The following is a 56,050-nucleotide window of genomic DNA, read 5'->3' as shown; positions in this document are numbered from 1 at the left end:
CAGTATCCAGGCCATTATTCGCCTTCGACGCTGCGCGCACCCTGATCGGAGCGCAGGTAGTTAAAGAACTCGCTGTCCGGTGACATCACCATAGTCGAGTTGCTGCCCTGTAGCGCGCGTTCATAGGCCGTCAGCGAGCGGTAGAATTCAAAGAATTCTGGGTCCGCACCAAAGGCATCGGCAAAGATCGCGTTTCGGCGGGCGTCAGCCTCACCACGGATGATCTCTGCCTGACGCTCGGCATCCGACACAAGTTCAACCACGGTCCGGTCGGCTTGGGCACGCACCCGCTGGGCCGCCTCGTTACCACGAGCCCGTTCATCTGTCGCTTCCCGCTCACGCTCGGCGCGCATCCGTTGGAATGTCGCGTCAAGGTTTTCAGTCGGCAGGTCCGTCCGCTTCAGACGTACGTCGATGACCTCGATGCCCAGCGCAAGCGCCTCGGCAATCGCGGCGTTGCGGATGCGCAGCATCAGGGCCGCACGATCCGAGCTGAGGATGTCATTTGACGACACCGAACCCAGCACTTCGCGTGTCTCAGCCCGCAGGATGGAATCCAGCCGGTTTTCAGCAGTGGCAATGCCACCTGTACCAACCGCTTGGCGGAACCGTTCCACGTCCGAGATGCGGTAGCGCGCAAAAGCATCCACAACCAGACGCCGGTCATCCAGCGGCGTGATCTCAAGCGGATCGATATCGCGGCTCAGGATACGGTCGTCATAGCGCACGACCTCCTGGATCAGCGGCACCTTGAAAGCCAGGCCCGGCTCTTCCTTGACGTTCACGATCTGACCAAATTGCAGAACCAGAGCCTTTTCACGTTCGTCGACGATAAAGACGGACGACAGCGCCACGGCGATCGCCACAACGACGATGGGCAGCAAATATGTTGTGCGTTTCATCAGTTCGACCCTCCACGGCGCAGCTCATTCAGAGGCAGATACGGGACAACGCCCTGTCCTCCGGCACCGCCTGCGGTTTCATCCAGAATGATCTTGTCGATCCGGCCCAACACATTCTCCATCGTTTCAAGGTACAGACGTTTGCGTGTCACCTCCGGCGCTTTGGCATATTCCTCCAGAACGGCAGAGAAGCGCGATGCCTCACCTTCGGCCTGGTTGACCTGCTGGGCGCGGTAACCTTCGGCCTCTTCAAGCAACTGCGCCGCCTGACCACGGGCCTCGGCGAGGACCTGGTTGGCATAGGCATCAGCCACGTTTTGCAGACGGTCACGCTCTTGCTCGGCGGCTTGCACGTCGCGGAAGGCGTCGATCACCGATTGCGGCGGGTCGGCCTTGTCAAAGTTCACGCGGATGATGTTCACGCCTGAATCATAGCTGTCGAGCGTCGATTGGATCAGGTCCTGCAAACGGCCTGCGATGGCACCACGATCCCGGTTGAGGATGGGGGCAAGATCGGACTGCGCGATAATTTCGCGCATGGCCGATTCCGACACGGCCCGGATCGTCGGGCGCGGGTCGCGCAGGTTGAACAGGAATTGTTCGGGGTTGTTGATGTTCCAGACCACCTGGAAATCGATGTCGACGATGTTCTCGTCGCCGGTCAACATCAGGCCCGCATCACTGCCCGCACGACCCACACCAATATCTTCGGTCCGTTCGCTGGTCACCGCGATCACTTCGGCGGTGACAACGGGCCATGGAGCAAAGTTCAGGCCGGGATTTCCGACAGATGAAAATTCGCCCAGGAAGAGTTCGACAGACTGTTCTTCAGGTTTGACAGTGTAGAACGACGAAAACGCCCAGAGGCCCGCAGCCAGCAAAAGGCCAATGCCCACGGTGCCGCGTGTCAGGAACGGACCACCACCGCCGCCTGCGCCGCGCCCACCACCGGTGCCGCCGCCACCGCGACCGCCCATCAGGACGCGCAGCTGTTCCTGGCCCTTTTTGACCAGCTCGTCGATTTCGGGGATCTGTGGGCCGTCATCGCCGGGCCCACGCCCGCCACCGCCGCCATTGCCGCGCCCGCCAGAGCCGTTCCGGCGTCCGTCATCGCCACCGCCCGAATTTCCGCCGCCCCCCCAGGGGCCGCCTGTATTACCAGCCATATGGTGTAACTCTCCTCTTGCCACGCAGGATACCTGCGCCTTGGCGTTATAACTGTGGTTTTTTATCGGACTTTCAAGCGGTCCGCATCGGTGTCTTCATGGTCACGATCTCTTCGGACATGGTCGGGTGAACCGCCACGGTCCGGTCAAAATCTTCCTTTGTGGCACCCATTTTGATGGCTATGCCCGCCAGTTGGATCATCTCGCCCGCATTCGGTGCGACGATGTGACAGCCCAGCACTTTGCGGGTCGCGACGCTGACCACCAGCTTCATCAGAACCCGGTCGGGTTTTCCCGCAAAGGCAGTGCGCATGGGCCGGAACGAGGTGCAATAGACCTCAATCTCTTCCTGGTCGCGGGCCGCTTCCTCGCTCATGCCCACTGTACCCATTTCCGGTTGGGTAAAGATGGCCGACGGGATCAGGTCGTGATCCACCGCCGTCGGGTTGTCCTTGAACACCGTCTCGACAAAGGCCATGCCCTCGCGGATCGCCACAGGCGTCAGGTTCACCCGGTTGGTCACGTCACCGATGGCATAGACGCTATCGACGGCGGTTTTGGAAAACGCGTCCACGACAACTTCGCCCCGGCGGCCCACTTCTATCCCAACCTCTTCAAAGCCCATGTCGTCGGTGTTTGGATTGCGCCCCGTGGCAAACAGCACCATGTCAAACACACGCTCGCGGCCATTGGTGGCCTTGACCCAAATCGGGCCGCCACGGCCGGGGCTGGCTTCGGGTGCGGTGTCATCGTTGGACATAAGGTCTTGCTGCTGTGCGCTTGCGCCCATGGCAGCATCCGAGGCCGTCGGGCCAGAGGATGTGTCGACCTGCCCGTCCAAAGCCATCTGGACGATATTCGTGCCGGTGTGCAATTCGATGCCCCGGTCACGCATCGCCTCGGCAATCAGCCCGCGGGCCTCGTCATCAAAGCCACGCAAAATCTGAGCACCACGATAATATTGCGTCACCTCAACACCCAGCCCGTGCAGGATACAGGCAAATTCACAGGCGATATAGCCACCGCCGATGATCAGGATCGACTTGGGCAAAGTTTCGAGGTGAAAGATGTCGTCGCTGACAATGCCCAGTTCGGCATTGGGCAGATCGGGGCGCACCGGGCGGCCACCAGTGGCCACCAGAATGGTCTTGGCGGTCTTGGTCTCGCCGTTGGACAATTCGACCGTATGCGCATCCTTGAGCTTGGCGCGCGCGTCAAAGGTGTCTACGCCCGAATTCTTCAACAAACTGCGATAGACCCCTTCGAGGCGGTCCAATTCGGTGTTCAAGTGGTCGCGAAAGCTGTGCCAGTCAAAGGTGCCGGAGGTCATGTTCCAACCGTATGCCTTGCCCACTTCGGCAGCGTCGGTGAATTCGCTGGCAAAAACCATGAGCTTTTTGGGCACGCAGCCCCGGATCACGCAGGTGCCGCCATAGCGGTCCTCTTCGGCCAAAGCCACGCGGGCGCCAGCGTCGCCAGCGGCCACGCGCGCCGCCCGCACGCCGCCCGATCCTCCGCCAATAACGAACAGATCATAGTCGTAGGTACTCATTCCGGGGGCCCTCCGTTGTCTCCAAGGTCATATTTCATAAGGGCGTCGGTAAAACCAGACCCCGTCGCGCAGGTGTGAGGAGGGAACGCGGACTTAGTCGGCCAGGTCAGAAAACAGGTTGTCCGTTTCAACAAAATCCAGACGATCCTGCACCACGGTGCCTTCATTGATGTCGCGGACCTCGACCCGACCATCGCCATAGCCGATCACCACAGCGTCACAAATGTCGATGAAAAGGCCATTTTCCACGACCCCGGGCATCTGGTTCAGGACCAGCGCCAATTGACGCGGATTGCCGATCCGCTGCACATGCAGGTCCAGAATGTGATTGCCCTCGTCCGTGACAAATGGACGATCGCCATTCATGCGCAGCGACGATTGGCGGCCCAGCACATCCATGGATATCAGGGTTTCTTCGACCAGCGCCTGCGTTGTCTGCCAGCCAAAGGGGATCACCTCGATGGGAAGGGGAAAAGCGCCAAGATGCTCGACCTCCTTGCCGATATCGGCAATGACGATCATCTGATCACTGGCGGTCGCCACGATCTTTTCCTGCAACAAGGCCCCGCCCCCGCCTTTAATAAGGTTCAAGTCGCCGTCAAATTCGTCGGCCCCGTCAATGGTCAGGTCCAGCCACTTGGCTTCATCCAGGGAAATCACGTCGATGCCAACCTCGCGGGCCAGATCGGCCGTCCGGGTTGACGTGGGCACGCCTTTGATGCGCAAACCGTCGTCGCGCACCTGCTCGCCCAGACAGCGGACCAGCCACGCGGCGGTCGATCCGGTGCCCAACCCGACGCGCATGCCGTCCTCGACATAGTCAGCCGCGCGCTTGGCGGCGACAAATTTGGCCTTGTCGATGGGCGACAATTCTCCGGTCATGGCAGCGACTCCCCAGTTGCGCCGCCCTTATATGTGCCATCGCACCCTGGCGCGACCTTTTTCACGGGCCAGCATTGCGCAAAAACGGGTAACAGTGCAGCGCGCTTAGGAAACACTCCATCCCATTGACATGGGAGTACGATGGCCTTGTCCGATCTCTTCGACACAACAAACGACTTGCTGCTGGATCAGGCGCTCAGCGACGATGACTTTGGCGTCACGCTCAAGGCACTGGGCACCCGGCTGCTGGACGGTGGCGTGCCCGTGGCGCGGATCAGTATCGGCCGATCGGTGCCGCACCCGGTGATCGGCCTGCTGGATATGCAATGGGAGCGTGAAACAGGCCAGGTCAACAAGCAAACCCTGACGGGCGCCCAAGTGCTGTCTGAACTGCACCTCGACGATCCGTTTGCGGATCTCTCGCGCGACGAGTTCTCGAGCATCACTGCCGATCTCCGCGACCCCAAAGAAATCGCCCGCTATCAAATATTCAATCAACTCGCCGCCTCGGGCATGACAAGCTACGCCGCTTTCGCGCGCAAGTTTGGCACAAGGCAAAAGCTGTGTTCGCGCGTGTCCGAGCATTTTCGCGGCGCGTCCCTGTCCTTTGCCACCAAGCGGTTCAGCGGGTTTTTCGCCTCTGATCTGGCAGGGTTGGAGCGTCTGGTGCCTGCCATCTGCGTTTGCGCACGGGTGGACACGGACATGTTCATGACACACGAAGTTCTGGAAACTTATCTGGGCCGCATTTCAGGCAAGCGGGTCTTGACCGGCCAAATAGACCGCCGAGACGCGCAGACCATCGAATGCGCGCTGTTTTATGCCGACATGCGCGGGTCACTGGTGTTGTCGCAATCGCTCGACACGCCTGCCTATCTGGACACCGTCAACGCCTTTTTCGACGGCACCGCCAATGCAGTAGCCGATCATGGCGGCGAGGTCTTGAAGTTCATTGGTGACGGCATCCTTGCGATTTTTCCTATCGAGGAGGGCACGCGGCCCCGCGAAAACATGTGTCAGGCCGCGCTCGCCGCTGCACGCGAGGCGGTGGTACGGGCCACACATTCCAACAAGGTGCGAGGCGCGGACAACTTGCCACCTGTCGAATTCGGGATCGCCCTGCATGTGGGCGAGGTGATATATGGCAACGTAGGGGTCGAGCGGCGGCTGGACTTCACCGCCACCGGTCCCGAAGTGGGCCTGGCCGCGCGCATCGAAGCGCTCACGCGCAGCCTTGACGCCGCCATCCTGGCCAGTGCGGCCTTTGCCGCCCAGATTTCCGAGGCCGGAAACACCCACCCACCACAACACGTACGGAGCTTTGATCAGCCCATCACAGTTGTCAGCTATCCAACCACTGATCCGTAATTGAGCGCAGCAGGTCGTTTTTGACCTCCACCCGGTGGTCAAAGCACGCTAGGCCACGGGGCATGACTTATGTGCTTCATTACGCCCCTGACAACGCGTCGTTGATCGTTCGGCTGGCGCTGGACCTGGTGGAGCAGCCGTTTGACACCCGGCTTGTGGACCGCAGCCAACAAGGCCAGCACGCGCCCGCCTATCTGGCGCTCAATCCCAACGGGTTGATCCCGACGCTGGAAACCCCTGACGGGGTCATGTTCGAAACCACCGCCATACTTTTGTACCTGTCCGAACGACACCCCGGCCTGATGCCCGCTGACGGGCGGGCGCGAGCGGCGGCTCTCAAATGGCTGGTGTGGCTGGGCAACAGCTTGCACCCCTCGCAACGGATGCTGTTTTACCCACACCTGTATACCGACGGCGACCCTGAGATGCTGCGCGCCCCGACCCGCGACCGGGTGACCCGTCTGCTCTCCCTGCTCGGCGCGGCCAAGGATGCCAACTGGCTCGAAGAGCGCCCCAGTGCGATGTCATGCTATCTTGGCCCGCTTTTGCGCTGGTGCGCGATCTATGGCGGTCCACGCTGGTTCGATCTGGCCGATCATCCGCGCCTGATGGATTTTGCCGCCGCTCTGCAGGATACAGAGTTTGTGGAACGCGCAATTCTCGCCGAGGGTCTGGGCGCACAACCTTTCACCAACCCCCAGCGTCCCACGCCGCCAGAAGGATCAGCCGTCTAAATGTTTCTCTCCGTCTTTGAAATGTTCAAAGTGGGCATCGGCCCCTCCTCTTCGCACACGATGGGGCCAATGGTGGCCGCCGCACGTTTTCTCGACATGATGCGCGCCTCGCCCTTTCATTTTGCAGGCGTGCGCGCCTCGCTGCATGGCTCGCTCGCCTTTACCGGTGTCGGGCACGCCACCGACCGGGCCACAATCCTCGGGCTGGCTGGGTTCGTTCCCGAAACCTACGATCAGGACAAGGCCGAGGCGGCGCTGGCCACAGCCCGCGACGACAACCTCTTGCACCCCGACGGCCTGCCCCCCCTGCGCTTTGATCCCAAGGCCGACCTTATCTTTGATTACGACACCCCGCTGACGGGTCATGCCAATGGCATGGTTCTGATGGCCACCGACGCGCAAGGCGATGTGACCCTGCGCCAGGTGTTCTATTCCATCGGCGGCGGTTTTGTGATGACCGAGGAAGAGTTGGCCGCTGGCAAAGCCACCGATGAAGGGCCGCCTATCCCCTACCCGTTCAAATCCGCCGCCGAGATGCTTGAGATGGCCCGCACTTCCGGCAAATCCATCGCGGACATGAAACGCGCCAACGAGGTCGCGCGGGGTGGGCATGACACTCTCAAGACCGGCACCCAACGGCTCTGGCAGGTTATGCGTGATTGTATTGACCGGGGGCTGACCACCGACGGCATCCTGCCCGGTGGTCTGAACGTGAAGCGCCGCGCCAAGGCAATCCATGACAAGCTGCTGGAAGAGCGGGGCATGAACCTGACGGCCCCCCACACGATCAACGACTGGATGAGCGTCTATGCCATGGCCGTGAACGAGGAAAACGCCGCAGGCGGTCAGGTGGTCACGGCACCGACAAATGGGGCGGCGGGCGTGCTGCCCGCGACACTGCGCTACTACCTCGACCACGTGCCCGGCGCATCCGAGGCCCATATCGAGGATTTCCTGCTGACGGCAGCAGCCATCGGCGGTCTGGTGAAATACAACGCCTCGATCTCGGGGGCTGAGGCAGGCTGCCAGGCCGAAGTGGGCAGTGCCGCCGCGATGGCCGCGGCCGGGCTCTGTGCCGTGATGGGCGGCACGCCCGAGCATATCGAAAACGCCGCCGAGATTGCGCTGGAACACCACCTGGGCATGACATGTGATCCGGTGCGCGGGCTGGTCCAGGTGCCTTGCATCGAACGCAACGGCCTGGGCGCGATCAAGGCAGTCTCTGCCGCAAGCCTGGCCCTGCGTGGCGATGGCACACATTTCGTTCCGCTGGACGCCTGCATCGAAACCATGCGCCAAACCGGTGAAGACATGAGCGAAAAGTACAAGGAAACGGCATTGGGCGGCTTGGCCGTGAATGTACCGAATTGTTAAGCTTGCGTTCCCGAGGGTGACGCAAGCAGTGGCAAAGACAGCTTTTCAAAGAAAAGCTGTCAGCCACACATCTGATAATGGGGCGCAAAAGGGTCGGTGGGCGGGCGCCTTTCGCGCACAGCGCGGAACAGACCAGCCAACCGACGCTCACCTGACGCGCATTGGCGTCGCGCACGCTCCATTTCAGCAATTGTATTCCAACGCGCCGCTGCTAGCGTGCGCGCCATGGCTCAGGACAAGCCCCTCCTCGGCATCCTTTTGATGCTGGGCTTTTGCGTTGTCGCACCGATGGGGGATGCGGTGGCCAAGCTTTTGGGTCAATCCGTGCCTTTGGGCCAGTTGCTCTTTGTCCGCTTTGCGGTGCAGGCGATTATCCTGATCCCGCTGGTCTGGGCTACGCGCCGGGCTTGGCGCATGCAAGGCAGGGTCTTGCGGCTGACCATAGTGCGCACCATCCTCCACATCTTCGGTATCGGGGCCATGTTTACCGCCCTGCAATACCTGCCGCTGGCCGACGCAGTGGCAATTGCGTTTGTCATGCCCTTCATCATGCTGCTTTTGGGTAAATATGTTCTGGGCGAAGAGGTCGGCGCACGTCGCCTCATTGCTTGCGCGGTCGGGTTCATCGGCACGCTTATGGTGGTTCAACCCAGCTTTGCCGAAGTGGGCTGGCCCGCTTTGCTTCCCGTGATGGTCGCCGTCAACTTCGCCTTTTTCATGCTGGTCACGCGCCAGATCGCCAAGGAAACCGATCCCGTGGGCCTGCAAGCGGTCAGCGGCGTCATGGCGGTCTGTATCATGGGACCAATCCTGCTGGTCACCCAATCCAGCGGGATTGCCCCATTAACCTTAATTGCACCGAGCGGTAACGCGTGGGCGCTGCTGATCACGATCGGAGTTCTTGGCTCGCTTGCGCATCTCTTGATGACCTGGTCGCTGCGCTATGCGCCCTCGGCGACACTGGCACCGATGCAATATCTGGAAATCCCTGTGGCGACGATCATCGGTTTTCTGGTCTTTGCCGACCTGCCCAACGGCCTGGCCGCCTTGGGGATCTGCATCACGATCGCGGCGGGTCTTTATATTGTGTTGCGCGAGCGGGCCATCGCGCGGCTGGCGGCGCGGACGCCAGCACCCGCATAACAGCCCGCAACCGCGCACGTGGCAAAACCACCAGCATCGCAGGCGCATCCATCGTTAACGCGACCGGTCCCAAGGCGATGTTCGACGTACCAATCTTAACCATCGGATCGAAATGCAGGCCCTCGATGTCCCAGCGCAGGCCTTGGGACGTGCCCGCAACCGACCCCATCGGAAACAACGACACCACGTCGCCTTCTGCCAACGGCAAGGCCACGCGGGGTGGGCACAAAAAGGTGATCTCGTGCGCGCCCAACAGGACACATGGCCGATCAGGATAGGCCAGCAGCACATGCAAAGCCGCCAAATGGTGGTCAATCCGCCCCCCGGTAAAGCCCACGGCCAAAACAACAGGGGCGCAAATATGGCGCAGGGCCTTGTCAAAATCTGTGCTGTCTTGTTCGGCGATCAGGTGGCGCCTTTTCGTGGGGATTTGATCCAGCGCATCACCGATGGAATCCAAATCCCCGATCACCGCCGTCACCTCGACGCCTGCGGCCAGCGCCAAATGCGCGCCGCCATCCGCCGCCACGCAAAGCGGGGCCAGCGCCATCGCCTCTGCCAGATCACCGGAACTGGCCTCCCCACCACCCACAAGGGTTACAGGCGCTAAACTGTCAACAATTGGCTTATTCATTCGGGTTTAATGCAATTTTCGGAAACAGATCACAATGTCGCCACGAAATGATACGCTCCGGGGCACAGATTCGGGCCGCTTTGGTCCGGCATTGCCCCCTATAGAAACCTCCGCAGACGCAGAGGACGAGCATCCGATGATGAGTAACAATAAAATTTTAACAGTCTCCTACGGCACGTTTTCATGCACGTTGGAAGGATTTGATGACAGCTTTGGCACGATGAAGGCCATTGCGGAATATTTCCGTGATCTGGCCGCTGATGACCGCTATTTCGGGGCCGAACCGCCCGTGCCGGACGCCGACATGCTGGCGCGCATTGCCGAGCGCGAGATTTCGCGCCGGGTCGAGGCGCGCGAACATGAAGGCCGCATTGTGCTGAGCGCCGAACAAGAGGCCGCCGCCCCGGGCGCGGCCTCCTCCCTCGCCATGGGTGCCGTCGCCGCCGCTGCGGTTGCCGCCCCTGCAACCGCCGAAACCGCCGCACACATCGAAGATGCGCCAGAGCATAAGCCTGCCGAGCCCGTGGAAATCAGCGTCGCCGCCATGGATGACCTGAGCGCCCTGGACGCGGCGCCCGAGGTTTCCCCACAAGACCTCGCCGATCTGGCGGCTCTGGATGCTGAAGTCGAAAGCCCCGAAGCCGAGGCCGAAGCCGAAGCCGAAGCCGAAGCCGAAGCCGAAGCCGAAGCCGAAGCCGAAGCCGAAGCCGAAGAGTTTTTTGCGCAGCCAGAGCCTGAGGCAAGCCCCGCGGACACCGTTGAAACAACAGACGTCGATCCTGTGGCGGCCTCCACAGCGCCGGACAGCATCGCCGCCAAGCTACAGCGCATCCGCGAGGTCGTATCCAAAAGTCAGGATGAGGACGAAGAGGACGACATGTTCGAAGACGAGCATGCCGAAGACTTCGCCCCACAGGCAGATCATGATGCTTTGGCAGAAGCCGGCGATGCCGGGGCTATCTCTGTACCCTCGCCTCAGGATATCGCGGCCGACGCCGTGCGCGATATTGAAGCGGGCCAGGCGCTTGACGACACCCCAACTGCGGCAATCGATGACGACGAGGATGACGACGATATCGCTGCAATCCTCGCGCGCTTTGACACACCATCCGAAGACGACCCCGCCGCAGCAGATGCAGAGGCAGTTGCGCCCGCGCAAGCCCCGGCACAAACCGCCGAGGATCTGGGCCTTGATACGCTGGCCGCTCTCATGGCCAGCGACACCGAAGCTGACAACGCGACCGGCGAAAACCTCTTTGACGACAGCGTTGCGGCCGAAACAGAGGCCGAACCAGAGCAAGCGCCAAAGGCCCCTGCCCCCCGCGCCCGCATCCTCAAGGTCAAACGCGCCGATATCGACGCGGCCCTGGCCAGCGGCGAGTTGGAAGAAGTCGAAGACGACGCCGACGAAAGCACCCTGTCAGCCGAGGAAGAGGCCGAATTGCTGGCGGAACTGTCGCAAGTCGAGGCAGAGATCGCGGGCAACACCGATGACACAACCGACTTTGTGGCCGACGACGCCGCTGCCGCAGTCGGCATCGAAGATGACGATGTGTCTCGCCTGATGGCCGAAGCGGACAATCAGATGGACGAGCCCGAAGGCTCCGACCGCCGCCGCGCCTTTGCCCATCTGAAGGCCGCCGTTCTGGCCAAGAAGGCAGACACCGGCATCGGCGAATATGACGGGACAGGCGATGACGCCTACCGTTCTGACCTGGCCTCAGTTGTGAAACCGCGCCGTCCTGCGGTGCGTGGTGGTGGCAATGTACGGCCCGATGGATCCCGCCCTGCGCCCCTTAAATTGGTGGCAGAACAACGGGTTGACGTCGACACGGCACCCAAAGGCCCCGTGCGTCCCCGCCGCGTTGCCACCCGCGAAGAAGGCCCCGCAGTCGATACCGGCACCAGCTTTGAGGACTACGCCTCTGAAATGGGCGCACATGACCTGCCTGCCCTGCTTGAAGCAGCGGCCAGCTACCTCAGCTTTGTCGAGGGTCGCGAACAGTTCTCGCGCCCACAGTTGATGACCAAGGTTCGCCAGGTCGAAAAAGAGGAGTTCAGTCGCGAGGATGGTCTGCGCTCTTTTGGTCAGCTGTTGCGGACCGGCAAGATCGAAAAGATCAAAGGGGGCCGCTTTGCTGTCACCGGCGACATCGGCTACCGCCCGGATCAAAAAGCGGCAAGCTGAGTCTGAAATATAAACCTGAAACACAGGGCGGCTCTACCCGGGCCGCCCTTTTGCTATTGGGGTGTAGGATTCGGTCGGTCGGTGCAAAAGATCAGCCTGTTCCCAAACGGATCAGAGATCGTCATGTCGTCCATCCCCCAAGGCTGGTGTTGCACTCCGGGGCGGGCATGGCGGTAGGATTTCGCGTTGAGCGCTTTGCAATACCTGTGCACGTCATCCACCTCGATCCGAAGACTGGCACCCGGGCTCGCATCGCCAAAATGCTCGGACAGATGGATTTCGCAGCGATCCAGGATAAGGCCCGTGTAAAGCGGAGTGTCCGGCTCAAAGCGAAATTCGAAGGTTGGGGTAAAGCCCAGAAAATCAATATAAAACTCGCGTGCCTTGACCTCATCAAAACTGCGCAGAATTGGAATGGGCGGTGCAAAGCGGGCCATGGCATACTCCGGTCGGGTCAACGGCGCCAAAATGCGTTACTGGCCGGGACCGGTCCAGCCCTTTGCCTGCCGAAAACCGGAAGTATCTCGATAGGGCGCGTCACTGATCCGACGGTTTTGCATCCGGGTCTGGCTGACCGATCCCCTTGAACACCGCCTTAAGCGGAAAGGCCCAGATCACCCCAAGCCCCACATAGATCAGCAACTCCACCAGCAACGAGGGCCGTTCGAACAAAGCCACCAGGTTAACAGCCGCGATGATATAGAGCGGCAGGCCGACAAACAGGATCAGCACGGACAGTCGTTTGCGGGTCTTGTAGCTGAGCGCCATGGGGCCTCCTCAATCGGCGAATGGATCGCGGACCAGGATGGTGTCCTCCCGCTCCGGTGAGGTGGAAAGTAGGGCCACTGGGCAATCAATCAACTCCTCCACGCGGCGCACGTATTTGATGGCGTTGGCGGGCAACTCGGCCCAGCTGCGCGCGCCTTCGGTCGATTCGGACCAACCGGGCATTTCCTCGTAAACGGGGGTGCAGCGGGCCTGCTGATCGGCGGCGGTGGGCAAGTAGTCCATGCGCACCCCGTCCAGCTCGTATCCCACGCAGATTTTCAGGATCTCAAACCCGTCAAGCACGTCAAGTTTGGTCAGGGAAATCCCGTTTACGCCGCTGGTGGCACAAGTCTGGCGGACCAGACAGGCATCGAACCAACCACAGCGGCGCTTGCGCCCCGTCGTGGTGCCAAACTCGTGGCCCCGTTCTCCCAAACGCTGGCCGTCATCGTCAAGCAGTTCAGTCGGAAACGGCCCCTCGCCCACACGGGTGGTATAGGCTTTGACGATGCCCAGCACGAAATCAATGGCACCCGGGCCCAGGCCCACGCCCGTGGCGGCCTGACCTGCGATCACGTTGGACGAGGTGACAAACGGATAGGTGCCGAAATCGATGTCCAGCAAAGCGCCTTGTGCACCCTCGAACAGGATGCGTTTGCCGGCCTTGCGGGCCTCTGTCATGACTTTCCAGACCGGGGCGGCATAGGCCAGAATGCCTTCGGACACTTCGCGCAGGCTGGCGATCAGCGCATCGCGGTCCACTGGCTCAAGGCCCAGCCCCCGGCGCAGCGCATCATGGTGAACAAGGGCGCGGTCCACGCGCAATTCAAGGGTCGCTGGGTCGGCCAGATCCGCTACACGCACCACGCGGCGGCCCACTTTATCTTCATAACATGGGCCAATACCGCGCCCGGTGGTGCCAATCTTGGCCACGGAATTCTGCGCCTCGCGGGCCCGGTCTAACTCCCCGTGAATGGGCAGGATGAGAGGGGTGTTTTCGGCGATCATCAGCGTCTCTGGCGTGATCTCAACACCTTGGCCGCGCAACGTCTCAATCTCGGACAAGAGATGCCAGGGGTCGAGGACCACGCCATTGCCAATGACGCTCAGCTTGCCACCGCGGACGACACCGGAAGGCAGGGCGTGCAACTTGTAGACGGCCCCATCAATGACCAGAGTGTGGCCCGCATTGTGCCCCCCCTGAAAACGAGCGATCACATCCGCGCGTTCGCTCAGCCAATCGACGATCTTGCCTTTGCCTTCGTCGCCCCATTGAGCGCCGACAACCACCACATTGGCCATTTGATGTCCCTTTCCTAAGAACCCGCGCCCGTATAGCGACGCAGGTCGCAGACGCAAACCGCAATCTGCATTTCTTTTGGCGCAAAGCCCGACCGTATATGTGGCACTTGCCGCCACGCCCGGCGCGCCATGACTGCTTCAGAGGTTGGGAGCAGAGCTTTTCAAATCTCCTGGCCCCAAATATCCCCGCCGAAAGCATCCCAAGAGTTGCACCAGAGGCCGCTTCGCGGCATGTACACGCAAAGCACACAATATCGGAGGCGCAAGATGGGCTTTCTCTGGCGCTGGCTCTTTGCCCTTGGTCTTTTGACGGCCACCTACAATCCGACTCAATACAACTATGTCCGCTGGGTCATGGACTACGGCAATGCCAACCTGTCCATTGCCGTGTTGTTGGGGCTTTTGCTGCTGATTGGCTATATCATTTACCTCAGGGCCACGCTCCGATCGATCGGCGGGATCGGCATGGGGCTGGTGCTGGCGCTGGTCGGATCAGGGCTGTGGGTGCTTTATGATCTGGGCTTGCTCAAGCTTGACGATGGGAACCTGAACACCTGGCTGGGCCTGATCGCCCTTTCCCTTGTATTGGGCATCGGCCTCAGCTGGAGCCATGTGCGCCGCCGATTGTCTGGGCAATCCGATATGGATGATGTCGACGATTGACCCTGACCTTGATCCAATTGAGGCTACGCCATGACATTATTTGTTTGGGCTCTGCCCCCGGTCTTTGGCCTACCCCAGGATTATTTTGAACAGGGATTTTAGGACCGACCCAGGGTGACCGGGGCGCCGTGTGGTGTGCGCAAATAGGCCGCTTCCCAGGCATCGCGGGTTGTAGCCAATTCGGTTGCGTCTGCGTGGCCATCTTCGGCCATCAGCAGTTCAAGCGTTTCCAGCCAGGCATTGAAATAGTCATCACCGCCGTTCAACGCGCGGGCGAGCCCGTGTCGTTTCAGCGTTGCGCCAAAGCGCGCCGCCCAGTCGGACCATTCAAAGCGTCCCGCTTCATTCAGGTGCACCGTCAGCGCAAAAAGTTGGGCATGCCAGGGCGCTTCAAAGACCGGTTCAGGCTTCATGCCGGGGCCAGATAGCTTTGCCACATGTCCACGATCACCTCGTCATCCGGGTGCTCGGCATGCGCCCAAAGGGCTGCGGCCTTGAAGGCCACCGCATAAAGCGGCTCTGGCGCTTCACCCAACCCGTGCGCACTGCTGTCGGGCAGGACGTGACTGCCGTGCAGCCGAAGGATCTGGCCGGTGGCCCCTGCAGCATAGGATGGCAGTCGCGTGTGCCCGCCGGTGACGATCATGTTTTCGGGAAAGGCGCGGGCTGCTACTGTATCGCCGGGCTTGAAAAGCGGGGCCACGTTGCTGGGCCTGTCTGCCGGGCCACCTTTGGCCAGCACGTCCGCGACGGACTCGGCCTTGAGCTTTTTGTGCGTCAAGTCGCTGGCCCCAAGCGCTTTCCCTTTTGCCAACTCTTCGCGGCTCAGCGCACCTTTTTCGACCAAAAGATCGGCCAGCGCCGAAATCCACTTTTCGTAATAGCTGAACCGCCCGTAATCCGCAGGCGAAAGGCATTCACGCGCATGCCGCGACACATCGATGTTCCAAAGCCCCAGCGACCCGCTGGCCAGCGTCAGAGCCAGGGCCCGGGGATGCCAATCAGCGTGGAATTTCACGTGTTCCGCTTCGGGCACCACCGGCCCGTCACCAAAGCGGCCACCCATGTCATGCAAGCGGGTCATGGGGCCTTGGCCAATCCGCAGCCGATCATCGAATCGCGCGTCACCAGATCCATCAGCGCCGCCTCGTCCAAACCTTCGGTCCCTGCGGGCCGTTGCGGGATCACCAGATAGCGGACCTCTGCCGTCGAATCCCAAACGCGCACGGCGGTGTCCGCGGGCAAAGTCACCCCGAACTCGGCCAGCACCTTGCGCGGCTCGCGCACGGTACGAGCGCGGTAGGCGTCGGACTTATACCACCCCGGCGGAATGCCCAGCAAAGGCCACGGATAGCACGAGCAGAGTGTGCAAACGACCATGTTGTGCACCTGATCGGTATTCTCGACCGCGACCATATGTTCACCCTGACGGCCGTAATATCCCATTTCTGACACCATAGCGTCCGCATCTTCCAGCAAGGCTGCGCGAAAATCAGGATCGCTCCAGGCGCGGGCGACCACATGGGCACCGTTGCGCGGGCCAATACGGTTCTCGTAGGTGTCTATGATCTCGTCCAGGGCGACGGGGTCCACCAAACCCTTCTGGGTCAGGATCGTCTCCAGCGCTTTGACGCGCAACGCAGGCTCGGGAGGGAGCAAGCTGTGAGGGTGGTCGTGGTCGGAATGATCATGGGGCATGGATCGGATCATGGGATGCAAGATGCCGATTTGTCCAGAGGGCCAAATCCCGACTTGTCTCTTTGGGTCGAACCGCCACTTGCCCCGGCGGGCAATCTTGCATAGATACCGCCCATCGCGCAGCAAAGAGCTAAACCGCCTCATGGAAAACGTCGTTCTCATCATCCATCTGATACTCGCGCTCGGCCTTGTAGCCGTAGTGCTGATGCAGCGCTCCGAAGGGGGTGGTCTGGGCATGGGTGGCGGCGGTGGCGGCGCCATGACTGGGCGAGCGGCCGCTACGGCGATGGGCAAGGTAACATGGATCCTCGCGATCTGCTTTATCATCACGTCGATCACGCTCACGATAATTGCCGCGCAAAACTCGGCAGGCACATCCGTGATTGACCAATTGGGCATCACGCCACCTGCGCAAAATGCGCCGGGTGACGGGTTGGTGCCCCCAGCCGGTGACCTGTTGCCGCCTGCGGCTGGCGACAATGCGCCTCTGGTTCCAACCGCTGACTAAGACAAAATATTGAGGGCTGGGAACGACTTGCAACATCATGTTGCGATGACCTTGCCCTTTTGATCCGAATCCTGATAAACTGAGGTCCCGTGGGGTGTGCCAAGTGGCACATGCTGCAATTGGCCTTTTGCCTGATCGAACGACCAGATCAAACCACGGGGACTGCACTCAATGGCACGCTATATCTTCATCACCGGCGGCGTTGTTTCATCGCTTGGCAAGGGCCTCGCCTCGGCTGCGTTGGGCGCATTGTTGCAAGCGCGGGGCTTTTCGGTGCGCCTGCGCAAGCTTGATCCTTACCTCAACGTTGACCCCGGCACGATGTCACCCTTTGAGCATGGCGAGGTTTTTGTGACCGATGACGGGGCCGAAACGGATCTTGATCTGGGCCACTACGAACGGTTCACCGGCGTGGCGGCGCGCAACACCGATTCCATATCGTCGGGCCGGGTCTATTCCACCGTGCTCGAAAAAGAGCGGCGCGGCGACTACTTGGGCAAAACGATCCAGGTGATCCCGCACGTTACCAACGAAATCAAAGACTTCATTAGCATTGGCGACGATGAAGTCGACTTCATGCTGTGCGAAATTGGCGGCACCGTGGGCGACATCGAAGGCTTGCCCTTCTTTGAAGCGATCCGCCAGTTCAGCCAGGATAAACCCCGCGGCCAGTGCATTTTCATGCACCTGACGCTGTTGCCTTACATCAAGGCCTCCGGCGAGTTGAAAACCAAGCCGACACAACACTCGGTCAAGGAACTGCGCTCCATCGGGATCGCGCCCGACATCCTCGTCTGCCGTTCCGAGGGGCCGATCCCGGTCAAGGAACGCGAGAAACTGGCGCTGTTCTGCAATGTGCGCCCTGAAAGCGTGATCGCGGCCCAGGACCTGTCAACGATCTACGACGCCCCCCTCGCTTATCATCGCGAAGGCATGGATCAGGCCGTGCTTGACGCGTTCCAGATCAGCCCCGCACCCAAGCCCGACCTCACCAAATGGGAAGACGTGAGCGACCGGATCCACAATACCGACGGCACCGTCAAGGTCGCCATTGTGGGCAAATATACCCAGCTTGAGGACGCTTATAAATCCATCGCCGAGGCGCTGACCCATGGCGGCATGGCCAACCGGGTCCGCGTCAAGATCGAGTGGGTCGATGCCGAGTTGTTCGAGAACGAAGACCCCGCGCCCCACCTCGAAGGGTTTCATGCGATCCTTGTGCCCGGAGGCTTTGGCGAACGGGGCACCGAGGGCAAAATCAAGGCGGCCGAATTCGCGCGCACCCGCAAAGTCCCCTATCTGGGCATCTGTCTGGGCATGCAAATGGCCGTAATTGAGGCGGCGCGCAACGTGGCGGGCCTTGCAACCGCCGGCTCCGAAGAATTCGACCATGAGGCGGGCAAAAAGCGTTTTGAACCAGTCGTGTACCACCTCAAGGAATGGGTACAGGGCAACCACAAGGTCGAGCGCAAGGTGGGCGACGACAAGGGCGGTACGATGCGCCTTGGCGCATATGATGCCGTCCTGACGGCAGGCAGCCGCGTTGCCGACGCCTATGGCAAAACCCAGATCGATGAACGCCACCGGCACCGCTATGAGGTCGACATCAAGTACCGTGAACAGTTGGAAAAGGCGGGGCTGAATTTCTCGGGCATGTCGCCTGATGGCCGCCTGCCGGAAATCGTGGAATGGCCCGATCACCCATGGTTCATCGGCGTGCAATTCCACCCAGAGCTCAAATCCAAACCCTTCGCCCCACACCCCCTGTTCGAGGATTTCGTGCGCGCCGCCAAGGACGTATCGCGACTGGTCTAACAAGCGCCGCCAGGCCGTCGGTCAGGTATGGGGCAGTACCGCGACTAATCCTGCCGACTGCCCAACACACGCTCAATCTGCGACAAACCACGTGGCCCGGCATAAAGGTCCGGCTGGTCGAAAACAGGATGGGTCAGCGCCTCTTCGACCGTGATGAACACCCAGCCCTGATCCGCGTACCAATCAAGCAAGGTCAGCAAGTGATCCGCATTAATGCGGTTCAGGTGGATCAACAGAATATGATCCACATCTGCACCAAGCGTGCTTTGGGCAAGGCCTTGGAAATAGCCGGTCCGCTCTTGCATGTGAGCCACGTAGGCCCGGGCAATCCGCTCTGCCAACGCGGCGTCATTCTGCGCCAGCGCGTCCAGATATTCGGCATTGTAACGCCACTCATCATTATCGATGGTCACCGGCACATTGCGGTAGCCAAACTCGGCCAACACACGATCCGCCGCCTCTTTGGTTTCTTCCGTCTCGCCCTCACGCAAAAACGGAAAGCGGTAATATCGCGGCCCTGCAATCCAGTCCTCCAGAACCTCGTCGGTGCGGCGTGTTTCATCGCGAAACGCGGCCTCGGTCAGGGTGCCGTAATCCGGATGCGACCAACTATGATTTCCGATCCCATGCCCGGCATCGGCAAAAGCGCGCAGCGCAGGTTCTGACGCGGCGTTGATCTGCTGTCCCACCGCAAAACCCGTCGCTATGATTCCATGTTGTTGCAAGGCGGCGTTGATGCGTTGCACGTACCGCAAACCCTCGGCGGGCGTCGTGCGCGAGGGCATCACATAAGGCAGATCATCAATCGTTATTGCCACCCGCGAGGGCGCTGTGATCACCTCTGCAACAGGTTCATTGGGGAATTCGGGGCGGTCGTCGGCATCCCTGAACATCAGAACCGTCGCGCCGATCAAGGCAGCACCACAGACAACGAGGACGAGCACGTTCCGGTTCACTTCATCTGCCCTGTTGGCCACGGATAAGCGGGATCAGCCTAAAAGGACGCGGCAGGCTTGCCCAGCGTCAAAGCGACGGTGAACGGATGTGCACCACGTGCCCGAAGTCCGATCTTGCACCTTTGGCAATGCACAACGCCGTCTGTTCTGCCACCCTTCTTTGTCAGACACGCACGCAGCCCTGCATTTGGCCATGAACCGCAGGCGGTTCTGCCCGATTCGCGGCTTCGGCGTGGATCACGCCGTTAGCCGTTGCGCGCAGGTGCCAATCCGCTACACCCTTCCCATGCTCAGCTATCAGCACATCTATCATGCCGGAAATCTGGCCGATGTTCACAAACACAGCCTTCTGGCGTGGATGCTCGACTATCTCACGCGCAAAGATAAACCTGTCAGCTATATCGAAACCCATGCGGGCCGTGCGCTTTATGACCTGAGCGCGGATGAGGCGCGCAAGACCGGTGAGGCGGCCATGGGGATCGCGCGCGTGCGTGACTGGTTTGCCGCCGATCATCCTTACATGAAAAGCCTGGTACAAACTGCTGAAACAGATGGCGAAAACGCTTATCCCGGCTCGCCCATGATTGCGACGCAGCGCCTGCGCGACAGCGATCACATCACACTGGCAGAACTGCATCCGGGCGAACATAATGCGCTTGAACTGGCCCTTCCCACGGCAACCTGTCGGCGCAGTGACGGCTTTGCCATGGCCCATTCGATGCTGCCGCCGACGCCACGGCGGGGCCTGATGCTGATTGATCCCAGCTTTGAGATCAAGGATGACTACGACACCATTCCCACCCATATCCGCAAATACGTTCGCGCATGGAATGTGGGTGTCATCGTGTTCTGGTATCCGATCCTGACATCAGCGGCGCATCACAACATGCTGAAAACGCTACAAAGTGATCATCCGGATGCATTTCGCCACGAGGTGCGGTTTCCACCCGCACGCAAGGGACATGGCATGATCGGCTCGGGCCTCTTTGTGATCAATCCGCCCTTTGGTCTTGCGCAAGAGGCCGCAAAACTGAAAACTCGCTTTGATCAACTGAAGTAAGGCTCGCGACCACACGTGTTTGAACGGCTTTTTCCAAAACGCTCCAAGGCAAAAAAACCACTGCCAGAGCCCACGCCCCAACTGGCGCTCGGCGCGCTTTTGGTGCGCATCGCCATGGCAGATCGCAATTATCAGGCGGCCGAGGTTGGGGCCATCGACAAGATCCTGTCCGGCACCTTTGATCTGAAACCGCTGGAGGCGGCCAAGCTGCGCGCCACATGCGAAGCGCTGGAACGGGACGCACCGGGCACGCCAGAGTTTGCAAAAATCCTCCATGAAACAGTGCCTTACGGGGATCGCCTCGCCTTGGCCTATGCCATGTGGCAGGTTTTGCTGGCCGATGGTGATCACGCCCCCATTGAGGAAGAAACGCTGCACCAGATCGAGGCCGCCCTCGGCATCACCCCCGAAGACAGCGCCAATATCCAGACCCGCGCGCTTGGCTAACGCCGCGACCCGGCCTATATCGCGCATATGTTTCAAGACTTGCTCAAACGGCTGATCCAGCCTGAACCCGCCCCCATCGCAGATGCCGATGCGCGGCTGGCTCTTACCGCATTGCTGGTCCGTGTGGCCCGGTCCGACCATGACTACAGCGCTGAAGAGACCGCGCGGATCGATGCGATCACCCAGGCCCGCTATGGCCTTTCCGCTCAGGATGCCAGTGACTTACGCGCCGAAGCTGAAGCAATGGAGGCCGAAGCGCCCGACACCGTTCGCTTTACCCGCGCCATCAAGGATGCGGTCGCCTATGACGAGCGGCTCGCCGTGATTGAGGCGCTTTGGCAGGTCGTACTGGCAGATGGTCAGCGAGCTCAGGAAGAGGACGCCTTGCTGCGTCTGGTGTCGAACCTCTTGGGCATTTCCGACCGCGACAGCGCGCTGGCCCGCCAAAAGGTCGCCAAGTGATCGCCAGCCTGGGCATGTACGCCATGCCCCATGCGCACGGCGCAACCGACCGGTTTTGGACAGCTATCCGCGATGCTCTGGGATACGGGCCAAAGCGACTGGACCAGAGCGGCGATTTGTGGGCCCAGTGGCTTTCGCCTGATCTGCTGTTGTCGCAGACTTGTGGCTTGCCGTTTCGGGCGCGCCTGCACGACAAAACCTCCCTTGTGGCCACTCCTGACTTTGGCCTGCCGGGCTGCCCGCCGGGTCATTACAACAGCGTCCTGCTTGTCAGGCACTCGAACCCGGCGACCTGCCTTGCTGATCTGGATCGACCAAGACTGGCGTATAACGAGGCGCTGAGCCAGTCGGGCTGGGCCGCCCCCTTCGCCCATTTTCGCGTCCACGGGCGCATGTTCCAAACGGGCCCGCAAACCGGTGCGCACGCCGCCTCCGCCCGCGCTGTGGCGCAGGGCGCCGCCGATATCGCGGCCCTTGATGCGCTGACCTGGAAAATGTTGCAGCGCGAGGACCCGGAGTTGACCTGCCGCCTCAAGGAGATCGGGCGCACCGACCCCACGCCCGGCCTGCCCTATATCACTGCCCTCGCCCACGATCCGGAACCCATCGCGACAGCCATCGCAACAGCGATTGCCCAACTGAACGTGGCAGATCGCGACACACTTCAACTCAAGGGCGTGGTTCGTATCCCTGCCGCCGATTATCTGGCCATGCCTGTTCCACCATTGCCGTGACCAATCACGCGCCATTTGGCGTGAAATGAGGCGTTTAGGCAGGGTCCGCGCCGTTTTCTGCGTAGACAACTGTGCGATTCTGCGCCCTTATGCCCGGCAACCTTAGTCAATTAGCGTGCCCACTTGACCGACCAGCCTGTCATCGAAATTCGCGACCTCCACAAAGCCTACGGGCAACTTGAGGTGCTAAAAGGCGTTGATATCAGCGCAAAGAGGGGCGACGTCGTATCACTGATCGGGTCCTCCGGATCGGGCAAGTCCACCCTTTTGCGCTGCTGCAACCTGCTGGAAGACAGCCAGCAAGGCGAGATGCTGTTCAAGGGCGAGCCGGTGACCTGGAAGGGCAAGGATCATGGCCGTCGGCCGTCTGACCCCAAACAGGTGCTGCGCATCCGCACCAACCTGTCGATGGTCTTTCAGCAGTTCAACCTGTGGGCTCACATGACGATCCTGCAAAACGTGATGGAGGCGCCCGTGACGGTGCTTGGCCGCGCCCCGGCTGAAGTCGAAAAAGCCGCGCGCGGCTACCTGGACAAGGTGGGCATCGGCGACAAGTGCGACGTCTATCCGGCACAACTGTCCGGTGGCCAGCAACAACGCGCCGCTATCGCCCGCGCCCTGTGCATGGAGCCTGAAGCCCTGCTTTTTGACGAGCCGACCAGCGCTTTGGACCCGGAACTGGAACAAGAAGTCGTCAAGGTGATCAAGGACCTGGCCGCCGAAGGACGTACCATGTTGATTGTGACCCACGATATGAAACTGGCCGCCGATGTGTCGGATCACGTTGTGTTCCTGCACCAAGGCCTGATCGAAGAACAAGGGGCGCCAGAGCAACTCTTTGGCGCGCCCAAATCCGAACGACTGCGCGGGTTTCTATCTGCGACCCACGCTGCGTAACCAAAAACAAAAAACGGGAGTACTCACTCATGAAATCCATTCTTTTCGGCACAGTCGCAGTTGCGATGACCGCCACACTTGCCATGGCAGACGGCCATTCGGTCGTACGCATGGGCACCGAGGGCGCCTACCCTCCCTACAACTTCATCAATGACGCAGGCGAGGTCGACGGCTTTGAGCGCGATTTGGGCGACGAGCTGTGTGCGCGTGCCGAACTGACCTGCGAATGGGTCAAAAACGACTGGGACAGCATCATCCCCAACCTCGTGTCCTCGAACTATGACACCATCATGGCGGGCATGAGCATTACGGACGAGCGCGACGAAGTCATTGACTTCACTCAAGACTACTTCCCGCCCACCGCGTCCGCCTATGTGGCTGCCGCCGAAGGTGTGGACCTTGAAGGCGGCGTTGTCGCCGCTCAGACCGCCACGATCCAGGCAGGCTTTATCGCTGAGTCCGGTGCAACACTGGTAGAGTTCGCCACGCCCGAAGAAACGGTTGCCGCCGTGCGCAATGGTGAAGCGGACGCCGTGTTTGCCGATCGCGACTACCTCGCGCCGCTGGTCGAAGAATCGGGTGGTGAGCTGATGTTTGTCGGCCCCGACGTACCGCTGGGTGGCGGCGTTGGCATGGGCCTGCGCGAAAGCGACACCGAACTGAAAGAGAAGTTTGACGCGGCCATCACCGCCATGAAAGCGGATGGTTCGCTCAACGAACTGCTGATCAAGTGGTTCGGCGAAGAAACCGCACTGTACTAAACGACGCTGCATGTCCGGTCTGGAAACGGACCGGACATGCGCCAACCCAATCGGCAGGGCCACAAAGATGCGCCCGCCACATAAAATGGGTGTAAAAGTCAACGGGGACGGCTGACACGTGATTTCGGGACGTATCATTTGCGTTGCAACCGCCTTGCTTGGCGTGGGATCCCCGCTATGCGCCGCCATGTTTTCAGCGGATACGGCGCAAGCATCTTCGGAATACAGCTCGGATTTCAAGGCCATCTTCACCATTGACGGCAGCGGGCTGCGTGATGGATTTGATCAGGTCGTCAAAGACAGTGATAGCATCACGGGTGCAGCCCAAACCCAGGACATTACCGACGCGCATGACACCTATCTGCGCGGAAACCATTGGACGACCGCTGCGGGCACCACCCCCCTTGATGCGGCGATCACCTGGGGTTTTGATCTGCCTGTCACCTTGGGAGGCATCCATATCTGGAACCACCGGTCCGATAACATCGCAAACAATTCCGGGTACGAGCCGACGCGCTTTGACCTCACGATTTTCGGCTCCCAAAACGCTGTGCTGGCGCGATTTCTCGATGTTGCCTTGCTGCCGAACACGCCCACGGCACAAACCTTTTCCTTGCCCGCCATTCTGTCTGATGTCGTAGCCGTGCAATTCAAGGTGCGCGCCGTCGAAGCGTCGCCCGATTACACTGGTCTTGCAGAGGTCCGCTTTGACACTACTCGAACGGCTGATGCCGTGCCCCTGGTGGCGCAATGATGTTCGGCATCTGTCATTGCTCAGGACTGTTCAGCCGGTCAAAAGTGGTGAAAGGGGCCTCAGATCTTTAGTTTTTGCACAGACCCCGACCTACTCACGACTGCCCCTTGGATGGCGTGTTACCTGACGACAGGTGTGCACATGTCCTTCTATATCAGCTTTCTCAAGGTGTTGGGCATTCTGGCAGTTACGGCCCCTGTGGCGCTGGCCTTTGGATTTGGCGGGGCCATGGCCGCCCGGTCGCGCCTGTTGCCCCTGTCGATCTTTGGCAAGGGCTACATCGCCATCGTGCGGGGCGTGCCTGACATCGCCTTCTTCCTCTTTTTCGTCATCGCGCTCGATCAGGGGTTTGAATGGCTGCGCCACCAGGCGCTCTGCCCCGATTGGACTGACCCCATTCGTCAGGGCAATGATTTCCTGGTCTGTCCGCGGGCCAAGCTGCCTCTTGGAACCGCGCCGCAAACCGTGCATCAGCTCTATGCCTTTGGCTTGGCGGTCATTACCTTTGCGCTGGTCTTTGGGGCTTTTGCCGCCAACGTGATCTTTGGCGCCATGCGGGCTGTGCCCAAAGCTCAACTTGAGACAGCCGAGGCTTACGGCATGTCCCCGCGTCAGACCTTCTGGCGCATTCTGGTGCCGCAAATGTGGGTCTTTGCCCTGCCGGGTCTCTCGAACCTGTGGCAGGTTCTGATCAAGGCAACGCCGCTCTTGTTCCTGTTGGGCATCGAGGATGTCGTCTACTGGGCCCGCGAACTGGGCGGGACTAAGACGCCGCGCTTTACGTCATACCCGCATGGGGACTGGCGGATGTGGTACTTCCTGGCGCTGCTGGTCTTTTACCTCTTCATGACCTGGGGGTCGGAAAAGATCCTCAAACGGTTGATGAAACGCCTCACCCGCGGGCAGGCCACCACAGGCGGCGAAGCCCAGCGCAAAGGGGTGGCGGCATGAGCTGCATCGAGACCATCCAATCCTACGCCCTGCGCTCCATCGGCATTGGTGATCGACTGCTGCCGCGCAGCGATTTCACCTTGTGCGAACAGTTCACCCTGATCGGGTCGGGCATGATCTGGAACGTCTATTTCGGGATTATGGCGCTCGCCACAGGGTTCTTTCTGGCGACGGCCATCGCGGTGGCCAAGGGTCTGCCCAACCCATGGCTTCGCAAGCCTGCGGAATGGTTCATCTTCCTCTTCCGGGGCTCGCCGCTCTTTATCCAGTTCTTCTTTGCCTACTTCCTGTTTCTGAGCCTCAAGGGTGTGCACCCGATTTTTGATCCGTTCACCGCCGCCTGGCTGGGCGCGTTGATCGTGCTGTTCCTGAACACCGCCGCCTATTCGGCCGAGATTTTTTATGGCGCGCTCCAATCCATCCCAAAGGGCGAGGTTGAGGCGGCGGATGCGTACGGGCTATCGGGCTGGTCCCGCTTTCGCCGGATCGTGTGGCCCACAATGCTGCGCTTGGCCTGGCCCGGCTACACGAACGAGGCGATCTTCCTATTTCACGCGACCACACTGGTCTATTTCTCGGGCTTTCCGGCCTGGCAGCAACGGGGCGATGCACTTTATTACGCGAGCTACTTCGCGGACAAGACCTTTAATCCCTTTGTGCCCTACCCCATCCTCGCGATGTATTTCATCCTGCTGACGCTTGTGATCATTGGCATATTCGGGCTGGTCAATCGGCGTCTGAACCGGCACCTTCCGGCCAATACGCGCACCCGTTTGAAGGTTCGACCCAATCTGATCCGATAGGCCAAAGAACTTAATGCCTCCGGCGGAGATTTTGGAACAGAGAAGATAAGACCCATGCATGACTGGCTTGCTGATAATCCCGAAATCCGTGCAGTACGCGTCGCAGCGTCTGATCTGAACGGCGTGGCGCGAGGCAAACGGATGCCGGTGCGCTTTGCCGACAAGGTGGCAACCGATGGCACCCGCTTTCCCATGTCCGTGCTGAACCTGGACATCTGGGGCGAGGATATCGAAGACAGCCCCCTGGTCATGGAAAGCGGCGACCGCGACGGCGTCTTGCGCCCCACCGAGCGGGGATTCATGCCGATGCCTTGGCTGACCACGCCCACGGGGCTGTTGCCGATCTGGATGTATCACGAAGATGGACGACCTTTTATGGGGGACCCACGCCATGCCTTGGCGTCCGTACAAAATCGTTTGAAAGCCAAAGGGTTGACCCCCGTAGTTGCGGTAGAGCTTGAATTCTTCCTGATCGACGATGCGGGGGGCCGTCTGCGCGTGCCGCCCTCGCCCCGGTCCGGCAAACGGCGGGTGGCGGGCGAGATCCTGTCCTTGCGAGCCCTCGATCAATTCGACGACTTTTTCACCGAGCTATATGACGCCTGCGAGGCCATGGACATTCCTGCCGACACGGCCATTTCCGAAAGCGGGCTGGGCCAGTTCGAGATCAATCTGATGCACCAGGCGGATGCGCTAAAGGCGGCTGACGATGCTTGGCTGTTCAAGATGCTGGTCAAGGGGCTTGCGCGCAAACATGGCTTTGCCGCCTCCTTCATGGCCAAACCTTACGAGGATTACGCAGGTTCCGGACTGCACATGCATTTCTCGGTGCTGGACCAGGACGGCAACAACGTATTCGACAACGGAACGGACGCGGGCAGTGACATGCTGCGCCATGCGGTGCAGGGCTGTTTGGCGGCAATGCCCGGGTCGATGCTGATCTTTGCGCCCCATGCCAATTCCTATGCGCGACTGGTGCCCGGAGCCCATGCACCCACCGGCATCGCCTGGGCCTATGAGAACCGGACCGCAGCCATTCGCATCCCCTCTGGCCCACCGGCTGCGCGGCGGATCGAACATCGCTTGGCAGGCGGCGACGTGAACCCTTACCTGTCGATTGCCGCTGTGCTGGGGGCGGCACTCAATGGGATCGAGGACGGCATCGCACCGCCCGCCCCGATCACCGGCAATGCCTATGCCCAGGACCTGCCGCAGGTGCCAAGCACGTGGGCCGACGCGATCAGCGCCTTTGAGAGCAGCGCCGAGGTTGCCCGCATCTTTTATGCCGAACTGGTGCGCAACATGCTGCTGACCAAGCGCCAAGAGGCCCGCGAGATGGCAGAGCTCACACCCGAGGAGCAGACCGAAATCTACCTCGACTCTGTCTGAACCGCGCTTTACCTTGTTGCCATAACCCTCAGGTGATCCATGAAAATCGGCATCTTGCAAACCGGCCATGTGGCGGAGGAGTTGATCCCCGACAATGGCAACTACCCTGAAATCTTTGCTCGTTTTCTGGACAGTCAGGGATTGGAATTTGATAACTACGCCGTGGTTGATGGCGACTTCCCTACCGGTCCCGATGCCGCCGACGGGTGGCTGATCACAGGATCAAAATTCGGCGCTTACGAAGATTTGCCCTGGATTGCCCCGTTAGAGGATCTCATCCGCGAGATTTACGCCACCGACCGCCCGATGATCGGTGTCTGTTTTGGCCATCAGATCATCGCCCAGGCCCTGGGCGGAAGGGTCGAAAAGTTCAGCGGCGGATGGTCTGTCGGAGCACAGGCTTACCAATTGAACGGCGAGGATGTGACGCTCAATGCCTGGCACCAGGATCAGGTGGTTGAGCGCCCCGCCGACGCCACTGTCGTCTCGTCCACTGCGTTTTGCGAGAATGCGGCGCTGGTATATGGCGACAAGGTATTTACCATCCAGCCACATCCCGAGATTGACCGCGCCTATTTGCAGGGCCTTTTGGATGTGCGGGCCCCCGGTGTGGTGCCCGAACCCTTGCGTCAGGACGCCATGGACCAGTTGGACACCCCCACCGACAGTGCTCGCCTTGCGGACATGTTTGCGCTGTTTTTCAAGGAAAAGAGGATCGCATGAGCGACTGGATGGAAACACTGCCGCCGCATGCGCGCGCCTACCTTGAACAACGGCGGCTGGACGAGGTCGAGTGCATCATTTCCGACCTGCCCGGCATTGCGCGCGGCAAGGCGGTGCCTGCGTCTAAATTTGCCCGCCAGGACTATTTTCACCTGCCTGACAGCATCTTTTACCAGACCATCACCGGGGATTGGGGCGAGGCCGCAGGCGATGACGGGTTCATTGAAAAGGACATGATCCTGAAACCGGACATGAGCACCGCAACGGCCGCCCCCTGGACGGGCGATTGGACCTTGCAGGTGATCCATGACGCCTATGACCGCGATGGCACGCCGGTGCCCTTTTCCCCGCGCAACGTGTTGAAACGGGTGGTCCAGCTTTATCGCGATCAAGGGTGGGAGCCTGTGGTGGCCCCGGAAATGGAGTTCTTCCTGATCGCCCGCAACCTTGATCCGGCGCAAGAAATCCAGCCCATGACGGGCCGCTCTGGCCGCCCTGCGGCAGCGCGTCAGGCCTATTCCATGACCGCGGTGGACGAGTTTGGGCCGGTCATCGACGACATCTATGACTTTGCCGAAGCCCAGGGGTTCGAGATCGATGGCATCACCCAGGAAGGCGGGGCCGGTCAGCTTGAGATCAACCTGCAACACGGCGATCCGCTGAAACTGGCGGATGAGGTGTTTTACTTCAAACGGCTGATCCGCGAGGCGGCGCTGCGGCACGATTGCTTTGCCACCTTCATGGCCAAACCGATCGAGGATGAGCCGGGCAGTGCCATGCATATTCACCACTCGATCCTGGACATCAAAGATGGCACCAACATCTTTGCCGGGCCACAAGGCGGCGAGACAGATGCCTTTTTTCATTTCATCGCAGGCTTGCAGAACCACCTGCCAGCGGCGCTGGCCGTCATGGCGCCCTATGTCAACAGCTATCGCCGTTATGTCAAAGATCACGCTGCCCCGATCAACCTCGCCTGGGGCCGCGACAACCGCACAACGGGCATCCGCGTGCCCCTGTCGCAGCCGAACGCGCGGCGCGTGGAAAACCGGATCGCAGGCATGGATTGCAACCCCTACCTCGGCATCGCTGCCTCCCTCGCCTGCGGCTATCTGGGCCTGATGGAGGGCAAGCGCCCCTCGCCCGAGTTCAAGGGCGACGCCTATGAAGGGGACGGCGATATTCCACGCGTGCTGGGCTCGGCCCTCGCGCTCTTTGACGAAACCGAAGCCCTGCACGCGGTGCTGGGCCCCGATTTTGCCCGGGTCTATTCCATCGTTAAACGGGCCGAATATGACGAGTTCCTGCAGGTGATTTCGCCCTGGGAGCGCGAGCATCTGCTGCTGAACGTCTAAGCGGCTTATCGGCCCTCCGGGGGGCAGTATTTATAGGAACAATGAAGCGAAAGGGCGCGCGTGAACCTGCTTTATGCCAACGATACGGCCGGGTCCTATCCGGACAGCTGGTATGCCGCCACTACCCCCTTGGCGCCGCCGCGCGCCGCCTTGCGGGGGGATGTGCGTGCCGATGTCTGTGTCATCGGTGCGGGCTATACCGGGTTGTCGGCGGCGCTCCATCTGGCCAAGGCCGGACGACGGGTCGTGGTTGTCGAGGCGCAGCGCGTGGGCTTTGGCGCCTCAGGGCGCAATGGCGGGCAACTTGGCTCGGGCCAGCGGGTCGAACAGCCCCATCTGGAGGCAATGCTGGGCCAGGAGGACGCCCGAAAACTGTGGGACCTGGGGCAAGACGCCAAGGCTCTGGTCAAGGCCTTGATCGCGGATCACGAGATCGGCTGCTACCTGAAACCCGGCATAGCCTGGACTGCCGAAAGCGCAAGCGACGTTGACGATTTGCATCGCTATGCCGACCACATGGGCATGCACTATGACTATCCGGTCGATGTGCTGTCGTCCGAGGACTTTGCCGCATTGTGCCCGTCGCCTGCTTACAAAGGCGGGGTCGTGGATTGGGACGCGGGGCATTTGCACCCGTTGCGCTACGCTCTGGGCCTTGCCCAGGCCGTTGAGGCGGCAGGCGGTGTCATCCATGAAAACAGCGCCGTCGCCCACGTGGATCACGGCACACCCGCAACCATCCGAACGCAGGACGGCACACTTGTGGCCGACCAGGTGATCTTTGCCTGCAACGGCTACCTTGGCGGGCTGGATGGCCGCGTGGCTGCTCGGGTGATGCCCATCAACAACTTTGTCGCTGCAACCGCCCCTTTGGGGGACGAGGCCGCTCGCGTTCTGACGCGGGATATTGCTGTTTCGGACGGGCGCTTTGTGGTGAATTACTTTCGGCTCAGCCATGATGGCCGCCTGCTCTTTGGTGGCGGCGAAAGTTATGGCTACCGCTTCCCAAGCGACATCCGGACGGTCATCCGCAAACCCATGTTGCAGATTTTCCCGCATCTGGCGGATGTGCCGCTGGATTACGCCTGGGGCGGCACGCTTGCCATCACGATGAAACGCTTGCCCTATCTGGTGCGGGTGGCGCCCAATGCCCTGTCGGCTTCGGGCTATTCCGGTCACGGGGTCGGCACGGCCACCCATGCGGGCAAGCTGATGGCGGATGCGATCGCTGGTGACAGCGATGGTTTTGACACGATGGCGGCCATCCCGACCGTGCCGTTCCCCGGCGGTCCGCGCATGCGCAGCCCGCTGCTTGCGCTGGCCATGACCTGGTACAGCCTGCGCGACCGTATCGGCATCTAACTGCTTTTTCAGGCTTCAAACGGCCCATCTGTCCTGCGTTTTACAGGCGCGGCGCAGAAAGTGGCTTGATTTATACGGCCCCTCATTTAAGGAAAGCGACAGTAAAGCATAAGGAAACCTAAATATGACTTTGCCAGACATGCACAGCGCAGAACCCATTCCGCCCACCGCACGGGTCGAGATCGACAGGCTTTTGCAGTCGGGGGACCTGTTTCGCTACACCGCGCCGTCAGATGCACCCGTGGCCCTGCTAGAGGCAGAATTCGCAGAGCTCATGGGCAGCCGCTTTGCCCTTGCGGTCTCGTCCTGCTCCGCTGCGCTGTTCTTGTCGCTCAAGGCGCTGGATCTGCCCCGTGATGCGCGCGTGTTGATACCCGGTTTCACCTTTGCCGCCGTGCCCTCGGCCGTGATCCACGCCGATTGCCGCCCCGTTTTGTGTGAAGTAGGCGAGAATTACCGCATCGACATCGACGATTTCGCCGCCAAACTGCCCGGTGTGCACGCCGTGATCGTCAGCCACATGCGGGGCCATACCTCAGACATGGATGCCATCATCGCGCTTTGCGAGGCTGCCGATGTGCCCATGATCGAGGATGCCGCCCATTCACTTGGCACTACCTGGAATGGCGCCAAGATCGGCACGATGGGCCGCGTGGGCTGTTTTTCGTTTCAGTCCTACAAGATGATCAACGCCGGCGAAGGCGGGATCATGATCACGAATGACGCCGATCTGGTGGCCCGCGCGATCATCATGTCGGGCGCATACGAGCATAACTGGAAAAAGCACCCGGTGTTGCAGAATGCCTTTGCCACGCACCAAAACAGACTGCCCCTCTATAACCTGCGTCTGTCGAACCTGTCAGCGGCCGTGATCCGGCCCCAAATTCCGCATCTGGCACAACGGGTGATCGACGGGCGGCGCAATCACGACCATGTGGCCGATTTGCTGGCGAACAGCCCCTTTATCTCCGTTCCGGACCCTTTGCCGGGCGAGGTTCGGGCACCGGATTCCATTCAGTTCAACCTTGTAGGCATGAACGATGACGAGGTGCACCGCTTTGTTGCGGCAGCAGGTGCGGCAGGCGTAAAGGTGCAGGTTTTCGGGTTGAGCGACGACAACGCGCGCGCCTTCTGGAATTGGCAGTTCATCCCTGATCTGCCCGAACTGCCGCGCACGCGCGCGATGCTGATGCGGGCCTGCGATGTGCGGCTGCCGGTGCATTTACCGGTGGATATGTTGGATGCGGTGGCGGATGTGATCCTGGATGCTGTCGCAGACGCTACAACGCCAACGCGCGCCTTTGGCACCTGAGAGGCATCGCGGGGGACACCCCAGCCTTACCGGCGCAACTCACGTGATTGTTCCCTTTTGAGGGCCGTCGTCCTAGGCTGTACAGATGACAGACTTCGCGAATGGCGCCGCCTTCTTCGACGGCCGGGTCGTGCCCTTGGCCGACGCGGGCCTGCCCCTGACCGATTGGGGGCTGACCCATTCCGACATTGCCTATGACGTGGTGCCGGTCTGGCAGGGCGCGTTCTTTCGGCTGGAGGACTATGTCGACCGGTTTGAGGCCTCGATGGCCGCAGCGCGCATGGATGTGGGGCGCGATCGGTCCGGCATCATAACCGCCTTGCACCAGATGGTGGCGGCGACCGGAATGGCCGATGCCTATGTTGCGATGGTGGCTGCGCGCGGGCGCAACCCCGTCCCAGGCAGCCGCGATCCCCGCGACTGCATCAACCATTTCTATGCCTGGTGCGTCCCTTACGTGCATATCGTTTCGCCCAAAGCCGCCGAAACTGGCACTTCCGTCTGGATTGCGAAATCCGTGCGGCGCATCCCGCAAGACAGCGTGAACCCAAGGGTCAAGAACTACCATTGGGGCGATTTCACATCTGGCCTGTTTGAGGCCAAGGATAACGGGTTCGAGACGACGATGCTGCTGGACCATGCGGGCAACGTGACCGAAGGGCCGGGGTTTAACGTCTTTGCGGTGTTCGGGAATACGGTGGTCACCTCGGATCACGGGGTCTTGCACGGGATCACCCGGCAAACCGTGCTTGAGATGTGCGATGCGACCGGGCTTGCCACCGAGACAAGAGCCCTACCCCTCGCCGAGTTGCTGGAAGCGGACGAGGTGTTCCTGTCTTCTTCGGGCGGCGGGGTGATCCCGGTTGCGCGGGTCGATGATCGGTTCTTCTCCAACGGGCGCGCCGGGCCCACCGCGCTTGCCTTGCGGAAACGCTATTTCAACTGGATCGGGCAGGACAAATTCCGCACGGCTGTGCAGCACCCGTAAGGCGTAGCTGGCGGTGCACCACCCGTGCCGTCGCTGCCGCTCAGGACAGTTTGGACAGCTTGTCCTGCAATTCCGCCAATTGCTTCTTGATGGCGTCCAAATCCTCGCCACCGTCTTTGGCATCCGCGGCAGGTTCCGCCTCAGATGACGGGCCAGACCACTGACCCAAACCACCGGTCATAGCCTTCATAAAGGCTTGTTGCTGGGCCTGCATGGCCTCAAAACCCGGCATTTTTGTCATCGGGTTGATGGCCCCCATACCTTCGATCATCTTGCTTTGCCCATCGCGCAGCATGTCAAACGAGGCTTGCAGGAATTGGGGCACAACGCTTGCCCCGCCTCCCATATAGCTGCGCACCAGATCGTTCAGCACATCCACAGGCAGAACGCTTTCGCCCCGGCTCTCATGTTCGGCAATGATCTGCAGCAGATACTGCCGGGTCAGGTCGTCCCCGGTTTTCAGGTCAACAATCTGCACCTCGCGACCATCCCTGATAAAGCCCGAGATGTCCTCAAGCGTCACATAATCGCTGGTCTCGGTGTTGTAGAGGCGGCGACTGGCATAGCGTTTGATCAACAAAGGTGCTGGTTTTTCTGTCACGTGCCTTCTCCCCGATACGGCGTGCTGCGTTGCAGCTTAGGCGCAGCCGATCGAAAAAGAAAGCGTGGTGCACAAGGCGCCGGGAATTAGGCCAGGTGACGGTGTGCCAAGGCCGAAGTTGCCCCCGGTGCATGCGGTGCCAGACAGGCGGCAATGGCCGTTTCGAAGGGCGTCGATTGAAAGGCGGGCAGCGCCGCTTCAAGCTTGGATTGATCCACGCGGTGCGGCACGTCCCAAAGATAGCGCATCTCCATAACCTCTCGAACAAGCGGGGAAAACAGCCCCATGAGGCGCATCACAGACCACGGCATGGACGCAACGCGCATACGTTTGCCCGTGACCGCCTCGACCGCTGCAATCAGCGTGTCACCGTCCACGGCATAACCGCCAAAACCAAACTCTTCGAACTGACCCAGACTGGATCGGATGTCGGCCAGTTCCACCATCGCCCGCGCCATATCAGGAAGATACGCCCACGTATGCACCACACCGCGCGCGCCTGGATAGGTCAGCTTGCCGGTCCAGGCCTTTGCCGCGATATGGCTGTCAAACCAGTTGCCCGTCCGCTCTGCCTCCAGAAAATCGCCGCCCCGCAGCACAATCGTCTGAACCCCACTCTCGCGATAGGCCGTCTCCATACGAATACGGATGCGCCCCTTTCGGGTTTGCGCACGCCAGGGCGTCGTCTCAGACAGGACAGGCGGCATATCGGCCCCGTAGTTGTACACATTGCCCGGGATCATCACCGTCGCACCGCTGACGCGCGCAGCCTCCAGAACTGCATCGGTCAGGCGCGGAACCTGCACAGACCATTCCGGATAGGGCGGGTTCAGCGCGTTGACAATCACGTCATGGCCCATCACAGCCTGGGTCAGGGCCGAGGCATCGTCACATGACAGTGCAACGCGGTGCGCCGCCCGGTCGGCGTCAGGCCAATGGCGGGCCTGCTCTGTCACGGTCCAGCCTGCCGCCTTGAATGCGGTCGCAACCGCGCGCCCAAACCGGCCCTTGGCCCCTAGAATGATCACCGATGGCATCTGCTTTCCTCTCGCTCTGATGTGGTGAAGCATAGATATTCTATCTAAAATCAAATATCATTCCGCCAAAATCAGATAATTCATTCCAAAAATGGATACCTCATGCCCTCTCTCGACTGGTCCTTCGTGCAATCCTTTGCGGCTGTGGCCGAACACGGATCCCTTTCCGCTGCCGCACGCGCGCTTGGCAGTAGCCAACCAACGCTCAGCCGTCATATCGCCAACCTCGAAGAGGTGATCGGCACGCGGCTTTTTGATCGCGGACGTGGCGGCATGGCGTTGACGCAGGCCGGCCACGATCTGGTTGCCCATGCCACCCAGATGGCAGATGCCGCTGCCCGGTTTGAGCTCAGCCGTGACGGCCATGATGTCGATGTGCACGGCACCGTGCGGATCACGGCCAGCCAGATCGTGGCCTGCTATCTCTTGCCACAGGTCCTGCCCGCACTGCGTCAGGCCCATCCCGGCATCGCAATTGAGGTGGTCGCCTCCGACCTGTCCGAGAACCTGTTGCGGCGCGAGGCGGACATCGCGCTGCGCATGTACCGGCCCACGCAATTGGACGTCATTTCAAAACATATCGGGGATACAGCCATCGGCGCTTACGCGGCCCACGATTACATCGCACGGCGCGGCATGCCCGAAACGGTCCAGGATTTCGCAGGCCACGATTTGATCGGCTATGACCGCAGCACCTTGATCATCGACGGCATGCGGGCTGCTGGGCTGGATGTGACGCGCGACAGCTTTGCGTTTCGGTGTGATGATCAGGTCGTCTGCTGGAACATGACACTGGCGGGGTGCGGCATTGGGTTCGGGCAATTCCTCATGGGCGATCCAGACCCTCGGGTCAAACGCGTCTCAGGCAATGCGCCGGTGGCAAGCCTGCCGATTTGGCTCACCGCTCATGCCGAGTTGCGCAGCAGCGCACGGGTGCGCCGTGTTTACGACTGGCTGGCAGAAAACCTGATCCAAACGTAAAAAAGGCGGGCCCACATGGGACCCGCCGACAGTCATCGCACCAATTCAGGGAGGAAAGGCGGTGCGATAATCTGGATGCGCTTACTTGGCAGCGGCTTTTTTCGCAGCAGCGGTCATGTCGCCTGTGGCTTTCTTGACAACAGCCTGAGCGTCTTCGCTCATGTCTTTGCCAGCGGCCATCATCAGCTCAACGGTGTCCATCTGCACTTTTTTCGCAACTTCGGCGAAGGCGGCCATGTGCTCGGCTGTGACTTCAGCATAGGACGACGCGAAATCGGTCATCGCTTTGGCATAGTCGGCAGGCTCGGCTTTTGCTTTGGACATGTCGCCCAGTTTCGCCAGAGTTTCTTTGGTCCACTTGGAGGAAATCTCGGTGGATTTCTCAGCGGCGTCGATCGCCACGTGGCTCAGTTTTTCGTTCAGCGTGGACGCTGTTTTGAACGCGTCTTCCATCGACGCTGTGTCCACGGGGAAAGACCCCATAACGTCTTTGAACATTGCTGTCATGTCAGGTGTCTTAGCCATTGTATCGTTCCTTTGTGTTCGCTGCGGGCCGATCCCCGCGTTTATTGCGTCTGAAACAATACATAGATGCTGCACCGCAGCATTGCAAGCTTTTTTCTGCATCGCAGCATGAAATTGTGCAGCTGCAGAAAAACGGCCCGAAAATCAGGGCTTTGCCTTAACCTCGACATACGTGCCAGGCGCATCACACAGCACAGGATGCGCAGAATCACCCGGAATACGCGCAGGTACCTGGGCTCCTGCCCGCTTTTTCAGCCACTTGCCCCAGCGCGGCCACCACGACCCTTCGGTAAAGTCGGCCGCCTCTGCCCAGTCCTTGTAGTCGAGGTTCAGATCGGGGTTGGTATAGTGGCCGTATTTGTTTTTTGTCGGCGGATTGACGATGCCCGCGATGTGACCCGATTGAGTCATGATGAACGTCTTGTCCTTGGACCCCATCTGCTGCACGCCGCGATAGCTGTCTTTCCAAGGAGCGATGTGATCGGTCTCGCAGGCGATGGCACAGACGGGCACCTCGACGTCGCTGATGCGGAGAGTATGGCCCAACAGGTTGAAGCCGTCCTCGGCCAGTTCATTGCGCTGACACAGACCGCGCAGATATTGCATCGCCATCTTGGCAGGCAGGTTCGCCCCATCCCCGTTCCAATACAAAAGGTCAAAGGCGGGCGGCGTTTCGCCCATCATATAGCTTTTGATGGCCGGCGTATAAACAAGGTCGTTCGAGCGCAAAAACGTAAACGTCCGCGCCATGATGACGGAAGGCAAGATGCCCTTGTCTGCACATTCCGCCTCAATCCCGTCGATAAAGTCATCCGTAAGGAAGGGGGCAAATTCGCCCTGATCCCCGAAATCCGTCAGAGCCGTAAAGAAGGTGGCCGATTTCACCGATTTGTCGCCGCGCTGCTTGAGCAGGCTCAGCGTCAGGGTCAGGGTGGTGCCGGCAATACAGTAGCCAATGGCATTGACCTGTTTTTCGCCGGTGATGGCCTTGGCCTCGCGGATGGCAGCCAGATAGCCATCTTCGATATAGTCCTCCATCCCCACATCGGCATAGGCGCCGTCAGGGTTCACCCAGGACACAACAAAGAGCGTGTGGCCCTGATCGACCAGCCATTTGACCATGCTGTTTTGCTGTTTCAGGTCGAGGATATAGAACTTGTTGATCCACGGCGGGAACAGGACGATAGGCGTCTTGTGCACCGTCTCCGTGGTGGGCGTGTACTGGATCAGCTCCATCATACGGTTGCGATAGATGACCTTGCCGGGCGTGGTGGCGATGTTGCCGCCCAACTCAAACGCACTTTCGTCGGCCAGTTTGACGATCAACTCGCCATTGTTGGATTCCAGATCCGCGATCAGGTTCTCGAGCCCCTTGATCAGGGACTGCCCTTCGGTCGCCACCGCCTTTTCCAGCGCATCGGGGTTGGTGGCCAGAAAGTTGGTCGGGCTCATCATGTCCACGATCTGGCGCGAGAAATAGGCCAGACGCTGCTTTTCCTTGTCGTCCATATCCGACACGTTCTCGACGGCCTTGGTGATGGCGTCGGCGTTGATCAGATACTGCTGTTTGACATAGTTGAAATAGGGGTGGCTGTCCCAGAGCGGATTGGCAAAGCGGCGGTCCTTGGGGCCCGGATCTGCGGGGGCCTGCAACTTGCCACTGGCCAGCGCCTTTTGGGCGTCGACAAAGTGGGTGACGGACTTGGACCAGAACTGCAACTGATGCTCCAGCACCTTGGCCGGGTCGCGCAGTGCTTCGGACCAGTAGGCGCTGGCCGCCTTGGCAAACAGCTCCTGATTCGGGCCATCCAGGGCGGCATTATGCGTGCTGCGGTGCGTCAAAACCTGAGTGAGTCGCTGGGTCAGGTCCTCAACTTTACGGAGATTTGTGTTCAATTTGTCGAGGTTTTCGCCCGTCACAGCACCATCGGTGGTGTCATTGGTTGTCATATTAACGTCTTCCTCGTAGTGTTTGCACATGCAGCATCCGACGCAGTCCGGATGACTTGCGTATATGGTCGCATGTTTCAGGGGGCAAAGCGACAAACCGTCCGGGGTGCCGCGCATTCCGGGCCCCTAGGGTACGAAGGAATGTACGATGCGGTTTATGATCAGCTACGACTTGATGGAAACGATGCGCACCACGAACCAGTGGCTCGGGGCAACGGCCCAGGCCATCGGATCCTATCCCGCCTTTGCCATGATGCCCAACCCCGGCCTGCAATGGATGAGCGCCTGGGGTGAAGTGACCGAGCGTACCTTCCAGCGCATGGTGGTCAAGCCTGACTGGGGCATCCCCTCGGTCACGGGCGAGGATGGCAAGGACCATCTGGTAAGCGTCGAGATCGAAGTGCCCGGCGCCTTTGGCGACCTCATCCACTTCAAGGTCGCCGGTCGCGAGGAACGCAAACGCAAGGTTCTGCTGGTGGCCCCCATGTCAGGCCACTATGCGACGCTGCTACGCTCGACCGTCATGTCGCTCTTGCCCGATTGCGAGGTCTACATCACCGACTGGCACAACGCCCGCGACATCCCCGTCAGCGCCGGCAAATTCGATGTCGAAGATTACACGCTCTATCTGGTGGATTTCATGCGCCACATGGGCCCCGACACCCACGTGATCGCCGTGTGCCAACCGGCCCCCCTGACGCTGGCCGCAACCGCCTATCTGGCCGCAGAAGACCCCAAGGCGCAGCCGCGGTCCCTGACCCTGATCGGCGGGCCCATCGACCCGGATGCCAATGCCACCGACGTGACCGACTTTGGCCGCCGGGTGACAATGGGCCAGCTTGAGGAAATGATGATCCAGCGGGTGGGCTTCAAATATCCGGGCGTGGGGCGGATGGTCTATCCGGGCCTTTTACAGCTGCAATCCTTCATGTCGATGAATGCCGAGAAACACTCGAAGGCGTTTACCGACCAGATCAGCGCCGTGGCGCGGGGTGTGGCGGGTGATCATGACAAACACAACAAATTCTACGACGAATATCTGGCCGTCATGGACATGACGGCGGAATTCTACCTCTCCACCGTCGAACGCATCTTCAAGGATGCCGAAATTGCCAAAAACCAGTTCACGGTCGCAGGCAAACCCGTTGATATCGGCAAGATCACGACCGTGGCGGTCAAGACCGTCGAAGGCGGGGCTGATGACATCTCTGCTCCCGGCCAGTGCATCGCGGCCCTGGACCTCTGCACCGGCCTGCCGGACGAGAAAAAGGCAAGCCATGTGGAACCCGGTGCGGGTCACTACGGCATCTTTGCGGGCAAAAGCTGGCGCAACAATATCCGGCCTCTGGTGCTGGAATTCATCGACGCCAATTCGCCCAAATCCACCAAGAAAGCGGCCAACAAAAACAAGGCCGCCTAGGCGTTATGGCAGGCGTTGATCTCCCCTTCGCCTGCGATTGCAATGTTTTGCGCGGCACCCTGTTGGATGTCAGCCCGCGCAACGGCAACCGCACCGACTGTTACTGCCACGATTGCCGGTCCGCCGAGGTTTTTGCAGGCCAACCGGATCCAGCACCCGGGCCAGTTGGGATATTTCAAACAACGCCAGACCGCGTGCGCTTCGACGCCGGGCTCGACCAACTCGCCGTCTTTTCCTTCTCGGAAACCGGGATTTTGCGCTGGCAGGCGCAATGCTGTGGGGCAACGCTTTTCAACACCTTACGCCGACCCAAGATCGCATTTGCCGCCTTTCGCACCGATCGTTTGAGCGATGACAGCCCCCTGGGACCGGTCGTCACCCGCGCCTTTGTGCGCAAAGCCAACGGCAAACGCGGGCACGAGGGGTTTGGGCGCTCCCTGCTTGGCCTGGTGTCAAACGCAGGTCCTGCGCTGATCACAGGACGATGGAAAAAGACGCCGTTTTTTGACCTCCAGACCGGCACGCCCGTGCGCGAGGTCTATGTGGTCAGCGCGGCCGAGCGCGCAGCACTTGATCTGCCCAAGCGCTAGCGCCCAACGATGGCGGAGGACACCTCCGCCTTACGGGCGCAGCCGTATCTGTTGCGAAAAACCCTGAAAGCATCCCCGTAAGGCGCACCTATTGGTGCGCCCCCGCGGCGCAGCATCACCGCCGGGCGGCATCCAGTTGTGCCCAAGGCCGCTGATCCGGCACGTGCAGGCTCAGAACATCCCCCACGGCAAAGCGCCCTGCCCGCTCGACCCAGGCGGTCACGCCCCGCCGTCCCTTGGCCGCCGCCTTGTAGCGATTGCCGAAACCTGCCGCTTCTCGCTCGATCTCGCGGGCGGGCAAGGTACAGGGGCGGTTCTCCATATCAATGGTCAAGGCCGCGCCAGAGGGCGCCAGCAGCCGCGACGACGGTGGCACATGGGTGAAATCAGGCAAGCCTTCTAACACCATCGAGGCCCCGATCAGCACCGGGTCAATCGCCGACATCCCCATTTCTGCCGCCGTTTCGGCCAGTTCTTCGGCGCTGACAATGCTCAGCTGCCGCGTGTTTCGAATGACCGACCCTTTGGGATATTGCGATTTCACCCGCGAACAGGACAGGCGGGTTGCACCACCGTGATCCTCGTTTGGAAACCCGTCCAACGTCGCTTCAACCGCATCCACAGGCACCGCGCGCAGGCTGGCGCCACGATCCGGCACGTGGCCCAACCAGATGATACGGGCGGAGAATGACGTGGGTTTAAGGGCGGGCATCGGGCGGTTCTCCTGCGGTTTCACCGCTCTATATCGCGTCCAAGCCCATGAGTTCCAATGACAAATCGTGGCCGAGGTTTCAAACCCTGTGATGTAAGCCACAACACGCGCAGCCCTCTGGTGCAGAAATGAAAAAACCCGCCGATATGGCGGGTTTTTCCGAATTTTGCGTGCCAATCCTCAGGTAGAAGGTTCAGGCTCCATCCCGCCATCGCCCGAAGGATCGGACTTCTTCTTGGCTTTCGGGATCGCGGTCAGGCTCGGTTTCTTCTCTTCGACCTTCGATCCGCCATCCTCATCATCGGGCGCGTGGGGCGGCTCGCCGCGCATAACGCGCTCGATCTCTTCGCCGGTCAAGGTCTCATATTCCAGCAGGCCTTGGGCCAGACGCTCAAACTCCTGCTCATTCTCCTGAATGACCTTCAACGCCCAATCATAGCCGTCCTGAATGAACCGCTGCACTTCCTGCTCCACCAATTCCTTGGTGTTGGCCGAAACCGAGAAACCGCCGGTGTTGCCAGTATAGCCTTGAGCCGCTTCGGAATAGTCGATGTTGCCGACCTTGTCCGACATGCCCCATTGCAGAACCATGGCACGGGCCAGGGCCGAAGCTTGCTGGATGTCGCCTGCCGGCCCGTTGGACACCGAATCCGGCCCGTATTTGTGGATTTCAGCCGCCTTGCCCGCCATGGTCATCGCCAGACGCTGGTGGCATTCATCCTTGAACATGTTGAGGCGATCCATCTCGGGCAGGCTCATCACCATACCCAATGCACCACCACGTGGAATGATCGTGGCCTTATAGACCGGATCACATTTGGGCAGCAGGTGACCGACCAGGGCGTGACCCGCCTCGTGATAGGCCGTCATTTCCTTTTGTTCGGGCGTCATGACCATGCTGCGGCGCTCTGGTCCCATCATGACCTTGTCCTTGGCCGCCTCAAAATCAACCATTGTCACGAACCGACGTCCGATCCGCGCCGCGGTCAAGGCAGCTTCGTTCACCAGGTTGGCGAGGTCCGCACCCGAGAAACCAGGCGTGCCGCGCGCGATGATGCGCAGGTCAACGTCAGGGCCCAGCGGGGTCTTGCGGGCATGGACGCCAAGGATCTTTTCGCGGCCCTTGATGTCGGGATTGCCCACGGTGACCTGACGGTCAAAGCGGCCCGGACGCAGCAGCGCAGGGTCCAACACGTCCTTGCGGTTGGTGGCCGCAATGATGATCACGCCTTCGTTCGCTTCAAAACCGTCCATCTCGACCAGCAGCTGGTTGAGGGTCTGTTCACGCTCGTCATTGCCGCCGCCATAGCCGGCACCACGATGGCGACCGACCGCGTCAATCTCGTCGATGAAAACGATGCAAGGCGCGTTTTTCTTGGCCTGCTCAAACATGTCACGGACACGGGAGGCACCCACACCAACAAACATCTCGACGAAATCAGAGCCGGAGATGGTGAAGAACGGCACACCAGCCTCACCGGCCACAGCACGGGCCAGCAACGTTTTACCCGTGCCCGGAGGGCCCACAAGCAACGCGCCCTTGGGAATTTTGCCGCCAAGGCGCGAGAATTTCTGCGGGTTGCGCAGGAACTCGACAATCTCGTCCAGCTCATCCTTGGCCTCGTCAATGCCCGCCACGTCGTCAAATGTCACCCGGCCATGCTTTTCGGTCAGCATCTTGGCCTTTGATTTGCCAAAGCCCATGGCGCCACCTTTGCCGCCACCCTGCATCCGGTTCATGAAATAGACCCAGACGCCGATAAGCAGCAGGAAAGGAAGCAGCGACACCAGGAAAGTCTGGAACCCGGATTGCTGTTGCTGTTCGGCCCGCACGGGGATGTCATTGGCGATCAAGAGGTCGGTGACTTCGGCGTCTTCGGGCTTGATGGTCACGAAGTCTTCGGTGCCCCGGCGAAAGCGCACTTGCTCGCCATCCAGCGTGACATTGCTGACAGAACCGTCCTCAACCGCGTCCACAAACTCAGAATAGCTGATTTCGCGGCTTTGCATCGTATTGCCAGAGCCGCCAAACAGGTTGAACAGCGCCAGGATCAGTAGAAACAGAACGACCCAAAAGGCGATATTGCGTGCATTTCCCAAGGAAATTCTCCCGATAAGTTCAGACTGCGACGCATCACGTGCAGTGTTGTCTATAAGATAGAGAGTAGTGCGCTCAGTTCAATGCGATAATAGCGCGGCAAAATAGGCATCTGCCCCACCATCCAGATGGGCCGCCCAATCCTCGTCCGGCTGGGCGATGGGGGCGGCGACCAGAGTGGCATCATACCACACCGACGGAGAGGCCGCGAGGGCCGCACGGGGCAAGCCGATGTCGCGCCACCCGTCAATGTGCGCCAGCGCCTCAAATCCCAAGGCACGGACCTCAAGGTCGGGGTCATCCTCCGGCCCGTCAATCAGCCAGCGATCGTCCCAGGTCTCGCCCACCTCGCACACTGTGTCGCGCACGGCGTTGTGTTCGCGAAACACCCAGACCGCCGGGCCATCAACCTCGATCTGACACCCGTCCAACGTGGTTGTCTGCCCTGCCCGCACGGCCGTCAGCGCACGGGTCACCGCCGCCCCACGCGGGGCATAGCCGCTGCCTGACACCCACGTCACCGAATGAACCAAAAGCCTGCGGGTGATCTCGTCCGGGTTCGTGAAAAACCGACGCTTGTCGAGGGCCACGACCCCATGCTGGATGGTGGCCACATCGCGGGCCGCCAAAAAGGTCTGCCAATCCAGCGCCTCACGGGCCTTGGTCATGTGGTGGGACACTTGCACCAACCCGTCAATGGTGATGCCCAGCGTGCCCAATACCGTCAGCGCATCGCGCACCTTTATCCGTTCATAATCGCGGTTTTCATTGCTGGGGTCCTCGCACCAGCTGATGCGCGCGGCTTGCAAATAGGTGCGCAGGGCGGCCCGCTCCACATGCAAGAACGGCCTGATCCAGGTGATCCCATGTGTGACACGGCGCGGAGCCATAGCGCTCAACCCGTCCACACCGGCCCCGCGCGCCAGGCGCATGACAAATGTTTCAGCCTGATCGTCAGCGGTGTGACCCAGCGCGATATGGCCGATGTCGTTGGCATAGGCCCAGTCGGCCATCAGCGCATAGCGAGCGTCGCGGGCATTGGCCTGAAAGTTGCCCTGCCCGTTCCATCCGGTCCAGTATTCCACGTGATGCGGCAGGTCCCAGCGGGCGCAAAGGTCTGTTACAAAAGAGATTTCCTGCTTTGCCTCGGGGCGCACGCCATGATCGACACTGACCACATGCAGCTCAATCTCATGATCCTTGGCATAGGCCACCAGGACGGCAAGAAGGGCCACGGAGTCCCCGCCGCCCGACACCGCGACACCCAGACGTTTCGGAGGCGTTTCCCCCAGCACGGCGGCCACGCTGTCGATAAGCGCGGCGCACATGGCTCAGGAACAACCGATGTTCTGGCGGGCCGCTTCGGCATCCGCAATAAAGGGGGTCGTGGGATAGCGCACGGCCACTTCCGAAAGCGTCACACAGGCCTCCTGGCTTTGGCCCAACCGGCCCAGGGCCGCCCCAAGGCGATACAACGCCTCAGGCGCCTGCGTGCTTTGCTGACCCAATGTAAAGGCGCTCAAGTAGGCGCGCGCGGCCTCGCGCACATCGCCCAGCCCTTCCAGGGCCTGACCGCGACGCAACTCAACCTCTATTGCAAGGGGGCCGCCCGGATAGGTCTCATTAAAGGCCGCAAACTGGTCTGCGGCGGCGCGAAAGTCACGGGCGGCGAGCGCCTCCTGCGCCCGCTCGAAATCCGCCTTTTCCTGTTCGGCCAATTGCGTTTCAGCTTGCGGGGCGGGTGCAACAGCCGCCGTCTCGGGGGCCGCCCCCCCACCCAGTGTCGAGGTCTGGCCAAGCTGCGTCACGTCGCCGCCTTCCAGCTCTACCAGACGAAACTCCAGATCACCGATCCTGTTGGTCCCGTCCCGCACGATCACGTCGATCCGAAATTCCAGCTCTTCGGTCTTGCCGGTCAGCCGGCGCAATTCCAGCTCGATCGCGTCAAGACGGGCCAGCGTATCGCCGCCGCCAAGCGACGTGTTGACGGTTCCCGTGGTGGACAACTCGCGGCGCAGCTTTTGGACTTCCACGTTCAGAACCGTCAGTTCCTGCCGAATATCGGCCAGGGTCTGATCCTGTGCTACCGCCGCACCTGGTCCCACAAGGGCCAGTGCCACGGCACCTGCTGCCAGAAATCGGATCATTGGCATCGCCCTTTACCCCGTCAAACCGCCAGCCAGCACTGTAACAGCACGGCGGTTCTTGGCATAGCATGTCTCGTCGCTGCACACTTCGATGGGGCGTTCCTTGCCATAGCTGACAACCTGCAAACGGCTTGCGGGCACACCTTGGCTCACCAGATAGGACCGGGCCGCATCGGCACGGCGCGCGCCAAGGGCAAGGTTATATTCACGGGTGCCTTGCTCGTCCGCATGCCCTTCGATCACGGCGGTGTAGTCACCATTGGACAAGAGCCAGACGGCCTGCCCATCCAGTGTCGCACGCCCTTCGGGCGTTAGCGTGGATTGATCCACTGCAAACAGAACCCGGTCACCTACAGCCTGTTGGAAATAGGCGGGCGATGCGGGGTCAGATGCGCTGCCCGGCACGACGTCACTGGCGAAGGGATCGGTCACCCCGGCCCCACCGGCAGGATTGTCAAATCGGTTGGGGTTGGTACATGCCGCCACAGCCAGAGCCGCGCAAAGCATCAAAGCAGATGTCTTAAGTTTCATGGCCTATGCCTCTTTTTGTCTCGATTATTTTTCTTTTTTTCATGTGTACCACGAACACGCGCCCAAGGGAACGGACGCTATGGTTGCAGCGGTCCCCAGCTAGGGTCAGAGCCGCCTTCGGGCGTGCGCACCGGGCGCAGGTTGCGGCCCGTGATGTCCACCGAATACAGGCTCGACCGCCCAGCCGCGCCTTGGGTTTCGCGGGCAAACATGATCACGCGGCCGTTGGGGGACCACGTGGGCCCCTCGTCGAGGAAGGAGGCGGTCAAAAGACGCTCTTCGCTGCCATCATTCCGCATCACACCGATATGAAACCGGCCTTTTGACTGCTTGGTAAAGGCAATGAGGTCCCCACGCGGCGACCAGACAGGCGTGCCATAGCGACCCTCGCCAAAGGAGATGCGGCGCGCCTCGCCTCCGCTGGCGGGCATCACATAAAGCTGCTGACTGCCCGACCGGTCGCTTTCAAAGACGATCTGACTGCCATCGGGGCTAAAACTGGGGGCCGTTTCAATCGAGGGCGCATTGGTCAGGCGGGTGGCCTGCCCAGTCGATACACGCATCGAATAGATGTCGGTGTTGCTGCCCTGGCTCACCGAATAGACGACCGTTTGGCCATCGGGGGCAAAACGGGGCGCAAAGCTCATCGTGCCCTGCTGGCTTTCCAATACCCGACGCTGGACCGATCCCACATCCAGCACATAGATGCGCGGAAAGCCGGTTTCATAGCTGGTATACAGGACCCGGTCGCCATTGGCGGAAAAGCGCGGCGCAAGCACAATGGCCTCGGAACCTGTCAGATACTGCACATTGGCCCCGTCATAATCCATGATAGCCAGGCGCTTGCGGCGCTCGGCCTTGGGGCCGGTTTCCGAGACAAACACCACACGGCTGTCAAAATACCCGCCCTCGCCCGTGATCCGGCTATAGACGGCATCGGCCACCTTATGGGCAATGCGGCGCCAGCCATCCGTCGTGCCCGCAAATTGCAGACCGTCGCCCAGTTCCGTGCCTGAAAACACGTCATAAAGGCGGAATTTCACGGTGACCTGATTGCCCTGCACACTCACGGCCCCCGTCACGAGGGCCTGGGCGTTGATCGCCTTCCAATCGGCATATTGCACCGGCGCGCCAAAGTCGCTGACCTGACTGATAAAGGCGCTGGCAGGCAATTCGCGAAACAGCCCCGTGCCGGTCAGGTCCGCGGCGATGACACGGGCCAGTTGGGCACCCATCTCAGCGCTGCCCGCAGTTTCGGGCACCAGATCAGGCACCGCAAAAGGCAAGGGTTCAATCACCCCTTCGGTGATCTCGATCCGCAAAGGTCCGTTTTGCGCCAACACAGGGGCAGCACCAAAAACCATCAGCAAGAAACAAAGTACTCGAACCATCATTTGATACGCATCCTTTCGGGATTGAACGTGATCTCGATTTCCCTCCATTGACCGTATTTTTCAATGGGCAATGGATATCCGTCGCCGGTGCAGCGGATGATTGCGCGCCGGGCGGCCTCATAGGCCTGATTGGCTGCGCTGGCCGACCCGCCCGTGCTTGAGACCATGCGCATCGAAGGGCCAACAGGGCGTCCCTCGCGGGTCATGTCAAAGCCCACCACAACGGTGGTCAGCAACGCCTCCGACGACAAGGACCCCACATTCCAGCAACTGGACACCGCCACACGCAACGCGTCCTTCTCCCCGGCAGACAGGGGCGGGCCTGCCGGAATGTCATCTTCACCGCCGCTCAGCGCCTCGCGCAAAGCGTCATTCACAGCCGTCGCCGTGGTGTCACTGGGCGCGGGCGTCTCAGCCGTCTGCGTCGCGGGCGGCGTCGGCCTGCGGCTTGGCGGTCTCAGCGATGTGGTGGGGGCGCCTGCGGGTTCCTCGGCCTCAGTCACAATCTCGGTGGCAGCCTCTTCGGGGGCGGTCGCCTCTTGCTCTTCAGCGGGGATTTCGGTGCCCTCGTCGGCACTCACCGCATCCTGTTCAACCGGATCAGGGGCCGCCTCCGGCTCCGGCGGGGCCACCGCCTCCGGGGCGACGCGGTCGGACGGGCGCGGCACGGGACGGGGCGCAATCTCAGGCACCAGGGCCGCAATCTCGGGTGGCTGCGGGGGGACGGGGGCGGTCTCGACGATCTCGGGCACCGGCTGAACCAGGGGCTCGGGCGTGTCAGGCACGGTTTCGGGCTCAGGCTGTGGGGCAATCTGGGGGGGCTCGGCCTCGACGACCGGATCAGGGGTCGGCGTGGCGACGGGATCAGGATCAACCTCTGGCGCCACGGGCAAGGCCACATCGGTGGCGGTATCAGGCTGCGGGCCCGTGGTCAAAAGCGCCTCAAAGGCCTCGGAAGAAATGACAGACACGTCGGTTGCCTCAAAGGGCAACGGCTCGGCCTGAAAGGCCCCGCCAAACAGGACCCAGCCAATCAGCCCCGCATGGCCAATTCCTGATATGACCTGACCCGTGTTCACCGCTTGCAGCCCCACATCGGCCTATTGCCCGTCGCCGTCCAGCGATCCATCCAAAGCCGGGCCGCCGATATCCGTCACCAGCCCGATATTGGCAAAACCACCCGCGTTCAGCGCACCCATCACCTGCATCACCTGCGCATAAGGCACCGCGCCATCGGCCCGCAGAAACACGCGGTCACTGGTCCGTTCGGCGGCAATGGCGCGCAGACGCGGCACAAGATCACTGCGGTCCACTTCGGTGGTCTGGATCTGCACACTGCCCTCAGCGGTCATCGTGATGGTCAACGGCTCTTCCTGGTCTACGGCCAAGGCACCGGCCGCCGTGCGCGGCAACTCGACCGGCACGCCCACCGTCAACAAGGGGGCGGCGACCATAAAGATGATCAACAGCACCAACATGACATCGACAAACGGGGTCACGTTGATCTCGGACATCGGCTTGGACCGGCGGCGACGCCGTCTGCGGCCCCCACCCTCGTCCTTGTCTATGGTCCCGGCGCCCACGGCTCAGCTGTCCAACTGGCGGCTGAGGATGGTGGCAAATTCGTCGGCAAAGGCCTCGTAACCGGACGTGATCGCGTCGCTGTCCGCGCTCAGCTTGTTGTAGAAAATAACAGCCGGGATCGCCGCCAACAGGCCCAAACCCGTGGCCAAAAGCGCTTCGGCAATGCCGGGGGCCACAACGGCAAGGTTGGTATTTTGTTGCTCTGCAATCTCGATAAATGCGTTCATGATGCCGATCACGGTGCCAAACAGGCCAATGAAGGGCGCTGAAGAGCCCACAGTGGCCAAAATGGTCAAACCGTTTTGCAGCTTTTCGCTCTGCTTGCTGATGGCCACGTCCATGCTGCGGTCAATCCGGGCCGTGGCCCCGGCAATCAGGCCCCCATCGTCTCGGTGCGAGCGTTGCCATTCGACCATGCCAGCGGCAAAGACCTTTTCGGCGGCCCCGTCCGGTTCCGGCCCGATCTGTTCAAACAAGCCGTCCAGCGGCTCCCCCGACCAGAAGGCCCGGTCAAAACGGGCGGCCTCGGTTCGTGCTTTGCGAAAAAGGATGTGTTTTTGCACGATGATGGCCCAGGACCAGAACGAGGCGAGGATCAACATGATCATCACCAGCTTCACGGTCAGGGTTGCGCGCATGAAAAGCCCCCACATGGAGAAATCAATCTCATGCGCCAGGGCAAGGGTGTCTGCTTCCATTTGCCTGCTCTTTGCTCGGTGGGCTCATTTGCGGCCCTTATTGCAGCCCAGCATAGCCCACGGCCAAGGGGAAAGCTATCACTTCGGCGTCAGAACGACCCTATTTGCCAATCATTGCGCGGATTTCCGCAGGCAGGCGCGTGGGTTTTCCGGCTGTGGTCATGCACACCGCCACCACATGGGCACGAAAGATCAGATCGTCACCCCGGCGCACCTCTTGATCAAAGGTCCAGCGGGCCGGGCTAGCGGCTTGGTGGGTGGTGACCACATCCAAACGGTCCCCCAGACGGGCCGCCCCGATATAGTCCGCCTCGACCCGGGTGATGGCAAAGACGATGCCATTTGCGCGCATGGCGTTTTGGTCCACCCCCATCTCTTCCACGATGGTAGAGCGGGCGCGCTCGATATAGCGCAGGTAATTGGCGTAATAGACAATGCCCGCCATGTCGGTGTCTTCGTAAAAGACGGTGATGGGAAAGCGATGGGCCATGGCGCGGGCCTCCTTGATCAGGTCACGGCCAATTTACGCGGCCCGTGGCCTTGTGCAACCCGGCTAAAGACGCACCAATCCCACATGACACCCGCGTCGCGGTTGCCCGGCTGAACCGACGCGCGGCGCTGGTGATGGGCCGGATGCCAGCCTGCGGCTGCAGCGGTGGCAATGACCTGACCCGCATCCCTGATCGGCGGGCAGCGCAGGGACAGGATCAACCGCCCCTCGGATGATGCCAAATGCCCCAAGCGCGCAAAGGCGGCCCGCCAGGCGGGTTCAGGCACCAAATGCCAGACCGCACAGATTGTGATCAGGTCATAGGGGCCGGTAACACCTTCCAGATCAGGCAATGCGCCCTGCCCCCATGCGGCTCCATCGGGCCACAGGGACCGGTCGGGTTCAACACAATCCACATCATATCCAAGGCTTGCAAACCACGCCGCATCCCGCCCCGTCCCCGCGCCCACGTCCAGAACCCGGGCCGGCGGCGGTGGAAACCAGTGCGTAAAACCAGACCAAATGCGCGCAGGGTCAATTGCGGCCCAGCGGATGCCGCGCGACTCAGCTGGCACGCATCATCCGCGCCGACAGGCGCAGCGCGTGACTGGCATCATCCGCCGCGACAGGCATCACCGGATCATAAGCGGCGCGGATCAGGGCCGCGATATCGGGACGCAAAACCGTCGTCTCTCCGGCCACGGCCAAGGGCGAGCGATCGCGAAACGCCAGATCAGACCAAAGCAGCATCGACTGGACAACCTGTGACAAGGCAAGCGTCTCGGCGGGAACTGCGCTCAAATGCCGGTCCATGCGCAGAAACACGAAACAGGCCTGAATGGCCCCCGCCGGGTCAAAGCGAAAGACGCGGTACTGGTTCGCCTCCGCGGCTTCCAAGCGTGCCACCAAAGGCTCCAGGTCAGGCACCAAACGATCCAGGCCCGGCACCTGCGGCAACTCCGCCCAATCATCAAAGAAAAACCACATGAAATTTGCGCCAAGCTCCGGGTCCGTCTCGGCCATCTCGTGCCCGGCCAATTGGCACACCGCCTCAATGGCGCCTTTCACAGTGCCCAGGGTCTGCTCTTGCACCCCAAACACCACCGGCGCCAAAGGGCGCCCCCAGCGGGCAAAGGTATAATCCCCGCTCTCGCGCCGAAACAGCGCCTCGATCTCATCAGCCGTCATCCGCCCTAATTCCACATCTTCTTTTCTTCAAAAATACTCCGGGGGGTGTGGGGGGCTGGCCCCCCGCCAACGCCCGCCGCAGGCGCAAACCATAGATTCACTCAAACAAATCGCCCGCAACACGTGGCGCATCCAGACCCAGATGCCGCCAGGCCCGGGGCGCCAGCATCCGGCCCCTTGGAGTGCGCTGGATCAGCCCCTGCTGCAAAAGGTACGGCTCGATCACCTCTTCCAACGCATCGCGGCTTTCGGACAAGGCGGCCGACAGCGTCTCGACGCCAACCGGCCCGCCACCATAATGCTCGGCCATCAGGCCAAGATAGCGGCGATCCGCCCCGTCCAGCCCCAGATGGTCCACACCCAACCGGGTCAACGCACTGTCCGCCAGTTCCTGCGTCACCCGGCCATCGCCATCGACAATGGCAAAATCCACAACCCGGCGCAGCAACCGACCCGCAATCCGGGGCGTGCCGCGCGCACGGCGGGCAATCTCGCGCGCGCCGCCTTCGTCCGCAGGGGCGCCGAGCTTGCGGGCATTACGCTCCACGATGGTGAACAGTTCATCCTCAGTATAAAACTGCAACCGCGTCGGAATACCAAAGCGGTCACGCAGGGGCGTGGTCAACAACCCCATCCGGGTCGTGGCACCAACAAGGGTAAAGGGCTGCAATTCGATGCGCACGGTCCGGGCGGCCGGGCCCTCGCCAATGACCAGATCCAGCTCGAAATCCTCCAAAGCGGGATAAAGCACCTCTTCAACCACAGGGTTCAGGCGATGGATTTCATCGATAAAAAGGACATCGCGGGCCTCCAGATTGGTCAGGATCGCGGCCAGGTCACCCGCACGGGCCAGAACCGGGCCCGAGGTCATGCGGAAATTCACGCCCAACTCGCGGGCCATGATCTGGGCCAGGGTGGTCTTGCCCAGACCGGGGGGGCCGTGAAACAGAGTGTGATCCATCGCCTCGCCACGTTGGCGGGCAGATTGAATAAAGACACGCAGGTTCGCGCGGGCCTCGGCCTGACCTACGAAATCCTCGAGGGTCTGAGGGCGCAAGGCGCGGTCATGATCCTCGGGCAAGGGGGCCGGGCGCATTGTGGGATCAGGGGCGTCAGACATTCACTTTCCCTCGTAAGGCGCACGCGTTGTGCGCTATCCCTAGCCCTTGGGGGCCAACAGTTTCAATGCTGCGCGGATCAGCGCAGGCGTATCCGCATCCGGGGCCTCACCGGCGGCCTGCGCCACGGCAGCCGCCGCATCAGACGGGCCATAGCCCAGATTGCCCAGGGCCGACAGCGCATCCGCCTGCGCAGTTGAGGCGGGCGCCGCCGTCACAACAACCGGCTCGATCACCTCTGCCTCGGCATCGCCCATCGCTTGGGCCACCGTACCGCCCATTGCCATCACCGACGGGGCCTTGTCCTTCAGGTCCAGCACGACACGCTGCGCAATCTTGGGGCCGATGCCCTTGGCCGCCTTGACGGCATTCCAATCGCCCAAGGCAATCGCACGGCTCACCCCATCAGTGCCAAGCGTGCCCAGAATGGCCAGCGACGCCTTGGCCCCGACGCCCTGCACAGAGGTGAGCAAACGGTGCCATTCCTTTTCAGCCAAAGTGGGAAACCCAAAAAGCTGCAACAGATCCTCACGTACCACCAGGTCGGTAAACAACGCACAAACCTGACCGACACCGGGCAAGGACGCCATCGTGCGCTCGGAACAATAAACAATATAACCAACGCCGCGCACATCGATCAAAACGTGATCGGTGGCGCGGTAATCAATACGGCCCGTGATCTTGCCAATCATGCGCGCACCTTTGCCACGGCAGCGGCCAGCGCCCCGCCCGCCTGATGGGAATGACAGATGGCAATGGCCAACGCGTCCGCCGCGTCAGGCCCCAGCAATTGCACACCCGGTAACTGTACGCGGACCATATGCGCCACCTGTCGCTTGTCCGCATGACCCACGCCCACAACCGTTTTCTTGACGGCATTCGGGGCGTATTCGCCTACGCTCAACCCCGCGCGGGCCAGTGCCAGCATGGCGACCCCGCGGGCCTGGCCCAGCTTCAGTGTCCCGGCCCCGTCTTTGTTCACAAAGGTCTGCTCAATCGCCGAGGCATCGGGCGCATGGGCGATGATGACGGATGTCAGTTGTTCAAACAGGCTCAGCAGGCGCAGCGGCAAATCATCGCCCGTCGAGTGGCAAACACCATTGGCCACATGGCGCAACCGGGGGCCATCGGCGTCGATGACACCCCACCCCATGTGGCGCAAGCCCGGATCAATTCCCAAAATACGCATGTCACTTGCCCGCCCTGTGCCCGTTCAAGCCCTTTTGGTGGCTTTTTTAACGCAGTAGCACGAAAGGCGAACATCCGCCAAGGGTTAACAGTCACCAGCCATTTTCGACATCGGCCGTTCCAGTTGCGACAAGGGCCTGCAAAGAAGGGTCAAATTCGCCATCTGCATGTCGAAAACCGACGCGCAAAGACACGGGATTTTGCATTATGTTACGGTGGGTTAACCAAAAAAAGACGTCATGCAAAAAACGCATGGCACGTATGAAATTTCACGACTTGTCGGATGTTCTCACTCTGCCTAAATGCGCAGCACAAGGCCGAATGGTTCGGCACTGACACTAGATAAAAGGACTGCTGCAATGGCTGCTTTCGACACCACCCGCTCTACTTATGGCGCTGCCCCCGTTGCAGGCCAAATCACCGGATTCTTCACCGCCATGATCGCGACATTCGTGGCCTGGAACGACGCCCGCGTGACCCGCAACACACTGTCCGGTCTGACCGACCGCGAGCTGGACGATATCGGTCTGGTCCGTGGCGACATCGACGACGTGGCAAACGGCCGCTGAACGTCTGACGCCCTCCCCGTCGGACAGGCCTGCAAAGGCAAAGCCGCGTGACCCAAGACGGGTCCGCGGCTTTTTCATGTCTGAAAGGGCGGAAAAAACGGGCCAGCAGCAGCCCACCCGTTCCGGCATGTCGTTTAGCGGATCACCGGCGCGATAATGCCTGCCAGAAACGCCGTGGCCGGATCAATCGCCATCACCTGCGCGCCCACCTGTTCCAGAGACGTGCCCTGGTTCAGTTTTGCGACCCGTTCGTTATAAGTGATGTCGCCCAGCGAGGCGAGCATGAAGCCCTTGAACACAAAGAACCCCAGAACCAACAATACCAAACCCTTGAGGGGGAAGAACCGGCCGGCGCCGCCGCGCTTGGCCTTGACCACGACCAAACCGTCGCGGCGCATTTGCATGTCATAGCCCTTCGCCATAGCCGCATGTTTGCGGCCCAACGTCGAAAGGCGCTTTTGAAAGTGAGCTTCAGTCTCAACCATGGCAGCCTCGTTAACTTCGAAACAGGCCCCCACCGTTCGATAGGCTGAATGTGCGCTCCAATTGTGGCAAAATCTGGGCAAACCGTTCAAATGCCCTTAAAAACCGTGGTTAATTACGGCGTTTTCTGGAGCGTGAGGGTGGTCCATTCACCAATCTCGCCCCGATGCACCAGACTGTTTCCAGCTTGTGCATAAACCGCGATCACATCATCGGCCTGTTCGTTCAGAATGCCCGAGAGAATCGCATAGCCCCCGGCATCCAGCCGCGCCGTCAGATCCGGTGCCAGCGCCACAAGGGGACCTTTCAAAATGTTGGCAAAGATCAGATCAAAGGGTCCGGCCAGCTCCGGATGGTCAAATCCGGCCGCCTCGACCACGCGCACCCGGCCTTGCATGTCGTTGGCGCGCAGGTTGGCTTCGGCCACCTCAACCGCCTGAATGTCGATATCGCTGGCCAGCGCCTTTTCGGGCCAGATGGCCGCAGCCGCCATCGCCAGTACCGCCGTGCCACACCCGATATCGACGACCCGCTTGCCATGAAACCCCTGTTCGGCCAATCGGTCCAGTGCCTGCAAACAGCCCAGGGTCGTGCCGTGGTGCCCGGTGCCAAAGGCCATTGCCGCCTCGATCAGCAGGGCAATTTTATCCTCGGGCACCTTGTCCGCATCGTGGCTGCCATAGACAAAAAAGCGGCCCGCCTCGACGGGGGACAATTCGCGGCGCACATGGGCAACCCAATCGGTTTCAGGCAACTCGGATAATGTAAAGGGCTTGGCTCCCATCGCCGTGGACAGGATCAGCAGGGCCGTCTCGTCAGGGCTTTCGGTGAAATAGGCGCCCACTTCCCACAGGCCCGATCCGTCCTCGACCTCGAACACGCCCACACCAGTGGGCTCAGGCGCCATCCGCTCCAATGCGTCGCCCAGGGCGGTCGCGGCGGCTTTGCCGGTCAAGGTCGTCAGGGCGGTCCATGTGGGCATTATCGTCTCCGGTATCTGTCGATGTTGGGCCAGGGGCGCGGGGGTGCGGGTGTCACTTTGCTGTCCGGTCCCAGGCGCGCCACATAGTGCCAGCCCCAGACCGCCGCAACCCC

The 56,050-nt window shown here is 60.9% G+C and carries 62 protein-coding genes (2 of these 62 only partly in view); 27 read left to right on the top strand and 35 right to left on the bottom strand.

Translation table 11 applies throughout. From position 1 onward, the window contains the following. The 5 genes from Q1A44_RS10295 to rpiA form a co-directional block, all read right to left on the bottom strand. Window positions 1–15, bottom strand: partial view of a DUF2065 domain-containing protein gene (locus Q1A44_RS10295; RefSeq protein WP_299623985.1) — the beginning only. Its footprint begins 180 nt before the window's first position; only the first 15 of its 195 coding nucleotides appear in the window; its start codon is at window positions 13–15; the stop codon falls past the left edge of the window. Beyond that, complete coding sequence (gene hflC / locus Q1A44_RS10290; RefSeq protein ID WP_299623982.1) at window positions 15–902, bottom strand: protease modulator HflC; 888 nt, start codon at window positions 900–902, stop codon at window positions 15–17. The genes Q1A44_RS10295 and hflC overlap by 1 nt, the downstream gene beginning before the upstream one ends. After that, window positions 902–2,068 (bottom strand): FtsH protease activity modulator HflK, encoded by a 1,167-nt coding sequence (gene hflK / locus Q1A44_RS10285; protein WP_299623979.1) that lies wholly within the window; start codon window positions 2,066–2,068, stop codon window positions 902–904. Before hflK ends, hflC begins: the two co-directional genes overlap by 1 nt. Before the next feature lie 73 nt (window positions 2,069–2,141). Next, window positions 2,142–3,620: an FAD-dependent oxidoreductase gene (locus tag Q1A44_RS10280; protein ID WP_299623976.1), complete on the bottom strand. Its 1,479-nt coding sequence runs from the start codon at window positions 3,618–3,620 to the stop codon at window positions 2,142–2,144. A 93-nt stretch (window positions 3,621–3,713) separates the two neighbouring features. Continuing rightward, on the bottom strand, window positions 3,714–4,502 hold the full coding sequence (gene rpiA / locus Q1A44_RS10275) for a ribose-5-phosphate isomerase RpiA (RefSeq protein WP_299623974.1): 789 nt from the start codon (window positions 4,500–4,502) through the stop codon (window positions 3,714–3,716). A gap of 141 nt (window positions 4,503–4,643) precedes the next feature. Between rpiA and Q1A44_RS10270 the strand changes: the two genes are divergently transcribed. The 4 genes from Q1A44_RS10270 (at window position 4,644) to Q1A44_RS10255 (ending at window position 9,121) form a co-directional block, all read left to right on the top strand. Continuing rightward, window positions 4,644–5,870: an adenylate/guanylate cyclase domain-containing protein gene (locus tag Q1A44_RS10270; protein ID WP_299623970.1), complete on the top strand. Its 1,227-nt coding sequence runs from the start codon at window positions 4,644–4,646 to the stop codon at window positions 5,868–5,870. Between the two features lie 62 nt (window positions 5,871–5,932). Beyond that, complete coding sequence (locus tag Q1A44_RS10265) at window positions 5,933–6,604, top strand: glutathione S-transferase family protein (RefSeq protein WP_299623967.1); 672 nt, start codon at window positions 5,933–5,935, stop codon at window positions 6,602–6,604. After that, window positions 6,605–7,978 (top strand): L-serine ammonia-lyase, encoded by a 1,374-nt coding sequence (locus tag Q1A44_RS10260; protein ID WP_299623964.1) that lies wholly within the window; start codon window positions 6,605–6,607, stop codon window positions 7,976–7,978. 225 nt (window positions 7,979–8,203) lie between these two features. After that, entirely contained in the window at window positions 8,204–9,121 is a 918-nt protein-coding gene (locus Q1A44_RS10255; RefSeq protein ID WP_299623961.1) for a DMT family transporter, read from the top strand. On the opposite strand, the gene Q1A44_RS10250 is transcribed toward Q1A44_RS10255, so the two are convergent. Further along, window positions 9,039–9,755, bottom strand: a complete 717-nt coding sequence (locus Q1A44_RS10250) for a thiamine diphosphokinase (RefSeq protein ID WP_299623959.1) — start codon at window positions 9,753–9,755, stop codon at window positions 9,039–9,041. The genes Q1A44_RS10255 and Q1A44_RS10250 overlap by 83 nt on opposite strands. Window positions 9,756–9,945: 190 nt before the next feature. Between Q1A44_RS10250 and Q1A44_RS10245 the strand changes: the two genes are divergently transcribed. Further along, on the top strand, window positions 9,946–11,943 hold the full coding sequence (locus tag Q1A44_RS10245) for a hypothetical protein (RefSeq protein WP_366942601.1): 1,998 nt from the start codon (window positions 9,946–9,948) through the stop codon (window positions 11,941–11,943). 53 nt (window positions 11,944–11,996) lie between these two features. On the opposite strand, the gene Q1A44_RS10240 is transcribed toward Q1A44_RS10245, so the two are convergent. From Q1A44_RS10240 to Q1A44_RS10230, 3 genes are all read right to left on the bottom strand, one after another. After that, complete coding sequence (locus Q1A44_RS10240; protein ID WP_299623953.1) at window positions 11,997–12,380, bottom strand: glyoxalase superfamily protein; 384 nt, start codon at window positions 12,378–12,380, stop codon at window positions 11,997–11,999. A 100-nt stretch (window positions 12,381–12,480) separates the two neighbouring features. Beyond that, a complete protein-coding gene (locus Q1A44_RS10235) occupies window positions 12,481–12,711 on the bottom strand; it encodes a DUF2842 domain-containing protein (RefSeq protein WP_299623950.1) in 231 nt (76 codons plus the stop codon). 9 nt (window positions 12,712–12,720) lie between these two features. Continuing rightward, window positions 12,721–14,013 carry an adenylosuccinate synthase gene (locus tag Q1A44_RS10230; RefSeq protein ID WP_299623947.1) on the bottom strand — a complete coding sequence of 431 codons (1,293 nt, stop codon included), beginning with the start codon at window positions 14,011–14,013 and terminating at the stop codon, window positions 12,721–12,723. A 267-nt stretch (window positions 14,014–14,280) separates the two neighbouring features. Between Q1A44_RS10230 and Q1A44_RS10225 the strand changes: the two genes are divergently transcribed. Further along, on the top strand, window positions 14,281–14,676 hold the full coding sequence (locus Q1A44_RS10225) for a DUF6524 family protein (RefSeq protein ID WP_299623944.1): 396 nt from the start codon (window positions 14,281–14,283) through the stop codon (window positions 14,674–14,676). A 98-nt stretch (window positions 14,677–14,774) separates the two neighbouring features. Here the strand turns inward: Q1A44_RS10225 and Q1A44_RS10220 are convergent, their stop codons facing one another. Genes Q1A44_RS10220 through nthA form a run of 3 tightly spaced genes read right to left on the bottom strand, consistent with a single transcriptional unit; the run spans window position 14,775 to window position 16,374 of the window. After that, window positions 14,775–15,089, bottom strand: a complete 315-nt coding sequence (locus tag Q1A44_RS10220) for a nitrile hydratase accessory protein (RefSeq protein WP_299623941.1) — start codon at window positions 15,087–15,089, stop codon at window positions 14,775–14,777. Next, on the bottom strand, window positions 15,086–15,760 hold the full coding sequence (gene nthB / locus Q1A44_RS10215) for a nitrile hydratase subunit beta (protein ID WP_299623938.1): 675 nt from the start codon (window positions 15,758–15,760) through the stop codon (window positions 15,086–15,088). The genes Q1A44_RS10220 and nthB overlap by 4 nt, the downstream gene beginning before the upstream one ends. Then, complete coding sequence (gene nthA, locus Q1A44_RS10210) at window positions 15,757–16,374, bottom strand: nitrile hydratase subunit alpha (RefSeq protein ID WP_299624251.1); 618 nt, start codon at window positions 16,372–16,374, stop codon at window positions 15,757–15,759. Before nthA ends, nthB begins: the two co-directional genes overlap by 4 nt. Window positions 16,375–16,516: 142 nt before the next feature. Here nthA and secG point away from each other — a divergent pair, with 142 nt between their 5' ends. Further along, entirely contained in the window at window positions 16,517–16,882 is a 366-nt protein-coding gene (gene secG, locus Q1A44_RS10205) for a preprotein translocase subunit SecG (protein WP_299623935.1), read from the top strand. A gap of 171 nt (window positions 16,883–17,053) precedes the next feature. Further along, window positions 17,054–18,697 carry a CTP synthase gene (locus Q1A44_RS10200; protein ID WP_299623932.1) on the top strand — a complete coding sequence of 548 codons (1,644 nt, stop codon included), beginning with the start codon at window positions 17,054–17,056 and terminating at the stop codon, window positions 18,695–18,697. 44 nt (window positions 18,698–18,741) lie between these two features. On the opposite strand, the gene Q1A44_RS10195 is transcribed toward Q1A44_RS10200, so the two are convergent. Next, a complete protein-coding gene (locus Q1A44_RS10195) occupies window positions 18,742–19,653 on the bottom strand; it encodes a polysaccharide deacetylase family protein (protein WP_299623929.1) in 912 nt (303 codons plus the stop codon). Between the two features lie 286 nt (window positions 19,654–19,939). Between Q1A44_RS10195 and rlmJ the strand changes: the two genes are divergently transcribed. From rlmJ to Q1A44_RS10120, 15 genes are all read left to right on the top strand, one after another. After that, a complete protein-coding gene (gene rlmJ, locus Q1A44_RS10190) occupies window positions 19,940–20,713 on the top strand; it encodes a 23S rRNA (adenine(2030)-N(6))-methyltransferase RlmJ (protein WP_299624247.1) in 774 nt (257 codons plus the stop codon). A 15-nt stretch (window positions 20,714–20,728) separates the two neighbouring features. Then, entirely contained in the window at window positions 20,729–21,160 is a 432-nt protein-coding gene (locus Q1A44_RS10185; RefSeq protein WP_299623926.1) for a TerB family tellurite resistance protein, read from the top strand. A gap of 27 nt (window positions 21,161–21,187) precedes the next feature. Continuing rightward, complete coding sequence (locus tag Q1A44_RS10180) at window positions 21,188–21,622, top strand: TerB family tellurite resistance protein (protein ID WP_299623923.1); 435 nt, start codon at window positions 21,188–21,190, stop codon at window positions 21,620–21,622. Beyond that, a complete protein-coding gene (locus tag Q1A44_RS10175) occupies window positions 21,619–22,356 on the top strand; it encodes a PhnD/SsuA/transferrin family substrate-binding protein (RefSeq protein ID WP_299623920.1) in 738 nt (245 codons plus the stop codon). Before Q1A44_RS10180 ends, Q1A44_RS10175 begins: the two co-directional genes overlap by 4 nt. 123 nt (window positions 22,357–22,479) lie before the next feature. Beyond that, a complete protein-coding gene (locus Q1A44_RS10170) occupies window positions 22,480–23,253 on the top strand; it encodes an ATP-binding cassette domain-containing protein (RefSeq protein ID WP_299623917.1) in 774 nt (257 codons plus the stop codon). Between the two features lie 29 nt (window positions 23,254–23,282). Next, the gene (locus Q1A44_RS10165; RefSeq protein WP_299623914.1) at window positions 23,283–24,014 is read left to right on the top strand and encodes a transporter substrate-binding domain-containing protein; all 732 of its coding nucleotides are present in this window, start codon (window positions 23,283–23,285) and stop codon (window positions 24,012–24,014) included. A gap of 187 nt (window positions 24,015–24,201) precedes the next feature. Continuing rightward, the gene (locus Q1A44_RS10160; RefSeq protein WP_299623911.1) at window positions 24,202–24,768 is read left to right on the top strand and encodes a hypothetical protein; all 567 of its coding nucleotides are present in this window, start codon (window positions 24,202–24,204) and stop codon (window positions 24,766–24,768) included. A 63-nt stretch (window positions 24,769–24,831) separates the two neighbouring features. After that, window positions 24,832–25,719, top strand: coding sequence for an ABC transporter permease (locus Q1A44_RS10155; RefSeq protein WP_299624244.1), 888 nt, complete (start codon window positions 24,832–24,834; stop codon window positions 25,717–25,719). Next, the gene (locus Q1A44_RS10150; RefSeq protein WP_299623908.1) at window positions 25,716–26,522 is read left to right on the top strand and encodes an amino acid ABC transporter permease; all 807 of its coding nucleotides are present in this window, start codon (window positions 25,716–25,718) and stop codon (window positions 26,520–26,522) included. Before Q1A44_RS10155 ends, Q1A44_RS10150 begins: the two co-directional genes overlap by 4 nt. A 54-nt stretch (window positions 26,523–26,576) precedes the next feature. Further along, window positions 26,577–27,911 (top strand): glutamine synthetase family protein, encoded by a 1,335-nt coding sequence (locus tag Q1A44_RS10145; RefSeq protein ID WP_299623905.1) that lies wholly within the window; start codon window positions 26,577–26,579, stop codon window positions 27,909–27,911. Between the two features lie 39 nt (window positions 27,912–27,950). Continuing rightward, window positions 27,951–28,634: a type 1 glutamine amidotransferase gene (locus Q1A44_RS10140; protein ID WP_299623902.1), complete on the top strand. Its 684-nt coding sequence runs from the start codon at window positions 27,951–27,953 to the stop codon at window positions 28,632–28,634. Further along, window positions 28,631–29,989 carry a glutamine synthetase family protein gene (locus tag Q1A44_RS10135; RefSeq protein WP_299623899.1) on the top strand — a complete coding sequence of 453 codons (1,359 nt, stop codon included), beginning with the start codon at window positions 28,631–28,633 and terminating at the stop codon, window positions 29,987–29,989. Before Q1A44_RS10140 ends, Q1A44_RS10135 begins: the two co-directional genes overlap by 4 nt. A 60-nt stretch (window positions 29,990–30,049) precedes the next feature. Beyond that, window positions 30,050–31,351: an FAD-binding oxidoreductase gene (locus tag Q1A44_RS10130; protein WP_299623896.1), complete on the top strand. Its 1,302-nt coding sequence runs from the start codon at window positions 30,050–30,052 to the stop codon at window positions 31,349–31,351. Between the two features lie 124 nt (window positions 31,352–31,475). Beyond that, complete coding sequence (locus Q1A44_RS10125; RefSeq protein ID WP_299623893.1) at window positions 31,476–32,663, top strand: aminotransferase class I/II-fold pyridoxal phosphate-dependent enzyme; 1,188 nt, start codon at window positions 31,476–31,478, stop codon at window positions 32,661–32,663. 85 nt (window positions 32,664–32,748) lie between these two features. Continuing rightward, a complete protein-coding gene (locus Q1A44_RS10120; protein ID WP_299623890.1) occupies window positions 32,749–33,651 on the top strand; it encodes an aminotransferase class IV in 903 nt (300 codons plus the stop codon). Between the two features lie 40 nt (window positions 33,652–33,691). Here Q1A44_RS10120 and phaR read toward each other — a convergent pair whose 3' ends face one another. After that, window positions 33,692–34,252, bottom strand: coding sequence for a polyhydroxyalkanoate synthesis repressor PhaR (gene phaR / locus Q1A44_RS10115; protein WP_299623887.1), 561 nt, complete (start codon window positions 34,250–34,252; stop codon window positions 33,692–33,694). Window positions 34,253–34,338: 86 nt separating this feature from the next. Beyond that, window positions 34,339–35,289: an NAD(P)H-binding protein gene (locus Q1A44_RS10110; RefSeq protein ID WP_299623884.1), complete on the bottom strand. Its 951-nt coding sequence runs from the start codon at window positions 35,287–35,289 to the stop codon at window positions 34,339–34,341. Between the two features lie 102 nt (window positions 35,290–35,391). On the opposite strand from Q1A44_RS10110, the gene Q1A44_RS10105 reads away from it, so the two are divergent. Further along, entirely contained in the window at window positions 35,392–36,270 is an 879-nt protein-coding gene (locus tag Q1A44_RS10105; protein ID WP_299623881.1) for a LysR family transcriptional regulator, read from the top strand. Between the two features lie 81 nt (window positions 36,271–36,351). Here Q1A44_RS10105 and Q1A44_RS10100 read toward each other — a convergent pair whose 3' ends face one another. Both Q1A44_RS10100 and phaC read right to left on the bottom strand, forming a co-directional pair. Beyond that, on the bottom strand, window positions 36,352–36,795 hold the full coding sequence (locus tag Q1A44_RS10100) for a phasin family protein (protein ID WP_299623878.1): 444 nt from the start codon (window positions 36,793–36,795) through the stop codon (window positions 36,352–36,354). Between the two features lie 144 nt (window positions 36,796–36,939). Then, window positions 36,940–38,745 (bottom strand): class I poly(R)-hydroxyalkanoic acid synthase, encoded by a 1,806-nt coding sequence (gene phaC, locus Q1A44_RS10095; protein WP_299623875.1) that lies wholly within the window; start codon window positions 38,743–38,745, stop codon window positions 36,940–36,942. A gap of 148 nt (window positions 38,746–38,893) precedes the next feature. Here phaC and phaZ point away from each other — a divergent pair, with 148 nt between their 5' ends. Both phaZ and Q1A44_RS10085 read left to right on the top strand, forming a co-directional pair. After that, on the top strand, window positions 38,894–40,165 hold the full coding sequence (gene phaZ / locus Q1A44_RS10090) for a polyhydroxyalkanoate depolymerase (RefSeq protein WP_299623872.1): 1,272 nt from the start codon (window positions 38,894–38,896) through the stop codon (window positions 40,163–40,165). Window positions 40,166–40,170: 5 nt separating this feature from the next. Further along, entirely contained in the window at window positions 40,171–40,755 is a 585-nt protein-coding gene (locus tag Q1A44_RS10085; protein WP_299623869.1) for a DUF6151 family protein, read from the top strand. Between the two features lie 115 nt (window positions 40,756–40,870). Here Q1A44_RS10085 and Q1A44_RS10080 read toward each other — a convergent pair whose 3' ends face one another. The 15 genes from Q1A44_RS10080 to ruvC form a co-directional block, all read right to left on the bottom strand. Then, entirely contained in the window at window positions 40,871–41,467 is a 597-nt protein-coding gene (locus Q1A44_RS10080; protein ID WP_299623866.1) for a sulfurase, read from the bottom strand. A 180-nt stretch (window positions 41,468–41,647) separates the two neighbouring features. Next, window positions 41,648–43,567 (bottom strand): ATP-dependent zinc metalloprotease FtsH, encoded by a 1,920-nt coding sequence (gene ftsH / locus Q1A44_RS10075; protein ID WP_299623863.1) that lies wholly within the window; start codon window positions 43,565–43,567, stop codon window positions 41,648–41,650. A 78-nt stretch (window positions 43,568–43,645) separates the two neighbouring features. Next, the gene (gene tilS / locus Q1A44_RS10070) at window positions 43,646–44,893 is read right to left on the bottom strand and encodes a tRNA lysidine(34) synthetase TilS (protein ID WP_299623860.1); all 1,248 of its coding nucleotides are present in this window, start codon (window positions 44,891–44,893) and stop codon (window positions 43,646–43,648) included. Window positions 44,894–44,896: 3 nt separating this feature from the next. Then, on the bottom strand, window positions 44,897–45,718 hold the full coding sequence (locus tag Q1A44_RS10065; RefSeq protein WP_299623857.1) for a tetratricopeptide repeat protein: 822 nt from the start codon (window positions 45,716–45,718) through the stop codon (window positions 44,897–44,899). Between the two features lie 6 nt (window positions 45,719–45,724). After that, window positions 45,725–46,243 (bottom strand): peptidoglycan-associated lipoprotein Pal, encoded by a 519-nt coding sequence (gene pal / locus Q1A44_RS10060; protein ID WP_299623854.1) that lies wholly within the window; start codon window positions 46,241–46,243, stop codon window positions 45,725–45,727. 77 nt (window positions 46,244–46,320) lie between these two features. Further along, window positions 46,321–47,634 (bottom strand): Tol-Pal system beta propeller repeat protein TolB, encoded by a 1,314-nt coding sequence (gene tolB / locus Q1A44_RS10055; protein WP_299624241.1) that lies wholly within the window; start codon window positions 47,632–47,634, stop codon window positions 46,321–46,323. Then, window positions 47,634–48,731 carry an energy transducer TonB gene (locus Q1A44_RS10050; protein WP_366942600.1) on the bottom strand — a complete coding sequence of 366 codons (1,098 nt, stop codon included), beginning with the start codon at window positions 48,729–48,731 and terminating at the stop codon, window positions 47,634–47,636. Before Q1A44_RS10050 ends, tolB begins: the two co-directional genes overlap by 1 nt. 6 nt (window positions 48,732–48,737) lie before the next feature. Next, window positions 48,738–49,220, bottom strand: coding sequence for a protein TolR (gene tolR, locus Q1A44_RS10045; RefSeq protein ID WP_299623851.1), 483 nt, complete (start codon window positions 49,218–49,220; stop codon window positions 48,738–48,740). Between the two features lie 3 nt (window positions 49,221–49,223). After that, complete coding sequence (gene tolQ / locus Q1A44_RS10040) at window positions 49,224–49,919, bottom strand: protein TolQ (protein ID WP_299623848.1); 696 nt, start codon at window positions 49,917–49,919, stop codon at window positions 49,224–49,226. Between the two features lie 100 nt (window positions 49,920–50,019). After that, complete coding sequence (locus tag Q1A44_RS10035) at window positions 50,020–50,409, bottom strand: YbgC/FadM family acyl-CoA thioesterase (protein WP_299623845.1); 390 nt, start codon at window positions 50,407–50,409, stop codon at window positions 50,020–50,022. Between the two features lie 17 nt (window positions 50,410–50,426). Continuing rightward, on the bottom strand, window positions 50,427–50,984 hold the full coding sequence (locus Q1A44_RS10030) for a bifunctional 2-polyprenyl-6-hydroxyphenol methylase/3-demethylubiquinol 3-O-methyltransferase UbiG (RefSeq protein ID WP_299623841.1): 558 nt from the start codon (window positions 50,982–50,984) through the stop codon (window positions 50,427–50,429). After that, window positions 50,974–51,597 carry a hypothetical protein gene (locus tag Q1A44_RS10025; protein ID WP_299623838.1) on the bottom strand — a complete coding sequence of 208 codons (624 nt, stop codon included), beginning with the start codon at window positions 51,595–51,597 and terminating at the stop codon, window positions 50,974–50,976. The genes Q1A44_RS10030 and Q1A44_RS10025 overlap by 11 nt, the downstream gene beginning before the upstream one ends. Window positions 51,598–51,694: 97 nt before the next feature. Further along, the gene (ruvB, locus tag Q1A44_RS10020) at window positions 51,695–52,717 is read right to left on the bottom strand and encodes a Holliday junction branch migration DNA helicase RuvB (protein WP_299623835.1); all 1,023 of its coding nucleotides are present in this window, start codon (window positions 52,715–52,717) and stop codon (window positions 51,695–51,697) included. Between the two features lie 39 nt (window positions 52,718–52,756). Further along, the gene (gene ruvA, locus Q1A44_RS10015) at window positions 52,757–53,407 is read right to left on the bottom strand and encodes a Holliday junction branch migration protein RuvA (protein ID WP_299623832.1); all 651 of its coding nucleotides are present in this window, start codon (window positions 53,405–53,407) and stop codon (window positions 52,757–52,759) included. Continuing rightward, window positions 53,404–53,904, bottom strand: coding sequence for a crossover junction endodeoxyribonuclease RuvC (ruvC, locus tag Q1A44_RS10010; RefSeq protein ID WP_299623829.1), 501 nt, complete (start codon window positions 53,902–53,904; stop codon window positions 53,404–53,406). The genes ruvA and ruvC overlap by 4 nt, the downstream gene beginning before the upstream one ends. Before the next feature lie 358 nt (window positions 53,905–54,262). On the opposite strand from ruvC, the gene Q1A44_RS10005 reads away from it, so the two are divergent. Further along, window positions 54,263–54,472, top strand: coding sequence for a DUF1127 domain-containing protein (locus Q1A44_RS10005; RefSeq protein ID WP_299623826.1), 210 nt, complete (start codon window positions 54,263–54,265; stop codon window positions 54,470–54,472). Between the two features lie 134 nt (window positions 54,473–54,606). On the opposite strand, the gene Q1A44_RS10000 is transcribed toward Q1A44_RS10005, so the two are convergent. The 3 genes from Q1A44_RS10000 to Q1A44_RS09990 all read right to left on the bottom strand — a co-directional run. Next, window positions 54,607–54,957, bottom strand: a complete 351-nt coding sequence (locus tag Q1A44_RS10000; protein ID WP_299623823.1) for a hypothetical protein — start codon at window positions 54,955–54,957, stop codon at window positions 54,607–54,609. A 113-nt stretch (window positions 54,958–55,070) separates the two neighbouring features. Beyond that, window positions 55,071–55,937: a 50S ribosomal protein L11 methyltransferase gene (locus tag Q1A44_RS09995; RefSeq protein WP_299623820.1), complete on the bottom strand. Its 867-nt coding sequence runs from the start codon at window positions 55,935–55,937 to the stop codon at window positions 55,071–55,073. Further along, window positions 55,937–56,050, bottom strand: partial view of an MATE family efflux transporter gene (locus Q1A44_RS09990; RefSeq protein ID WP_299623817.1) — the 3' end only. Its footprint extends 1,272 nt past the window's final position; the window shows 114 of its 1,386 coding nt (coding positions 1,273–1,386); its start codon lies off the right edge, out of view — the gene reads right to left on this strand; its stop codon occupies window positions 55,937–55,939. Before Q1A44_RS09990 ends, Q1A44_RS09995 begins: the two co-directional genes overlap by 1 nt.

This window comes from uncultured Tateyamaria sp. (assembly GCF_947503705.1).
Classification (GTDB): domain Bacteria; phylum Pseudomonadota; class Alphaproteobacteria; order Rhodobacterales; family Rhodobacteraceae; genus Tateyamaria.
This window is presented reverse-complemented; position numbering and strand designations above follow the sequence as displayed.

Coding starts and splice junctions, on each gene's coding strand:
- rlmJ (WP_299624247.1), top strand. CDS start 19,940: ATGCTCAGCTATCAGCACATCTATCATGCCGGAAATCTGGCCGATGTT.
- Q1A44_RS10080 (WP_299623866.1), bottom strand. CDS start 41,467: ATGCCCGCCCTTAAACCCACGTCATTCTCCGCCCGTATCATCTGGTTG.
- tilS (WP_299623860.1), bottom strand. CDS start 44,893: ATGTGCGCCGCGCTTATCGACAGCGTGGCCGCCGTGCTGGGGGAAACG.
- Q1A44_RS10065 (WP_299623857.1), bottom strand. CDS start 45,718: ATGCCAATGATCCGATTTCTGGCAGCAGGTGCCGTGGCACTGGCCCTT.
- Q1A44_RS10135 (WP_299623899.1), top strand. CDS start 28,631: ATGAGCGACTGGATGGAAACACTGCCGCCGCATGCGCGCGCCTACCTT.
- Q1A44_RS10255 (WP_299623961.1), top strand. CDS start 8,204: ATGGCTCAGGACAAGCCCCTCCTCGGCATCCTTTTGATGCTGGGCTTT.
- ruvA (WP_299623832.1), bottom strand. CDS start 53,407: ATGATTGGCAAGATCACGGGCCGTATTGATTACCGCGCCACCGATCAC.
- ruvB (WP_299623835.1), bottom strand. CDS start 52,717: ATGTCTGACGCCCCTGATCCCACAATGCGCCCGGCCCCCTTGCCCGAG.
- Q1A44_RS10230 (WP_299623947.1), bottom strand. CDS start 14,013: ATGGCCAATGTGGTGGTTGTCGGCGCTCAATGGGGCGACGAAGGCAAA.
- phaC (WP_299623875.1), bottom strand. CDS start 38,745: ATGACAACCAATGACACCACCGATGGTGCTGTGACGGGCGAAAACCTC.
- nthA (WP_299624251.1), bottom strand. CDS start 16,374: ATGCCCCATGATCATTCCGACCACGACCACCCTCACAGCTTGCTCCCT.
- Q1A44_RS10035 (WP_299623845.1), bottom strand. CDS start 50,409: ATGGCCCATCGCTTTCCCATCACCGTCTTTTACGAAGACACCGACATG.
- Q1A44_RS10025 (WP_299623838.1), bottom strand. CDS start 51,597: ATGACGGCTGATGAGATCGAGGCGCTGTTTCGGCGCGAGAGCGGGGAT.
- tolQ (WP_299623848.1), bottom strand. CDS start 49,919: ATGGAAGCAGACACCCTTGCCCTGGCGCATGAGATTGATTTCTCCATG.
- Q1A44_RS10180 (WP_299623923.1), top strand. CDS start 21,188: ATGTTTCAAGACTTGCTCAAACGGCTGATCCAGCCTGAACCCGCCCCC.
- Q1A44_RS10145 (WP_299623905.1), top strand. CDS start 26,577: ATGCATGACTGGCTTGCTGATAATCCCGAAATCCGTGCAGTACGCGTC.
- Q1A44_RS10235 (WP_299623950.1), bottom strand. CDS start 12,711: ATGGCGCTCAGCTACAAGACCCGCAAACGACTGTCCGTGCTGATCCTG.
- pal (WP_299623854.1), bottom strand. CDS start 46,243: ATGAAACTTAAGACATCTGCTTTGATGCTTTGCGCGGCTCTGGCTGTG.
- Q1A44_RS10105 (WP_299623881.1), top strand. CDS start 35,392: ATGCCCTCTCTCGACTGGTCCTTCGTGCAATCCTTTGCGGCTGTGGCC.
- Q1A44_RS10160 (WP_299623911.1), top strand. CDS start 24,202: ATGTTTTCAGCGGATACGGCGCAAGCATCTTCGGAATACAGCTCGGAT.
- Q1A44_RS10120 (WP_299623890.1), top strand. CDS start 32,749: ATGACAGACTTCGCGAATGGCGCCGCCTTCTTCGACGGCCGGGTCGTG.
- Q1A44_RS10240 (WP_299623953.1), bottom strand. CDS start 12,380: ATGGCCCGCTTTGCACCGCCCATTCCAATTCTGCGCAGTTTTGATGAG.
- Q1A44_RS10100 (WP_299623878.1), bottom strand. CDS start 36,795: ATGGCTAAGACACCTGACATGACAGCAATGTTCAAAGACGTTATGGGG.
- ruvC (WP_299623829.1), bottom strand. CDS start 53,904: ATGCGTATTTTGGGAATTGATCCGGGCTTGCGCCACATGGGGTGGGGT.
- rpiA (WP_299623974.1), bottom strand. CDS start 4,502: ATGACCGGAGAATTGTCGCCCATCGACAAGGCCAAATTTGTCGCCGCC.
- Q1A44_RS10140 (WP_299623902.1), top strand. CDS start 27,951: ATGAAAATCGGCATCTTGCAAACCGGCCATGTGGCGGAGGAGTTGATC.
- Q1A44_RS09995 (WP_299623820.1), bottom strand. CDS start 55,937: ATGCCCACATGGACCGCCCTGACGACCTTGACCGGCAAAGCCGCCGCG.
- Q1A44_RS10165 (WP_299623914.1), top strand. CDS start 23,283: ATGAAATCCATTCTTTTCGGCACAGTCGCAGTTGCGATGACCGCCACA.
- nthB (WP_299623938.1), bottom strand. CDS start 15,760: ATGACCCGCTTGCATGACATGGGTGGCCGCTTTGGTGACGGGCCGGTG.
- hflC (WP_299623982.1), bottom strand. CDS start 902: ATGAAACGCACAACATATTTGCTGCCCATCGTCGTTGTGGCGATCGCC.
- Q1A44_RS10265 (WP_299623967.1), top strand. CDS start 5,933: ATGACTTATGTGCTTCATTACGCCCCTGACAACGCGTCGTTGATCGTT.
- Q1A44_RS10280 (WP_299623976.1), bottom strand. CDS start 3,620: ATGAGTACCTACGACTATGATCTGTTCGTTATTGGCGGAGGATCGGGC.
- Q1A44_RS10260 (WP_299623964.1), top strand. CDS start 6,605: ATGTTTCTCTCCGTCTTTGAAATGTTCAAAGTGGGCATCGGCCCCTCC.
- Q1A44_RS10085 (WP_299623869.1), top strand. CDS start 40,171: ATGGCAGGCGTTGATCTCCCCTTCGCCTGCGATTGCAATGTTTTGCGC.
- Q1A44_RS10200 (WP_299623932.1), top strand. CDS start 17,054: ATGGCACGCTATATCTTCATCACCGGCGGCGTTGTTTCATCGCTTGGC.
- secG (WP_299623935.1), top strand. CDS start 16,517: ATGGAAAACGTCGTTCTCATCATCCATCTGATACTCGCGCTCGGCCTT.
- Q1A44_RS10110 (WP_299623884.1), bottom strand. CDS start 35,289: ATGCCATCGGTGATCATTCTAGGGGCCAAGGGCCGGTTTGGGCGCGCG.
- Q1A44_RS10220 (WP_299623941.1), bottom strand. CDS start 15,089: ATGAAGCCTGAACCGGTCTTTGAAGCGCCCTGGCATGCCCAACTTTTT.
- phaZ (WP_299623872.1), top strand. CDS start 38,894: ATGCGGTTTATGATCAGCTACGACTTGATGGAAACGATGCGCACCACG.
- Q1A44_RS10005 (WP_299623826.1), top strand. CDS start 54,263: ATGGCTGCTTTCGACACCACCCGCTCTACTTATGGCGCTGCCCCCGTT.
- Q1A44_RS10150 (WP_299623908.1), top strand. CDS start 25,716: ATGAGCTGCATCGAGACCATCCAATCCTACGCCCTGCGCTCCATCGGC.
- hflK (WP_299623979.1), bottom strand. CDS start 2,068: ATGGCTGGTAATACAGGCGGCCCCTGGGGGGGCGGCGGAAATTCGGGC.
- Q1A44_RS10225 (WP_299623944.1), top strand. CDS start 14,281: ATGGGCTTTCTCTGGCGCTGGCTCTTTGCCCTTGGTCTTTTGACGGCC.
- Q1A44_RS10125 (WP_299623893.1), top strand. CDS start 31,476: ATGACTTTGCCAGACATGCACAGCGCAGAACCCATTCCGCCCACCGCA.
- Q1A44_RS10250 (WP_299623959.1), bottom strand. CDS start 9,755: ATGAATAAGCCAATTGTTGACAGTTTAGCGCCTGTAACCCTTGTGGGT.
- tolB (WP_299624241.1), bottom strand. CDS start 47,634: ATGGTTCGAGTACTTTGTTTCTTGCTGATGGTTTTTGGTGCTGCCCCT.
- Q1A44_RS10000 (WP_299623823.1), bottom strand. CDS start 54,957: ATGGTTGAGACTGAAGCTCACTTTCAAAAGCGCCTTTCGACGTTGGGC.
- Q1A44_RS10270 (WP_299623970.1), top strand. CDS start 4,644: ATGGCCTTGTCCGATCTCTTCGACACAACAAACGACTTGCTGCTGGAT.